Origin of the sequence: Kitasatospora sp. NPDC096077, assembly GCF_040303245.1 — a bacterium.
In the GTDB taxonomy this organism is placed as follows: domain Bacteria; phylum Actinomycetota; class Actinomycetes; order Streptomycetales; family Streptomycetaceae; genus Kitasatospora.
In genome coordinates, this window is the sequence record NZ_JBEOSV010000009.1 from 57,075 (window position 1) to 114,745 (window position 57,671).

43 protein-coding genes and 1 riboswitch are annotated in these 57,671 nt (G+C 74.5%); of the genes, 24 read left to right on the forward strand and 19 right to left on the reverse strand.

The genetic code is table 11. The features are described 5' to 3' along the window. Positions 1-232 precede the first annotated feature (232 nt). Together ABTZ03_RS11570 and ABTZ03_RS11575 are read right to left on the reverse strand one after the other, a co-directional pair. Positions 233-685, reverse strand: a complete 453-nt coding sequence (locus ABTZ03_RS11570) for a MaoC family dehydratase (RefSeq protein WP_350512707.1) — start codon at positions 683-685, stop codon at positions 233-235. 103 nt (positions 686-788) lie between these two features. After that, positions 789-1,253: a pyridoxamine 5'-phosphate oxidase family protein gene (locus ABTZ03_RS11575; protein WP_350512708.1), complete on the reverse strand. Its 465-nt coding sequence runs from the start codon at positions 1,251-1,253 to the stop codon at positions 789-791. Positions 1,254-1,402: 149 nt separating this feature from the next. On the opposite strand from ABTZ03_RS11575, the gene ABTZ03_RS11580 reads away from it, so the two are divergent. The 13 genes from ABTZ03_RS11580 (at position 1,403) to ABTZ03_RS11640 (ending at position 15,737) form a co-directional block, all read left to right on the forward strand. Continuing rightward, entirely contained in the window at positions 1,403-2,272 is an 870-nt protein-coding gene (locus tag ABTZ03_RS11580; protein WP_350512709.1) for a hypothetical protein, read from the forward strand. A gap of 196 nt (positions 2,273-2,468) precedes the next feature. Further along, the gene (locus ABTZ03_RS11585) at positions 2,469-3,032 is read left to right on the forward strand and encodes a hypothetical protein (protein ID WP_350512710.1); all 564 of its coding nucleotides are present in this window, start codon (positions 2,469-2,471) and stop codon (positions 3,030-3,032) included. A 224-nt stretch (positions 3,033-3,256) separates the two neighbouring features. Then, complete coding sequence (locus ABTZ03_RS11590) at positions 3,257-3,967, forward strand: hypothetical protein (protein WP_350512711.1); 711 nt, start codon at positions 3,257-3,259, stop codon at positions 3,965-3,967. Positions 3,968-4,086: 119 nt separating this feature from the next. Then, positions 4,087-4,896: an SAF domain-containing protein gene (locus tag ABTZ03_RS11595; RefSeq protein ID WP_350512712.1), complete on the forward strand. Its 810-nt coding sequence runs from the start codon at positions 4,087-4,089 to the stop codon at positions 4,894-4,896. Next, positions 4,896-6,248: a CpaE-like family protein gene (locus ABTZ03_RS11600; RefSeq protein ID WP_350512713.1), complete on the forward strand. Its 1,353-nt coding sequence runs from the start codon at positions 4,896-4,898 to the stop codon at positions 6,246-6,248. Before ABTZ03_RS11595 ends, ABTZ03_RS11600 begins: the two co-directional genes overlap by 1 nt. Beyond that, positions 6,238-7,869 (forward strand): TadA family conjugal transfer-associated ATPase, encoded by a 1,632-nt coding sequence (locus ABTZ03_RS11605; protein ID WP_350512714.1) that lies wholly within the window; start codon positions 6,238-6,240, stop codon positions 7,867-7,869. The genes ABTZ03_RS11600 and ABTZ03_RS11605 overlap by 11 nt, the downstream gene beginning before the upstream one ends. Beyond that, a complete protein-coding gene (locus ABTZ03_RS11610; RefSeq protein ID WP_350512715.1) occupies positions 7,866-8,843 on the forward strand; it encodes a type II secretion system F family protein in 978 nt (325 codons plus the stop codon). Before ABTZ03_RS11605 ends, ABTZ03_RS11610 begins: the two co-directional genes overlap by 4 nt. Beyond that, entirely contained in the window at positions 8,840-9,718 is an 879-nt protein-coding gene (locus ABTZ03_RS11615; protein WP_350512716.1) for a hypothetical protein, read from the forward strand. The genes ABTZ03_RS11610 and ABTZ03_RS11615 overlap by 4 nt, the downstream gene beginning before the upstream one ends. A gap of 50 nt (positions 9,719-9,768) precedes the next feature. Next, positions 9,769-10,062: a hypothetical protein gene (locus ABTZ03_RS11620; protein WP_350512717.1), complete on the forward strand. Its 294-nt coding sequence runs from the start codon at positions 9,769-9,771 to the stop codon at positions 10,060-10,062. A gap of 44 nt (positions 10,063-10,106) precedes the next feature. After that, on the forward strand, positions 10,107-10,481 hold the full coding sequence (locus tag ABTZ03_RS11625) for a TadE/TadG family type IV pilus assembly protein (RefSeq protein ID WP_350512718.1): 375 nt from the start codon (positions 10,107-10,109) through the stop codon (positions 10,479-10,481). A 14-nt stretch (positions 10,482-10,495) separates the two neighbouring features. Then, positions 10,496-11,017, forward strand: coding sequence for a TadE/TadG family type IV pilus assembly protein (locus ABTZ03_RS11630; RefSeq protein WP_350512719.1), 522 nt, complete (start codon positions 10,496-10,498; stop codon positions 11,015-11,017). Positions 11,018-11,184: 167 nt separating this feature from the next. Continuing rightward, a complete protein-coding gene (locus ABTZ03_RS11635) occupies positions 11,185-11,652 on the forward strand; it encodes a hypothetical protein (protein ID WP_350512720.1) in 468 nt (155 codons plus the stop codon). A gap of 176 nt (positions 11,653-11,828) precedes the next feature. Next, positions 11,829-15,737, forward strand: a complete 3,909-nt coding sequence (locus tag ABTZ03_RS11640; protein WP_350512721.1) for an AfsR/SARP family transcriptional regulator — start codon at positions 11,829-11,831, stop codon at positions 15,735-15,737. Positions 15,738-15,868: 131 nt separating this feature from the next. Here the strand turns inward: ABTZ03_RS11640 and ABTZ03_RS11645 are convergent, their stop codons facing one another. Further along, positions 15,869-16,402 (reverse strand): HAD domain-containing protein, encoded by a 534-nt coding sequence (locus ABTZ03_RS11645; protein ID WP_350512722.1) that lies wholly within the window; start codon positions 16,400-16,402, stop codon positions 15,869-15,871. A gap of 172 nt (positions 16,403-16,574) precedes the next feature. Between ABTZ03_RS11645 and ABTZ03_RS11650 the strand changes: the two genes are divergently transcribed. Next, a complete protein-coding gene (locus ABTZ03_RS11650) occupies positions 16,575-18,695 on the forward strand; it encodes a hypothetical protein (protein ID WP_350512723.1) in 2,121 nt (706 codons plus the stop codon). Positions 18,696-18,884: 189 nt separating this feature from the next. Here the strand turns inward: ABTZ03_RS11650 and ABTZ03_RS11655 are convergent, their stop codons facing one another. The 4 genes from ABTZ03_RS11655 to ABTZ03_RS11670 form a co-directional block, all read right to left on the reverse strand. Continuing rightward, positions 18,885-20,291, reverse strand: a complete 1,407-nt coding sequence (locus ABTZ03_RS11655; protein WP_350512724.1) for a S53 family peptidase — start codon at positions 20,289-20,291, stop codon at positions 18,885-18,887. A gap of 346 nt (positions 20,292-20,637) precedes the next feature. Next, positions 20,638-21,396: a 3-oxoacyl-ACP reductase FabG gene (fabG, locus tag ABTZ03_RS11660; protein WP_350512725.1), complete on the reverse strand. Its 759-nt coding sequence runs from the start codon at positions 21,394-21,396 to the stop codon at positions 20,638-20,640. A 100-nt stretch (positions 21,397-21,496) separates the two neighbouring features. After that, entirely contained in the window at positions 21,497-22,696 is a 1,200-nt protein-coding gene (locus ABTZ03_RS11665; RefSeq protein ID WP_350512726.1) for a thiolase family protein, read from the reverse strand. 122 nt (positions 22,697-22,818) lie between these two features. Beyond that, the gene (locus ABTZ03_RS11670) at positions 22,819-23,982 is read right to left on the reverse strand and encodes an acyl-CoA dehydrogenase family protein (protein ID WP_350512727.1); all 1,164 of its coding nucleotides are present in this window, start codon (positions 23,980-23,982) and stop codon (positions 22,819-22,821) included. 126 nt (positions 23,983-24,108) lie between these two features. Here ABTZ03_RS11670 and ABTZ03_RS11675 point away from each other — a divergent pair, with 126 nt between their 5' ends. Continuing rightward, a complete protein-coding gene (locus ABTZ03_RS11675) occupies positions 24,109-24,762 on the forward strand; it encodes a TetR/AcrR family transcriptional regulator (protein ID WP_350512728.1) in 654 nt (217 codons plus the stop codon). Positions 24,763-24,819: 57 nt separating this feature from the next. On the opposite strand, the gene ABTZ03_RS11680 is transcribed toward ABTZ03_RS11675, so the two are convergent. The 8 genes from ABTZ03_RS11680 to ABTZ03_RS11715 all read right to left on the reverse strand — a co-directional run bounded on the left by ABTZ03_RS11680 (position 24,820) and on the right by ABTZ03_RS11715 (position 34,348). After that, positions 24,820-25,995 (reverse strand): nitric oxide synthase oxygenase, encoded by a 1,176-nt coding sequence (locus ABTZ03_RS11680; protein WP_502894441.1) that lies wholly within the window; start codon positions 25,993-25,995, stop codon positions 24,820-24,822. A gap of 265 nt (positions 25,996-26,260) precedes the next feature. Continuing rightward, the gene (locus ABTZ03_RS11685; RefSeq protein ID WP_502894442.1) at positions 26,261-27,688 is read right to left on the reverse strand and encodes a sugar porter family MFS transporter; all 1,428 of its coding nucleotides are present in this window, start codon (positions 27,686-27,688) and stop codon (positions 26,261-26,263) included. Between the two features lie 218 nt (positions 27,689-27,906). After that, on the reverse strand, positions 27,907-28,878 hold the full coding sequence (egtD, locus tag ABTZ03_RS11690) for an L-histidine N(alpha)-methyltransferase (protein ID WP_350512731.1): 972 nt from the start codon (positions 28,876-28,878) through the stop codon (positions 27,907-27,909). A 45-nt stretch (positions 28,879-28,923) separates the two neighbouring features. Beyond that, entirely contained in the window at positions 28,924-29,673 is a 750-nt protein-coding gene (gene egtC / locus ABTZ03_RS11695; RefSeq protein WP_350512732.1) for an ergothioneine biosynthesis protein EgtC, read from the reverse strand. Further along, positions 29,673-31,079, reverse strand: coding sequence for an ergothioneine biosynthesis protein EgtB (gene egtB, locus ABTZ03_RS11700; RefSeq protein WP_350512733.1), 1,407 nt, complete (start codon positions 31,077-31,079; stop codon positions 29,673-29,675). The genes egtC and egtB overlap by 1 nt, the downstream gene beginning before the upstream one ends. Further along, entirely contained in the window at positions 31,076-32,437 is a 1,362-nt protein-coding gene (gene egtA, locus ABTZ03_RS11705; protein WP_502894437.1) for an ergothioneine biosynthesis glutamate--cysteine ligase EgtA, read from the reverse strand. The genes egtB and egtA overlap by 4 nt, the downstream gene beginning before the upstream one ends. Positions 32,438-32,627: 190 nt before the next feature. Beyond that, complete coding sequence (locus ABTZ03_RS11710; protein ID WP_350512735.1) at positions 32,628-33,860, reverse strand: MalY/PatB family protein; 1,233 nt, start codon at positions 33,858-33,860, stop codon at positions 32,628-32,630. Beyond that, positions 33,857-34,348, reverse strand: coding sequence for an SRPBCC family protein (locus ABTZ03_RS11715; RefSeq protein ID WP_350512736.1), 492 nt, complete (start codon positions 34,346-34,348; stop codon positions 33,857-33,859). The genes ABTZ03_RS11710 and ABTZ03_RS11715 overlap by 4 nt, the downstream gene beginning before the upstream one ends. A 231-nt stretch (positions 34,349-34,579) precedes the next feature. Here ABTZ03_RS11715 and ABTZ03_RS11720 point away from each other — a divergent pair, with 231 nt between their 5' ends. The 3 genes from ABTZ03_RS11720 (at position 34,580) to ABTZ03_RS11730 (ending at position 41,482) form a co-directional block, all read left to right on the forward strand. Beyond that, positions 34,580-35,386, forward strand: a complete 807-nt coding sequence (locus tag ABTZ03_RS11720) for an SAM-dependent methyltransferase (RefSeq protein ID WP_350512737.1) — start codon at positions 34,580-34,582, stop codon at positions 35,384-35,386. 148 nt (positions 35,387-35,534) lie between these two features. Further along, positions 35,535-37,655, forward strand: a complete 2,121-nt coding sequence (locus ABTZ03_RS11725) for a putative bifunctional diguanylate cyclase/phosphodiesterase (RefSeq protein ID WP_350512738.1) — start codon at positions 35,535-35,537, stop codon at positions 37,653-37,655. Positions 37,656-38,251: 596 nt separating this feature from the next. Then, positions 38,252-41,482 carry a protein kinase domain-containing protein gene (locus ABTZ03_RS11730; RefSeq protein WP_350512739.1) on the forward strand — a complete coding sequence of 1,077 codons (3,231 nt, stop codon included), beginning with the start codon at positions 38,252-38,254 and terminating at the stop codon, positions 41,480-41,482. Positions 41,483-41,608: 126 nt separating this feature from the next. Here the strand turns inward: ABTZ03_RS11730 and ABTZ03_RS11735 are convergent, their stop codons facing one another. Next, complete coding sequence (locus tag ABTZ03_RS11735) at positions 41,609-42,253, reverse strand: GTP cyclohydrolase II (RefSeq protein WP_350512740.1); 645 nt, start codon at positions 42,251-42,253, stop codon at positions 41,609-41,611. A gap of 328 nt (positions 42,254-42,581) precedes the next feature. On the opposite strand from ABTZ03_RS11735, the gene gdhA reads away from it, so the two are divergent. The 3 genes from gdhA to ABTZ03_RS11750 all read left to right on the forward strand — a co-directional run bounded on the left by gdhA (position 42,582) and on the right by ABTZ03_RS11750 (position 46,098). Then, on the forward strand, positions 42,582-44,000 hold the full coding sequence (gene gdhA, locus ABTZ03_RS11740) for an NADP-specific glutamate dehydrogenase (RefSeq protein WP_350512741.1): 1,419 nt from the start codon (positions 42,582-42,584) through the stop codon (positions 43,998-44,000). 155 nt (positions 44,001-44,155) lie between these two features. Further along, positions 44,156-45,031 carry an AraC family transcriptional regulator gene (locus ABTZ03_RS11745; protein WP_350512742.1) on the forward strand — a complete coding sequence of 292 codons (876 nt, stop codon included), beginning with the start codon at positions 44,156-44,158 and terminating at the stop codon, positions 45,029-45,031. A gap of 302 nt (positions 45,032-45,333) precedes the next feature. After that, positions 45,334-46,098 (forward strand): VOC family protein, encoded by a 765-nt coding sequence (locus tag ABTZ03_RS11750; RefSeq protein ID WP_350512743.1) that lies wholly within the window; start codon positions 45,334-45,336, stop codon positions 46,096-46,098. Between the two features lie 10 nt (positions 46,099-46,108). On the opposite strand, the gene lnt is transcribed toward ABTZ03_RS11750, so the two are convergent. Both lnt and cobN read right to left on the reverse strand, forming a co-directional pair. Then, complete coding sequence (lnt, locus tag ABTZ03_RS11755; protein WP_350512744.1) at positions 46,109-47,686, reverse strand: apolipoprotein N-acyltransferase; 1,578 nt, start codon at positions 47,684-47,686, stop codon at positions 46,109-46,111. Positions 47,687-47,883: 197 nt separating this feature from the next. Continuing rightward, entirely contained in the window at positions 47,884-51,540 is a 3,657-nt protein-coding gene (cobN, locus tag ABTZ03_RS11760; protein WP_350512745.1) for a cobaltochelatase subunit CobN, read from the reverse strand. Positions 51,541-51,697: 157 nt separating this feature from the next. Next, positions 51,698-51,783: riboswitch (cobalamin riboswitch) on the reverse strand. 202 nt (positions 51,784-51,985) lie between these two features. Between cobN and ABTZ03_RS11765 the strand changes: the two genes are divergently transcribed. Genes ABTZ03_RS11765 through ABTZ03_RS11775 form a run of 3 tightly spaced genes read left to right on the forward strand, consistent with a single transcriptional unit; the run spans position 51,986 to position 55,409 of the window. Further along, entirely contained in the window at positions 51,986-53,272 is a 1,287-nt protein-coding gene (locus tag ABTZ03_RS11765; RefSeq protein WP_350512746.1) for a ferredoxin-like domain-containing protein, read from the forward strand. Then, positions 53,269-53,895 (forward strand): precorrin-8X methylmutase, encoded by a 627-nt coding sequence (locus tag ABTZ03_RS11770; protein ID WP_350512747.1) that lies wholly within the window; start codon positions 53,269-53,271, stop codon positions 53,893-53,895. Before ABTZ03_RS11765 ends, ABTZ03_RS11770 begins: the two co-directional genes overlap by 4 nt. Next, positions 53,892-55,409: a precorrin-2 C(20)-methyltransferase gene (locus tag ABTZ03_RS11775; RefSeq protein WP_350512748.1), complete on the forward strand. Its 1,518-nt coding sequence runs from the start codon at positions 53,892-53,894 to the stop codon at positions 55,407-55,409. Before ABTZ03_RS11770 ends, ABTZ03_RS11775 begins: the two co-directional genes overlap by 4 nt. A gap of 135 nt (positions 55,410-55,544) precedes the next feature. Here the strand turns inward: ABTZ03_RS11775 and ABTZ03_RS11780 are convergent, their stop codons facing one another. Further along, positions 55,545-57,284 carry a TIGR03767 family metallophosphoesterase gene (locus tag ABTZ03_RS11780; RefSeq protein WP_350512749.1) on the reverse strand — a complete coding sequence of 580 codons (1,740 nt, stop codon included), beginning with the start codon at positions 57,282-57,284 and terminating at the stop codon, positions 55,545-55,547. Between the last annotated feature and the right edge of the window lie 387 nt (positions 57,285-57,671).

Below are 57,671 nucleotides of genomic sequence, written 5' to 3' on the forward strand. Positions count from 1 at the left end.
GGTGCGAACTGTGAGGTCAGACCGGCGAGGCGGGAGAACCACGGGACGGGGCGGGGCACGGCTCCTCCAGGGACGGTCACGGCTACCGGGCAGGCCGGGGCGCGCACCAGCGGGGCACAAGGGGCCACTGAGGTACGACAACCATCTCGTCGGACGTTACTCGCCGTGGGCTGTTCGGACCTGGTGGAGGGCCCGGCACGGTCCAATCGGCGTACCCGGCGCCCGCGTGCCGCTACTCGTAGAAGCGGGTGATCGCCTCCGCGACGCAGTGCGGCTTGGCGCTCTGCTCGCTGGTGATGGTGAACCGCACCACGGCCTGGACCCCGCCCGACACCGCGGTGGCCGAGAGCAGCTCGGCGGTGGCCCGGATCGCCGTGCCCACCGGCACCGGGGCCGGGAATCGCACCTTGTCCGAGCCGTAGTTCAGGGCCATCCGCACGCCCTCGACGCCGTAGCACTCCTTGGCCAGCACCGGGATCATCGACTGGGTCAGGTAGCCGTGGGCGATGGTCGAGCCGAACTGGCTCTCCTTCGCCCGCTCCGGGTCCACGTGGATCCACTGGTGGTCCCCGGTCGCCTCGGCGAAGAGGTCGATCGTCCGCTGGTCGATGGTGTGCCACTCGCTGGTGCCCAGTTCGGTGCCGACGGCGGCGGTGAGCTCGGCGAGGGAGGCGAAGGTCGTCACGGTGCGCTCCTGGAGGGGGACGGGCCCCGGGGAGGGGGTCAGGACGCGGGAAGCGTATGCCTACCCGCCGGTACCTGTCAGGAGCGGAGTGCGAATCGCCAGCTCAGGGCCGCAGCAGTGGCCGTCCGAGGGCCCCCGGTCCACGCCCCGGCGGGAGCTGCCCGGCCGGGAACAGCCGCCGTCCGCTGACCAGCTCCGGCACCAGCCCGATGAACAGCGGCTCCGGGTCGCCCACCCACGGGCGCAGCCCGGAGCGCAGCACCCGCCGCACCTGCTCCGGATCCCTGACCGCGTCGGCCCGCCCGTGCACCAGCACGCTCCACCCGGTCCGGGTGACCGGGTCCAGCAGGTCCGCCTGGAAGGCCACCACCGTGCCGTCGAGCCCGCGCGCGGTGGCACTTCCCCGGCGCACGGCGAGCACCAGCCGCCCGTCCAGGACCTCGAAGGAGACCGGCAGGACGGCCGGCAGCGCGTGCTCGGTGTACACCACGCGCCCGACGGGCACGGTGCTGAGCAGCCGCAGGCACTCGGCCTCGCTCAGGGTCTCCACACGGTCCTCACGCTCCATGCGTCCGATCGTCCACGGTCGGCGCACGTGTCGATAGGGCCCATGGTCCCTGAGCGGACGGGTCGGGAGCCCCGTCGGCGTCCGCCCGGAGCGGTAGCCTGCCCCGCGGCGGGATCGGTGGTGGGGCGGGCGCAGGAGGGGGCGGACGGATGGCCGGCGGGGTCGATCTGGTGGTGATCGGGGCGGACGGCGGGCCGGACCGCTCCTTCGGCGGTTCGGCGCACGCCCCGGAGGGTGCCCGGCTGCTGGCCGAGGTGCTGCCCGGGATGTGCTTCGACACCGGGGCCGCCGGCTGCCGGGTGACGGCCGTGGCACCGGACGCGGACGCCAACGCGATGCTCACCGCCGTCCGGGACGCGGCCCAGCACCCCGGCCGCTGGCTGGTGGTCTGCCTGGTCGGCCAGTTGACGGCCGACCCGCGCGGGCGCCGGCTCGCCCTGGTGACCCACGGCAGCACCCCCGACAACGCCTACCGGCGCGGCCTGGCCTGGGACTGGGTGGTCAGCGCGATGGTGCACGGCGACCACGAGGAAGCGCTGTTGCTGGTCGACGCGGTGGCCGGTCGGGACGCCTGGACGGCGCTGGAGCGGACCGGCGAGGACACCGCGGGCGAGCTGCTCAGCTACTCCCGGGTGCCGCTGTGGGGCCGGATCGGCCGGTTCGCCCCCGGCAGTCGCTACGCCCCGGGCAGACGCGGCCGGGACGCCGTGCTGCCCGGTGGCGAGGGCTCGTTCAGCCGGGCGCTCACCACCGTCCTGCACCAGGGCGTCCCGGGTGCCCCCGCGGCGGTCGCCCCGCTGGACCTCCAGCCCGCCGTGGCCGGGCTGCTCGACGGCGGCGAACCGTCGGGTAGTTCGGGTGCGCCGGGCGCGCGCCTGCTCGTTCCGCCGCACGGAGGCCGCCTGTTGATGCGCAATCGGGCCGCAGTTCGGGGCGCATTGGCCGGATTGTCGCTTTCCGAAGAACTGTTGGCCGTTCTGTGGCGGGAAAGTGCCCCGACGGAACCGCCTTCCGCGTAAGGTCAGGGGGCCTGAGGTGTTGCCGTGATGGGGTGGGTTGGCGAAGAATCGATCCCCAGCGGAAACATCGGCGGGACTTCGGAATTCTCTGGCGACCGTGGATCACGGATCGGCTCGGTCGCGACGAGGTGGGGCGATGCGGCAGCGCGGAAATGTGTTGCGCCCTGGGGCGGTTGGGACTGGCGGGGCGGTTCTGGTGTTACTGCTCGGCGCTTGTGCGAGCGGTGGGGCCGGCGGCTCCGTCGATCGTCTCGGTTCGCCCGCGCCCACGGTTGCGGGAGTGGGTCCGTTAACTCCTTCGGGTGGTTCGGTAAACGCCACGATCGCGCCGACCGACGGCCCGGAAGGGGCCCGGGGTCGACTGGCTCTGAGGACGTATCAGGACTGGTGGCAGGCCCAGGCGGAGGCCTTCGGGCGCACGGATTCGGACGGTTCCGCGCTGGAGGCGTACTCCTCCGGCCGGGCGCTGTCCGACGCTCTGGTCGGCCTCCGCCAACTCCGTGACGCCAAACTGGTGATGACCGGAACGCCCAGGAATTCGGCCGTGGTGAAGGCCATTGACCTGAAAGCCGATCCGCAGACCGCCGTGATCGAGGACTGCGTCGACCTCTCGGACTGGCACCGCGTCGATGCCGTCACCCGTACCGCAAAGGATCCGGCCGACCGGCTGAACCGCTATGTCGCGACCGCCTCCCTGCGATGGTTCCAAGAGCACTGGCTGATCTACGACTTCAAGCGGGAGGTGGACCGGACATGCTGAACTCGCGGAAACCGGCCCAACGGTTCGTGGTCGTCGCATCGTTGTCCGCCGGGTTGTTGTTGTCCTCGGCGGTCACGGCGACGGCGGACGAACCGCCGGGTGCGGGAGCGGAAACCTGTTCCCCGAGTGTGATCTGCACCCACGCCGGGACCGGTGGGAGCACCGGCTCGACGACCGGGCCCTCGCAGGGCGGGGGCGGCAGCGGCGGGGACGGCGGACCGCAGGTGTGCAGCTTCCACGGCGCCCAGTGGGCCTGCTACGACCCGGCGCTCGGCTACTTCAACAGCGACGTCGGCTGCTACTTCCGGCCGAAGGACCCGCAGCCGCCGGAGGGGGACGGCGCCTGGGAGGGGCACAAGCCGTCGGAGGGCTCGGTCTACGACAAGGTGTGCCCGCAGACCGACGGCGGACTGGGCGGGCTGCAGACCCAGTTCGTGAGCAACGCGGCGGGCGCGACCCCGGTGATCGACCTGACCGTCCAGGCGAAGCTGCTCGTCGGCCGGATGGCCTTCCCGGCGCCGAAGGCGGGCCTCGCGCCCAAGGACACCGCGGTGGTGAAGGCACCGGTCTGGCTCTGGGCCGAGGGCATGGTGGCGCCAAAGCCGAGCACGCTCGCGGTGCCGGGCGCCTCGGTCACCGTCACTGCCCAACTGGACGGCATGACCTGGGACTTCGGCCAGGGGATGACGGTGGACTGCGCCACCGCCGGGACGCCGTACGACCCCAAGTACGGGGACGCCAAGTCCCCCGACTGCGGCTATGTGTTCACGACCGGCTCGGGCACCCGGCAGGGCGGCGTCTTCAGCGGCACGGTGACCGCGCACTGGCGGGCGCATGTGGTGATCACCGGGCCGAACGCGAAGACCTTCGACATCGACATGCCGCGCGGAGCGGACTTCGCGCTCAAGGTCGCCGAGGTGCAGGTCCTCAACTGACCGTGCCGCAGAGGCCGTTCGGCCACTGACCAGTCAGACAGCGAACCAGGGAAGGGCGGAACCCGGTGGAGAACCGTACATTCGCGACGCCGGGATCCGGCACACCCGCAGGCGCCGCGGTGTCCGTGGCGCTCCCGGAGCAACAGGAGCAGGGCGGCGGCGGACGCGGCCGGGGCCGGGCGGTGCCGCACGCGCCCGCCCGCACCCTGCGGGCCCGGCGCCGGCGCCCCGCGGTGCTGGCGATGGCGGTCGCGCTGATCGCGGCCGGCGGGCTGGGCGGCGCCGTCCTCTACAACAGCACCGGCCAGCGGGTCGCGGTGCTGGCGCTGGCCCGGGACGTCCCGTGGGGCCAGGTGATCACCGATGACGACCTGGTGGTGGCCCGGATCGCGAGCGACCCGGCGCTGCGGCCGGTCTCCGCGCAGGACCGGGCCAGGGCCGTCGGCCTGCGGGCCTCCACCGACCTCAAGCGCGGCGCCATGCTGACCGGCTCGGACCTGGCCCAGGGCCTGACGGTGCAGCCGGGGCAGATCGTGGTCGGAGTGTCGGCCAAGCGCACCCAGCTGCCCGCCAGCCGGCTCCAGCCCGGGGTGCAGATCGTCGTCGTGAACACCCCCGACAACGGCCGGCCCGACTCGCTGGCCGCGACGGTCATCACGGTCGGTCGGGTGGACACCGACGGCAGCCAGGTGGTCGACGTGGCGGTCGGCTCGGCGGACGGGCCCCGGCTGGCCCAGTGGGTGGCCGGCGGGCGGATCCAGGTGCTGCTGGCGCCGCGCGCCACCGGGGCCGCCCCCGCGCCGGCCGCCCCCTCCGCCGCCCCTTCGACCGTTCCTTCCCCGGCCCCGAGCGGTGCGGCCGCCGCCGGTGCCACACCCCCCGGCGGGGCCGCCGTACCGTCGGGGACGGCCGGAACGGGTGGCGCCTGATGGCGGTGATCGCGGTCGTCGGCGGCCCGGGCGCGCCCGGCGCCACCACGACCGCCCTGGCGCTGCTGCTGGCCTGGCCGCTCCAGCCCGGCCGGCGGATCCTGCTGGTCGAGGCCGACCCGGACGGCGGCGCGGTGCTCGCCGGGGCCCTGGAGGGCCGGGTCGAGGCGGTGTACGGGCTGCGCAACCTGGCCGTGGCCGACCGGCGCGGGCTGCTCGCCCAGACCATCTGGGAGCAGCTGATCGACCTCTCGCCCGAGGGCGACGCCGAGCGGCTGCTGCTGCCGGGCCTCACCGACCCGGCCCAGGCGCCCGGCCTCGCCTACACCTGGGAGCCGCTCGCCGAACTGCTGCACGGCGTCGAGCAGCAGGGCTACGACGTCATCGTCGACCTCGGCCGCTCCGGTGCCACCGGGGCCAGCGCGGTGCTGGCCCGCCGCGCCGACGTGGTGGCGGTGACGGTCCGCAGCACCCTGCGCGGGCTGAGCGCCGCCCGCCCCCGGCTCGCCGCGCTCGGCGAGGACCTGGCCGCCGGCGGGACCGGCACGGACGCGCTCGGGCTGCTGCTGATCGCCGAGGGGCCGTACTCGGGCGCGGAGGTGTCCCGCGAGTTCGGCCTGCCGGTGCTCGGCGAGCTGCCGCACGCCACCCGCACCGCGCGGGTGCTCTCCGACGGCGGGGACACCACCGACCGGCGGTTCATCCGCTCCGAACTGATGCGCACGGCCCGCTCGGCGGCGGACGAGGTGCAGCTGCTGGTCCGCCGGCGGCGGCAGCGGCTCGCGCCGAACGCCGCCGCGACGGCTGCCGCGCCCGCCCGGCTCACCGCGGCGGGCGGACCGGGTGGGCCCGGGGCCGTCGCGCCCCTGCCGGTGGCGCCGATGCCGGCGGGGCCCGTGCCGGTGACGCCCGTGACGGTGGCACCCGGGCCGGTCGCTCCGGCGCCGCAGGCGCCCGCGCCGAGCCCGTACGGGCCGAGCGCGTACGGGCAGTCGGCTTACGGTGAGGAGCCCCAGAGCCGGCCCGGCTATCCGCAGCCCGGCTACCCGCAGCCCGGCCATCCGCAGCCCGGGTACGGGCACCCCGGCCCCGGGCAGTCGGCCCACGGCCCGTACGAGGGCGAACCGCCCTCGTACGTCCCGCCGGTGATCACCACCGGCCCGGTCGCGCCGCTGGCCGGCCTGGCGCCGCAGCCCGCCGCGCCGGCGCCGTTCCCGGCGCACGTGCAGGCCACCGGTCCGGTCGGCGAGGACGGCCAGTACCAGCTCCAGCAGCCGACGGTGACGGACCGTCAGGCCGACGGTGACGACCACTACCCGTACAACCCCGGGGAGGTGCTCCGTGCGCGGTAGCCCCCTGCACCAGCACCCGTCGGCCGACCCGGCCGCCCTGCCCTGGGCCGCGCCGGTACCGGGCGCCGGACAGCCGCAGGCGCACCCGCAGCCGCAGGCCTACCGGCCCGGCCCGGTCGCCCCGCAACCGCCGGCCGCCCCCGGCCAGGTCGCGCCGCCCGGCGGCGACCCCGGCGGGCCCACCGCCGTGCCCTCCCAGCTGCCCTCGCTGGACGTGCGGGGCGCCGCCACCCGCCCGGCCGTCGACCCGCAGGTCGCCCGCGAGCTCAAGCGCCAGGTCGCGGCCGAACTGCACCAGCAGATCACCCGGTTGACCACCGCCTCCGGGGCCGAGCCGGACCGCGCCACCCGCCGGCAGCGCGGCCGCGCGCTGATCGAGGAGGCGGTCGCCCGCTGGTCCGACGCCTACGCGCAGACCCACGGCATCCCGCCCACCCGGGAGCAGGACCGCGCCCTCGCCGAGGCCGTCTTCGACCTGCTGTTCCGGGCCGGTCGGCTCCAGCCCTACCTGGACGACCCGGAGATCGAGAACATCCTGGTCAACGGCTGCGACGATGTCTGGGTCTCCAAGGTCCACCAACCCCTGCGCCAGGTCCCGCCGGTGGCCGACAGCGACGCCGAACTCGTGGAACTGCTCCAGGACCTGGCCCGCCAGCACGGCGGCGGCGAGCGCGGCCTGTCCACCGCCAGCCCGACCCTCGCGCTGCGCCTGGAGGGCGGCATGCGCCTCCAGGCGCTCACCGAGGTGACGCCCCGCCCGTACGTGGCGATCCGGCGCCACCGGGTGGCCTCGGCGACCCTGCCCGAAATGGTCGAACTCGGCACCCTGGACGGGACCTTGGCGGCCTTCCTGGCCGCCGCGATCCGGGCCCGGAAGAACGTGATGATCACCGGCACCCAGGGCGTCGGCAAGACCAGCCTGCTGCGTGCGATGGCCGCCGAGATCCCGCCGGACGAGCGGATCGGCACCCTGGAGTCGGAGTTCGAGCTCTGGCTGCACACCCTCGGCCACCTACGCCAGGTCGTCCCGATGGAGGCCCGCGAGGGCAACGGGGAACGCGTCGAGGGGCGCCTGGCAGGGGAGTTGTCGATCGGCGACCTCATCCCGGCCGCGCTGCGGATGACGCTCTCCCGGATCATCGTCGGCGAGGTCCGCTCCGGCGAGGTGGTCCCGATGCTGCGGGTCATGACCAACGGCGAAGGCGGCTCGATGTGCACCCTGCACGCCCGCGGCCCGCACATGGTGGTCGACCGGATCGCCGAACTCTGCCTGGAGTACGGCTCGCACATGACCGACGCGCTCGCCTACCGGCTCACCGCCAACGCCCTGGACCTCATCGTGCACGTCGCCATGGTCGACGAGACCGCCGTCGGCGGCCGCCGGCACCGCTTCGTCTCGCACGTCCTGGAGGTCACCGGCCTCGGCGAGAGCGGTCGGCCCGCGCTGAACACCGTCTTCGGCCCCCGGCCGGACCTCGGCGAACCGCGGGCCGTCCCGCACACCCCGCCGCAGTGCCTGGACGACCTGCGCCGGGCCGGCTTCGACGCGGCCCTGCTCGGCTCCCGGTACGGGAGTTGGGCCGCTCCGCTGCAGCTGCGGATCGGCGGTGGCGCGCGATGATGCTGCTCTACGCCCTGTGCGGGCTGGCGGTCGCCGGCGGCCTGGTCGCCCTGGTGGTCTGGGTCCGCGGCAGCGAGCCCGTCGACGAGGACGCACCCGCCCGCCCGGACAACCCGCTGGCCGGTCGCGCCCACGTCTTCTGGTACGGCGCCCCCGGCGCCGCCTCGCTGCGGATGGTCCGGCTGCGCCGGATCCAGCTGCCGCTCGCGCTCATCGGCGCCCCGCTGGCCTGGCTGTTCACCCGCATCCCGCTGACCGCGCTGCTGGTGCCGCTGGCCGTCTTCGGCCTGCCCTGGCTGTTCGACACCACCCGCCCGGACACCCACCGGATCGAGCGGCTGGAGGCGCTGTCCGAGTGGACCCAGCGGATCGCCGACGTGCTGCTGCTCGGCGTCGGCCTCAACCAGGCCATCGTGACCAGCCGCCGCACCGCCCCCGCCGCCCTGGAGGAGGAGATCGGCGAACTGGCCGCCCGGCTGCAGGCCCGCTGGCGGCCCGAGGAGGCGCTGCACGCCTTCGCGGACAGCCTGGCCGACGCCACCGCCGACAAGGTGCTCGCCGCCCTCGTGCTGCGCGCCGGGGACAGCGGCCCGGGCCTGGCCCGGACCCTCTCCGACATGGCCGAGTCGGTGCGCGAGGAGGTCCGCCAGCGCCGCGCCATCGAGGCCGACCGGGCCAAGCACCGCACCACCATCCGCTGGCTGGTCGGCATCATCGTGCTGGTCGTCACCGTCGGCTCGTTCAACAGCGAGTACACCCGCCCGTACGGGACCTTCCTCGGCCAGATCGTGCTGGCCGTGGTCGCCGCCCTGTTCGTCGCGATCATCGCCTGGATGCGGGCGCTGGCCGCGCACCCGCCGGTGCCCCGGCTGCTCGCCCCGGACCGGCGCAGCAAGGGCGGGCGCCGCCCCGGCCCGGCGGCGGGTCACGGGTCCGAGCCGGAGTCGGCCGAGCAGCTCGGGGAGGTCCGGTGATCTCCCCCTGGTCCGTGCTGGCCGGCGCCGTCGCGGCCGGTGGCATCGCCCTGCTGGTCGCCGAACTGCGGCCCGCCCCACCGGACCTGCGCCAGGCGCTGGACCGGCTGCACCGCGCCCCGGCGGACCGCGAACCCGACCCGGACGAGCGGCCGCGCTGGTACGACCGGATCGGCGAACGCTCGCTCACCCTGCGCGGGGTGACGATCCCGCGCCGCGAGCTCGCCCTGATCGGCCGCACCCCGGCCCGGTTCATGGTGCACAAGCTGCTGTTCGCCGCGCTCGGCCTGGTGCTGCCCGCCTACCTGGGCGCGATGGCGGTGCTGGTGGACGTCGGCCTGCCCTTCGCCCTGCCGCTGGTCGCCGGGCCGCTGCTGGCCGGGCTGCTCTGGTTCGTCCCGGACGGGGTGGTGCGCGGGGAGGCCAAGGAGGCCCGCACCGAGTACCTGCACGGCATCGCCGCCTACCTGGAACTCGTCGCCATGGAGCGGGCCGCCGACTGCGGCCCCGCCGAGGCGCTGCGCCGGGCCGCCTCGGTCGGCCAGGGCGCGGTGTTCCGGCGGATCCGCGACGCGCTGGAGCGCGCCGCCACCGACCGGCTCCCGCCCTGGGCCGGACTCGACGCGCTGGCCGAGGAGTTGGGCCTCACCCCGCTCCAGGACGTGGCCGACATCATGCGGCTGTCCGGCACCGACGGCGCCGCCGTGTACGACACCCTGCGGGCCCGCGCCAAGGGCCTGCGCGGCGAACTGCTGGCCGAGGACCTCGCCCGCGCCAACGCCGACAGCGAACGGATGGTCGCGCCGGGGGCCGCCCTGACGCTGCTGATGACCGTCCTGATCGTCTTCCCCGCGCTCCACCAGATGCTCAACTGACCTTCACCAGTGAGCAGCTGACACCACACCTCACCCCTGGAGAAACCCCGATGACCGTACGACTCGCCCAGCTGGCCGGCCGGGTGCTGCGGCCCGTCCTGCTGCCCGTGCAGTTCGCGCTGCTGCTGTTCACCCTGCGGCTGGGCCGGCTGCGGGCCGCCCGGGCGCGCGGCGACCGCGGCGCCATCAGCATCGAACTCGCCCTCGCCATCATCGCGTTGGTGTTCGTCGCGGGTGCCGTGGCGACCGCGCTGTACCTGTTGAAGGACAAGGTGGTCACCAAGGTCGAGCAGGACCCGAACCTGCCCGGTGGTGCCGGCGGCGCGGGCGGCGCCTCCAAGTGACCGCCCTGCTTCGCCTGCTCCGCCGTCGCGGCGACCGGGGATCGATGAGCCTCAGCCTGGCCATCGTCTTCCCGGTCGTCCTGCTGCTCCTGCTGCTCGTCGTCCAGGCCGCGCTGATCTGGTACGACCGGCAGGTCGCGCTCACCGCCGCCCGCGAGGGCGTGGACGCCGGCCGGGTGCAGGGCGACACCACGGAGCAGACGAAGGACGAGGCCGCCCGGCGGCAGGCCCGGGACTTCCTGGACCGCCAGGGCCTGACCTCGTACCAGGTGGGCACCGACGGCAGCACACCGGAGACGATCAGGGTCACGGTGGAGCTGACGCCCCCGCTGCTGATCCCCGGGCTCAACGGGCCGAGCGTGCGCCAGTACGCCGAGGCGCCGCGTGAGCGCTTCGTCCCGCCGGTGGTGGCGCCGTGAGACGCGCGGGCGCCGTGAGACGCGCGGGCGTCGGGAGCAGCGGGGGCGTCGGGGGCGCTGAAGGTGTCGAGGGTGTCGAGGGTGTCGACCGGTCCGGGTGGTGGCGCCGGCCGCGTCGCCCGGACCGGGGCGGGATCGCGATCGAAGCGGCGATCGTGGTCCCGGGCGTGGTCGGGCTGGTCCTGCTGGCGATCGCCGCCGGGCGGGTGCAGACCACGGCGGGCACGGTGGAGGCGGCGGCCCGCGCCGGGGCCCGGACCGGCTCGCTGCAGCGCAGCGTCGCCGGGGTGGACCAGCCCGCGCGGGATTCCGCCCTCGCGACGCTGCGCCAGCAGGGCGTGTCCTGCGGCAACCAGAACGTCCAGGTCGCCCAGGGCGAACTGGACCTTCCGGGCGGCCCGGTGGCGACCGTCAAGGTCACCGTGGACTGCGACGTCGAGCTGGTCGACCTGCTCGGCGGACCGTCCGGTCTGCCCGTGACGAAGCACCTCCGCGGGGAGTTCACCTCCGTGATGGACCGCTACCGCGGCACATGACGGCGGCAACCGGCGGCGCGCGGGCCGCAACGGGCGCGGCAGGGGGATTGGGGACGGCCCGCGCGGGGGAGACGCAAGCGGAGAGCGCTCGGGGGATGACGCAACGGCACCGAGTGGCGCCCGGTGGGGAGCCGGTGGGGAGACATCGTGCGGATCGGGGGGAGGGGATGCGAGTGCTGAGTCGGCTGCGGGGCCGTGCTCCGCGCCGCCCGGCCGGGCGGCGGTCGGACCGGGGCGCGGTCGCCCTCTTCGTCGCGATCTGCGCGGCCTACCTGGTGCTCGTCATCGCGCTGGTGATCGACGCGGGCGGTCGGCTGCGGGTCGCCGAACGCACCGACGCCTGCGCCCAGGAGGCCGCACGGGTCGGTGGACAGCAGCTCGACCAGGCGGCGGTGCTCCAGGGGAAGGGCTTCAAGGTCCGGCAGGACTATGTCCGACAGGCCGCCGACGCCTACCTGAAGTTCTGCGAACTGCGGGCCGGCGACGTCGAGTTCTCCGATGACGGCAAGGTCGTCACGGTCACCGTGCAGGCCGACTACCGGCCGGTCCTGCTGGGCGCCCTCGGGGAGCGGAAGGTAACGGGCAGGGGCAGTGCGACCCTCGTCCACGGAGTCGAGAAAGCGGAGACCGACTGATGGCCGCGCCACGTGCCAAGGACCAGGCCCGTACTGCCCAGACCCGTACCGGCCCGGGCGTGACCGGCTCGGGTGGATCCGGTTCCAGGAGGACCGGTCCGGGCGGATCCGGTTCGAGTGGATCCGGTTCGGGTGGGACCGGTTCGGGCGGGAGCGGGAAGGGCGGGCGGCGAAGCGTGAGAGGGCACGCCCGGCCCGGGCGCCGGGCCGGCCGCGGCGGTGCGCTGATCGCCGCGCTCGGCGCGCTGGTCACCCTGCTCGCCCTGCTGTTCGGCGTCCCCGCCCTGCTGCTGTACGGCACCCAGGCGGTCGCCTCGATGGGCGACGTCGCGTCCGGCGGGGTGGGCGAGGCGCTCACCAGTCCGGACGACGGGCGGCTGTTCCTCTGGCTGCTGGTGGTGGTCGGCTGGCTGGCCTGGGCGTGCTTCGCGCTCTCCGTCCTGCTGGAGATCCCGGCTCAGCTGCGCGGCCGGATCGCCCGCCGCATCCCGGCCTTCGGCTGGAGCCAGCGGATCGCGGCCGGGCTGGTCGGCTCGGTGCTCGCGCTGCTTCCGGTGGCCGGATCGGCCTTCGCCGCGGTGCCGGAGCTGGCCCACACCCCGGTCGCCCAGGCGCAGTTGAGCCCCGGCGTGCAGCGGGCGGCGCTGCCCGCCGCGGCCTCGGCGCCGGCGCTGGCCCCGGCGGCGGACCAGCACCCCACCTACACCGTGCGGGACAGCCGTCCGGCCGACAGCCTGTGGTCCATCGCGGAGCGCCAACTGGGCTCCGGAGAGCGCTGGGTGGAGATCGCCAAGCTCAACGAGGGCCGGGCGATGGGGGATTCGGGCAGCACGTTCGACGCGGAGCGGCCGATCCAGCCCGGCTGGGAGCTGTTGATGCCGGCGGACGCCAAGCCGGACGGGGCGCAGCCCCAGGCCCAGACGCCCGCACCGGACCAGGCCCAGGCCCCGGCCCCGGCCCCGGCTCCCGAGCAGGGCCAGGGCGAGGCTCCGGCCGCGGCCCAGGTGCCGCAGGCCGGGACGGAGCCGGCGCCGAGCGGGCAGAAGACGGTGACCGTGCGGTCCGGGGACAGCCTGTCGGCCATCGCCCAGCGGGAGTTGGGGGACGGCGAGGCCTGGCCGAAGCTGTTCGAGGCGAACAAGGGCGTGCAGGCCCCGGACGGTGAGCGGCTGACCGATCCGGACGTGCTGGAACCGGGGATGGTGCTCACCGTCCCGGGGACGGCCGCGCCGACCCCCGCCCCCGCCCCCGCGCCCGCGTCCGGTTCGGGCTCCGGGGCCGCTGCCGATCCGGCGCCCGCTCCCGCGGCCACGCCCGCGCCGGCCCCGGCGACCCAGGCCCCGGCGACCCAGACCCCGTCGGCGCAGGCCTCCGCACCGTCCCAGGCGCCCGCCCACACCCCCGCCCCCGCCCCGGTCGCGCACGCCGAACCGGCACCCAGCGACGACTACAGCGTCGCGCTCGGCGCCTCCACCGTGGGCGTCCTGCTGGCCGCCATCATGGTCGGCACCGTCGCCTACAAGCGCGGCACCCAGCTGCGCGCCCGCCGCCCCCGGCACCGCATCGCGATGCCCGACGCCGAGGCCGCCGCCTTCGAGAACGAGCTGCTGGTCCGCCAGGACCAGGCCGGCCTGGAGCTGCTGGACCGCGCCCTGCGCACCCTGGCCCGCAACGTCGTGCGCGGCGGCAAGCGGCTGCCCGCGATCGTCGCGGCCCGGATCACCCCCGACCACACCATCGAGCTGCACCTGTCCGGCCCGGCCACCCCGATCTCGCCGTTCCGCGCGGCGCACGCCGCCAACGTCTGGTGGTGCAGCGACGAATCCGGCGACCTGCTGAACCCCGCCCAGGCCCGCAAGACCGCCGCGCCCTACCCCGCGCTGGTCACCCTGGGCACCTCGCCGGACGGATCGGTGGTGCTCGCCGACCTGGAGGCGGTCCGGCTGCTCCACCTGTCCGGGCACCCCGACGACGCCCGCGACGTGCTGCGCACCCTCGCCATCGAGCTCGCCCACAGCCCGCTGGCCGACAAGCTCCACCTGCACCTGGTGGACCTCGCCGAGGAGGTGGCGATCACCGGGCCGGCCGCCGAGCGGATCCACCGCCACCCCACCCTGGAGGCCGCGTTGGCCGCCCTCGGCCCGCGCACCGCCAAGGCCCGCGCCACCCTGGTCGCGGCCGAGGCCACCAGCCCGCGCGAGGCCCGCAGCCGGGGCCAGGCGGACGAGTCCTGGGTGCCGGAGATCGTGCTCTGCGCCCAGCAGCCCGGCGGCGACACCCCGGCCGAACTCGGCCGCCTGCTGGACGCCCGCCCGCGCACCTGCGTCGCCGTCATCACCCGTGCCCCGGAGCGCGGCACCGGACCGGTGGCCCGCTGGACGCTGCCGACCACCGGCCAGGCCGCCGTTCCCGGCCTGCACCTGACCGTCGAGCTCCAGCGGCTGGACGACCACCAGTACGACCAGGTCGCCGAGTTGCTCCGGGCCGCCGACGACACCACCCAACACCCGGCGCCCGCCTGGACCCTGGACGGCCCGGGCCTCGACCCGGACCTGGACGAGGACCCCGACACCACCGAACTGCCGCTCACCGTACCGGTCCTGGCCGCCGTCGGCGCTCCGGGTGCGACGGTCGAGGAGGGGACGGAGCCGGCCGCCGGACCCCGGCTGCTGGCCCGGGTCATCGGGACCGGCGCCAGCCCCTTCGCGGGCACCGACCCGGTCTCGCCCGTGCCCGTGCCCGCTCCGGTGCCGACCGCTGCTCCCGTACCGGTTCCGGTGCCGACCTCGGCCGGTCCGGCGCGGTTCGCCGTCAACGGGCAGGGGCGTCAGGCGGCCACCGGGACCGAGCAGCCCGCCGACGAGGCCACCCGTGACCTGAGGCGGCCGGCCGAGCCCGACGGGACGGGCGCGCCCGCCGAGGCGACCGAGCCCGCGGCAACCGCCGGAACGGCCGCAACGGCCGGTACCACCGCAGCCACGGGACCCGCCGGTACGGCCGGGACCGCCGAGGCGGCCCCGACGACGGCGGAGGCACCGGTCGTGGTGGCCCCGGTCCAGCCCGTACGGCCGGTGGCCCCGCAGCCGCCCGTGCTGCCCCCGGCACCCGCCGTGCCCGTCCTGCCGCCGGCGACCGCCGAGCCGGCGCCGACGCACCAGAGCGCCTCCGCGCCCACCGGTGTCGACCCGCGCGTCCCGGCCCGGCCGGAGCCCGCGCCGGAGCCCGGCCCGGCGGCCGCCGCCCCGGTCGCCCGGACCACCCCCGGCCGCAGCGACAGCGACGACCTGCTGGCCATCCTCCGCTCCCCGGAGGCGCACTCGCCGCGCAACGCCCCCCGGATCCGACTGCTCGGCCCGGTCGACGTGGCCGGCACCCCCGGCGCGGTCGAACCGGGCGCGCTGGGCCGGCTCACCGAGCTCGCCGTCTACCTCGCGCTGCGCCCGGGCGCCGACCACCAGGCGCTCGACCACGACCTCCACCCGGGCGCCGCGCACCTCGACCCGCACCCCACCACCGCCGACGCCAGGAGCCCGCTCCCGGCCAAACTCGCCGACCTGGCGGCCTGGTTCGGCAGCTCGCCGGAGGGCCGCGTCTACCTGCCCACCGAGTCCACCGAGGGCTACGCCTTCGCCCCGGCCGTCACCTGCGACTGGGACGAGTTCCGCAGCCTCTACCGGCGCGGCATGCGCAGCACCAGCGCGACCGCCGACGCCGCCCTCGCCCACGCGCTGGCCCTGGTCCGCGGCGCCCCGTTCGCCGAGGCGCCGCCGGCCTCGTACGGCTGGGCCGAGGCGGAGCGCCAGGACATGATCGCGGCGATCGTCGACACCGCCCACGAACTCGCCGCCCGCCGCCTCCAGTACGGCGACCACCGCAGCGCCGAGGCGGCCGTCTTCCGCGGTCTGGCCGTCGCCCCGGACGTCGAACTCCTGCACCGGGACCTCTTCTACGCCTACGCCTCGGCCGGCGCGCGCGACCAGCTCCTGCGCGCCGTCAACCGCCTCGACGCGCTGAGCCGCCGGACCGGCCGGGACCTCGACGCCGACACGGTCGCCCTGCTCCGCGACCTACTGGCCGGCTCCTGACCCGGCTCGGCAGGGAGGTGGTGGCCCGGGTGGACGTCCCGGCCGGATGACGTGGCCAAGTCGGCGATGGCCGCCGCGACTTGGCGGCGGTCCGACGGTGAACACTGCGGCCGGTCCGGGACGCGCCCGGGTCAGACCGTCCGCAGCCAAGCGTCGAGGGCGGCGAAGTCGGTCCCGGTGAGGCCGACTTGGGGATCGACGCGGTGCAGCAGTGCGGGCGCGGGGGAGTGGGCCCGGACCCAGCGGCGGTCGGCCGGGGTGATCTCGTCGTCCACCCAGGCGAACGGGCGCCCGCCCGCCCGGGCGACCAAGGTACGGGTCTTCCAGTGCAGTTGGGCGCCGCCCCCGGTGCCTCCGTTCGGCACGCCCGGTTGATCCGGTTGATCCGGTTCGTCCGTGACCGGCCAGTCCACGTACGGCAGGTGCGGCAGGCCGAGCCGGGGCGCGAGGCAGGCGTCGGCGTCCGTCAACCAGGTGGTGGCCCAGACCAGTTCGCAGGGCAGGCGGAGCAGCCGCGGTCCGAGGCCCGGATCGACCCGGGCCACCAGCGGATTGCCCCCGGTCGGGCCCGGGAACTCGGGGTGGCCGCCGGGGGGTGGGGCGCCGAAGGGGATGAGCGGTCCGTCGACGTCGAGGAACAGCAGGGGGAGGACGGAGCCGGTCATGACGGCACGATAGCGGCCGGTGCCGACGGTGTGGCGCGCCGATCGACCACCCGGCCTGGCTCGGGTGTGCCGCGATCTCGTAGGGTGGCGCGCACGGGACGTGGTGGCAGGCACCACGAAAGCAGGGGCATCAGACGCCGCGACAGCGGCGGGGCGGGGCGGTGACCAGAAGATGGCGGAGACGACAGCTGTTTCCGGAGGTCCCGAGCCGACCGCGGACTCGGGCCCCTGGGACGCCGTACCGCCGCCGCCCGCGCGCCAGCCCGCCGAGGAGCACCCGCCCGGGCCCGCCGCACTGTACGAACCGCCGCCCGTGCCCCCGGCCCCGCCGGTGCCGCCCACCGGGTGGACCCTCACCGGCCTGCCCGCCGCGGGCGCTGCGGCGCCGGGTGCGGCTCCGGTCGCTGCCGGGCCCGCTCCGGCCTCTCCCGCGTCGGTCTCGGCCGGCTCGGCTCCGACGGGCCCGGGCGGGCTGGGCGCGGCGCCGCGCGGCCGGATCCTGGTGATCGAGGGCGGCTACGGCAACTCCGGCCGCCGCACCTGGGGCCGGGGCGGTGCCGCCCAGGCGCCGGTGCTGTCGGCGATGCTCGCCGCCGTCTCGCCGCAGGTGCTGCTGGCCGCGGACGCGGTGGACGCCGTCCACCTCCCCGGTGCCGGTGACCCGCACACCGTCCTCGCCCACCTGCGGGCCGCCTCCCGGCACCCCGGGCCGCTGCTGGTCCACCTGGGCGGGCACGTGGTCGCGGACAAGCGCGGCGGGCAGCTGCAGCTCACCCTGCGCGACGCCAAGCAGGACGGGCTGCCCTGGCAGGCCGTCGCCGCCGAACTGAGCCACCGTCCGGCCGAGTGGCAGACCCTGGTCATCGCCGACCTGAGCGCCGACCAGAACGCCTGGCCGTACCTCCAGGGCACCGTCTCGCCGCTCAGCGAGGGCATCCCGCTGTGGGCGGTGGTCAGCCCCGACCCGGAGCAGATCGGCACCTTCACCCGGGCCCTGATCGAGGCGCTGCACGGCGGTCGCCCGGGTGCGGGCGAGGTGCTCGCCCCCGAGCAACTGCGCCAGCAGGTCTACTCGGTGCTCCGGCCGGACGTGGTCATCCTGGCCACCCACGCCCCGGACCGCCCGGTCTTCCGCAACACGGCCCGCCGGGGCGAGGCCCCGGTGGCGGAGGTGCTGCTGCCGCTGCCGGACGCGCCGCCCGTGGCGGACCTGCCGCCGGTCGCGGACGCCGTGCCGTCGCTGCCGCGCCAGGCCGAGCCGCAGGACGCCGTGGTCGAGCGGGCGGCTGCGGCTGCGGCTGCGGTCGAGGCTGCGGCTCCGGTGCCGACCACGCCGGTCGGCGGCCCGGCGAGCCTGATCAAGCCCGGTGTGCCGCCCACGCCGCCCCGGGCCTCCCGGCCGGTCAGCCTGCTGAAGCCGGGCGAGCAGCCCGCCGAGGCGGAGCCGAACGTGCGCCTGAGCAAGGGCGGCCCCGCCGACGCCGTGCCGTCGGTGGCGGAGGCCGAGTCCACGGCGGGCGTCACGCTGCGCAAGGCCCAGCCCGAGACCTCGGACACCGACGTGCTGGAGGAGGACTCCGAGGACGCCGTCGGCGGTGCCACCGAGGACGCGGCAGCGGCCGAGGAACCCCAGGACGAGGTGCCGGTGGACGAGGTGCCGCAGGACGCCGTCCCGGAGGACGAGGTGCCGCCGGACGCCGTCCCGGAGGACGAGGTGCCGCCGGACGTCGTTCCCGCGGACGAAGTGCCGCAGGACGAGGTCCCGACGGACGCCGTCGCGGTCGGGGACGCGGTGCCGTACGACGTGCCGCCCCCGCCGCCCGCTCCGGCCGCCGTCGCGCCGCGCGAGGACTACCGCGAGGTCATCGGACGGATCGTCCGCAGCGCCGACGCGGGGGACCACGCCGCCGCCACCGATCTCGCCTTCGCCCTCGAACTGGAGGCGATCGCCGAGCACGGGGCCGTCTCCGAGCCGGTCCTTCAGGTGCGCCAGGTGCGCGCCCACGTCTGCCGGCTCGCGGGCCGAACCGCCGAGGCGGCCGACATCTACCGCGAGGTCGCCCTGACGCTGCTCCGCTCGCAGGGGGCGGACCACCCGGAGACCCAGCGGGCGGCCACCAACGCCGAAGCCTGCTGGCGTTCGATCGCCGACCGGGCGGAGGCCCTCCGGATCGCGCCGGAGATCATCGAGCTGCGGGCCTTCCTCCCGGGCCCCGACAACCGCAAGCTCCGCGCCGCCGAGCGCTATCTCGCGCAGCTGGCCGCCACTCCGGCGGCGGCCGACCAGGCCTGAGCCCGGTCGGCCGGTAAGGCGCCGACGACCGCTGTCCGGCGGCCAGTTGGCGGCGAACAGCGAACAGCTGACAGAAAACAGCTGACAGAAAACAGACGACAGAAAACAGCGAACGGATAACAGATGTTGAAATCTGTCATCCGTTCGCTGTTACTTGTCAGCCGTCATGCATCGACCAGCCGCGACTGCTTACTGCTCGTCGCCCTGGCTGTTGTCGTCGCCCTGGATGTCGCCGGCGAGCGCGTGGACGAACTTGGCGCCGTCGATGGTGCCCAGGCCGCTCGCGAGGTCGTAGCCCTCGGTCGCGTTGTAGCCGGTGACGCCGCCCCAGCCGTTGTCGCCGTCCTTGACGTCGACGATGCCGCTCCACTTGCTCGGGAGCAGGCTCAGGCCGTACAGGCTCGGGTTGATCTGGCCGAGGCGGTGGCCGGCCAGCTGGTCGGCGAGCGCGACGATGCCCGAGAACAGCGGGGTGGCCTCGCTGGTGCCACCGGTGAGGTGCCAGCCGACCGCGGTCGGGTCGTAGGACTCGTAGGTCCAGGCGGCGCCGTCGACGGCCGCGCTCATGCTGATGTCGGGCGTGCCGCGGTGCTCACCGGTGACGTCCGCGACGCCGGCCTGGTACCACGGGCGCTGGAAGACGCCCGAGACGCCACCGCCGCCGGCGCCGGACTTGTCGTGCCACACCTTGTCGGCCGCGGTGCGGTTGCCGTTGTCGTCCAGGGTCAGCTGGGTGCCGCCGATCGAGGTGACCAGCGGGTCCGAGGACGGCCAGGAGTTGACCTTGAACGGGTACAGGTCGGTGCCGTTGGACTGCGAGTCGGTCGCGCCGTTGTCGCCGGAGGCGCCGAGGACGGTGACGTTGCGCCCGGCGGCGGCCTTGAAGGCGTAGCGCAGGTCGGTCAGCGACTTGAAGTCGCCCTTGTCGTAGCCCGGGAAGGTGTTCTCGGTGGCGCCGAAGCTCTGCGAGATGACGTCGCCGACGCCCTTCTTGATGAGGTCCTTCTCGGCGTCCATCATCTCGGGCAGGCCGGTGGTGCCCTCGGTCTCGGCGACGCCGGTCTCGACCAGGACGATGTGGGCGTCGGGGGCGATCGCGTGGGCGTACTCGACGTCCAGGGTGGTCTCGCCGGCCCAGCCGGTGTGGTCGGAGTTCTTCGGGTCGAAGACGGGGACGTTGCCCCACTTGCGGACCTCGACCTGGGTGTCCTTCAGACCCCACTGCTTGTCGAAGACCTCCAGGTCGTGCTGGATGGTCGGCGAGCCGAAGGAGTCGACGATGACGATCGTGCGGCCCTTGCCGGTGATGCCCTCCTTGTACAGCGGCGCCAGGTTGTAGGCGGTCTGGTACTGGAGCGGCGAGTAGCAGTGGATGCCGACCTGGCTGACGCACTGGGTGGTGGTCAGCGGCACCGGGTGCGAGGTGGCGAGGTGGTGGCCGAAGGAGGCCGGGCGGACGTGGACGCCCGAGTAGTCGTACGCGGGGGCGGCGGTCGCGGCGCCGACGGCCGGTACCGCGATGGTGCCGGCGGTGAGGGCGGTGGCCCCCACGGCGAGCAGAGCCAGGGCACGGCGGAGGGTGGCGGGGCTGCCCATGGGACTCCTTGGGACGCAGAGAGCCCGACCAGGTCCGGTCGGGTCGGTTCGGACATCCCATCGAGAGCCGCATGATCATGCCATAGTCATTTGGTGGGGTCACCCGACCGGGCCCATGGTCATGATCGGCTACGCGAAAAGGTAAAGGCCGTCCCAGGGAAAAGTAACCACCCACCTGGGACGGCCATGTGATGACACGTCAGTAATATTCAATGAATATTAACCGTATCTACCCAGCGCCCACGCATCTCAAGCGGACCGCCCGGAGACGCCCGGGACGGACCCGGGCAACCGGAGTGAGCCGGAGCGAGCCGGGCAAGTCCGAGCAAGCCGGAGCAAGTCGGAGCTACCGGGCCCCGCCGTTGACGTACAGCGTCTGGCCGCTGACGTACGAGGCCTCCTCGCTCGCCAGGAAGGCCACCACCGAGGCGACCTCCTCCGGCTGACCGACCCGGCGCAGCGGCGTCCGGGCGGCCACCTCGGTCTGGTGGTCCTCGGCGGTGGCGCCGACCCGTTCGGCGGTGGCGGCCGTCATCGGGGTGGCGATGTAGCCGGGGGCGACGGCGTTGACGTTGATGTTGAACGGCCCGAGCTCGATCGCCAGGGTGGCGGTGAGCCCCTGGATGCCGGCCTTGGCGGCCGCGTAGTTGGCCTGGCCCCGGTTGCCGAGGGCGGAGCGCGAGCTGAGCGAGACGATCTTCCCGTACTTCTGCGCCACCATGTACTTCTGCGCCACGTGGCTGCAGTTGTACGCGCTGGTCAGGTTGACCGTCAGGACGGCGTCCCAGTCGGCCTTGGGCATCTTGAAGAACAGGTTGTCCCGGGTGATCCCGGCGTTGTTCACCAGGACGTGCAGCCCGCCGAGTTCCTCCACGACCAGGGCGAACACCGCGTCGACGGCGTCGTAGTCGGCCACGTCGCAGCCGTAGGCCCGGGCGGTGCCGCCCTTGGCGGTGATCTCGGCGACCGTCCCGGCCGCCCGGTCGGCGGTCAGGTCGACCACCGCGACGGTCGCGCCCTCCTCCGCCAGCCGCCGGGCGGTGGCCGCACCGATGCCCTGCGCCGCGCCGGTCACCACGGCGACCTTCCCCGCGAAACGTGCCATGCCGCTTCCTCCTTCGTTCACTGGAGACTCCCCGGATGCTCCGGGCTCATTCCGGGCTCATTCGGAGCCCTTGCCGGGACCCGCTGGTCCCTTCCGGGACTCAGACGTGCTCGACCAGCACGGCCGTACCCTGCCCCACGCCCACGCACATCGTGGCCAGACCGCGCCGGGCGCCGGTGCGGCGCATGCGGTGCAGCAGGGTGGTGAGGATGCGGGCGCCCGAGCCGCCCAGCGGGTGGCCGAGGGCGATCGCCCCGCCGCTCGGGTTGACCACCTCGTCGGCCCGCTCCGGGCTGAACCCGATGCCGTCGGCGGAGGCCAGCGCCTGGGCGGCGAAGGCCTCGTTCAGCTCGGCGGTGTCCAGGTCGGCGAGGCTCCACCCGGCCCGTCCGAGCACCTTGGCGGTGGCCGGCACCGGCCCGATGCCCATCACGTCCGGGTGCACCCCGGCCGAGGCCCCGGCCACGTACCGGCCGAGCGGCTGCAGTCCGAGGTCGTGCAGCGCCTCCTCGCCGACCAGGAGCAGCCCGGCCGCGCCGTCGTTCATCGGCGAGGCGTTCCCGGCCGTGACGGTGCCGCCGGGGCGGAAGGCGGGCTTGAGGCGGGCCAGCTTCTCCAGGCTGGTGTCCTCGCGGATGCCCTCGTCCTGGCTCACCGTCACGCCGTCCGGCCGCTCGACCGGGACCAGCTCGGCGTCGAAGTGCCCGTCCTTGCGGGCGGCGGCGGCCCGCTGGTGGCTGCGCAGCGCGAAGGCGTCCTGGCGCTCGCGCCCGATGCCGTACCGGCCCGCCACCTCCTCGGCGGTCTCGCCCATGCTGAGCACGCCGTGCAGTTCGGCCATCCGCGGGTTGGTGAGCCGCCAGCCGAGCCGGGTGTCGAAGGTCTCGATCCGGTGCGGCAGCGCCTCGTCGGGGCGGGGCAGGACGAACGGCGCGCGGGTCATCGACTCGCAGCCGCCGGCCAGCACCACGTCCGCCTCGCCGGAGCCGATGGCCCGGGCGGCGAGGGTGACGGCCTCCAGGCCGGAGGCGCAGAGCCGGTTGACGGTGGCGCCGGGGACGATCTCCGGCAGGCCGGCCAGCAGGACGGCCATCCGGGCGGCGTTGCGGTTGTCCTCGCCGGCCTGGTTGGCGGCGCCCCAGTAGACGTCGTCGATCCGGGCCGGGTCGAGGGCGGGTACGTCGGCGAGCAGGGCCCGCAGCACGGTGGCCGAGAGGTCGTCCGGCCGGACCGTGGCGAGCGCTCCGCGCAGCCGGCCGATGGGTGTGCGGCGGGCGGCGGCGAAGTAGACAGGACGCACGTCGTGCTCCTTCTATCGGATGTTCGGGCTGTCTGGTGTTCGGGGTGTCCGGGTGTTCGGGGTGTCCGGTGTTCGGGTTCTCCGGTGTCCGAGCGCGGGCGCCCGGGGGTAAACGGAGCGGCTCAGAAGGCGTTGACGCCGGTCAGGGCGCGCCCGATGAGCAGCTGGTGGATCTGGCTGGTGCCCTCGTAGAGGGTCATCACCCGGGCGTCGCGCAGGTACTTGCCCACGGGGTACTCGTCGATGAAGCCGTAGCCGCCGAACACCTGGAGCGCGTTGTTGGCGGCCCGGACGGCGGCCTCGCTCGCGTACAGCTTGGCGACGGAGGACTCGGTGGCGAACGGGAGCCCGCGGTCGATGTGGTCGGCGACCTTCCAGGTGAGCAGCCGGGCCGCCTCGACGTCCACCGCGATGCCGGCCAGCAGTTCCTGGACGAGCTGGTGCGAGGCGATCGGCTTTCCGAACTGCTCGCGCTCGCCCGCGTAGCGGACGGCGGCCTCCAGGCAGGCGCGGGCGATACCCACGCAGCCCGCCGCGACCGACATCCGCCCCTTGGCCAGTGCGGCCATCGCCACCGTGAAGCCCTTGCCGAGCTCGCCGAGCCGGGCGCTGTCCGGCACCCGGACGCCGTCCAGGGCGAGTTCGGCGGTGGCCTGGCCGCGCAGGCCGAGCTTGCCGTGGATCTCGGTGCGGCCGAAGCCGGGCAGGTCGGTGGGGACCAGGAAGGCGGTGATCCCCCGGTGGCCCTGCTGTTCGGGGTGGTCGCCGCCGGTGCGGGCGAAGACCAGGGCGACGTCGGCCCAGGTGCCGTTGGTGATGAAGGTCTTGGCGCCGGTGATCAGCCAGTCGCCGCCGTCGCGCACCGCCCGGGTGGTGAGGTGGGCGGCGTCCGAGCCGGTGCCGGGTTCGGTGAGCGCGAAGCAGGCGAGGGCCTCGCCGGAGGTGAGCCGGGGCAGCCAGTGCCGCTTCTGCTCCTCGGTGCCGAAGCCGTTGATCGACTTGCCGACCAGGCCGAGCGAGACCGAGACGATCCCGCGCACGGCCGAGTCGCCGCGCCCGAGTTCCTCCAGCACGAGGCAGTACGCGAGGTGGTCGCCGCCGCTGCCGCCGTACTCCTCGGGGATGGTCAGGCCGAGGAAGCCGACCTTCCCGAGTCTGCCGATGATCGCGCGGTCGACCTGTTCGGCGCGGTCCCACTCGGTGGCGTACGGAACGATCTCGCGGTCGGTGAACGCGGCGGCGAGGTCCCGGACGGCGCCCTGTTCCTCGGACAACTCCAGATTCATAACGGTGCCACCCAGTTAAACTAGCGCTGCAAGTTTTACTGGGACTGTAGCCCCGACCCGCCCGCACTGGGAAGGGGCACCTGCCAGAATCGGTCCCCGCCCCACCCGACCGGAGGTAGCGACCCGATGGCCCGCCCGCGCACCCCGCTGCTCAGCCGCGAGCGCATCGTCGCCGCGGCTCTGCGGCTGATCGACGACGAGGGCTCGGAGGCCCTCTCCACCCGTCGCCTCGCCGCCGAGCTCTCGGTCAGCGGCCCGTCGCTCTACAACCACTTCGCCACCAAGGACGAGCTGCTGGACGCGGTGGTGGACAGCGTCATCGGCGAAGTCGACCTGTCGATGTTCGACGGCCGGGACACCCCCTGGCCGCAGGCGCTGCGCGACTGGGCGCGCTCCTACCGCGCCGCGCTGGCCGCCCACCCCAACATCGTCCCGGTGCTCGCCCAGGGGCCGGGGCGCCGGCCCAACGCGCTGCGCCTGGCCGACGCCGTGTTCGGGCACCTGGTGGACGCCGGGTGGCCGCGCGGCCAGGCCACCCGGATCGGCGCGCTGATGCGCTACTTCGTCACCGGCTCCGCGCTGGCCTCCTTCGCGGCCGGGTTCCCGGCCGACGCCGAGGTCTACGACGCGGCCGACTACCCGCACCTCGGTGAGGCGCACCGGCTCGCCGGGCACCGGGGGACGGTCGACGAAGGCGCCTTCGAGACCGGGTTGGAGGCACTGCTGGACGGGCTCGTCCTGCGCTTCGAGCGCCTGGCCGCCCGCCCCCAGGGGGCCTGACCCACCGGCGGTCCCCGACCTTCCGGCGGTCCCCGACCTTCCGACGGTCCTACGGTCCTACCAGGGCTCGCGGGCCAGGAAGGCCGGCCGCTGCTCCTCGTCCACCGGGTCGTAGTACCGGTGGTAGACCGGGGTCAGCCCGCCCGAGACCGGGGGCACGATCCAGCTCCAGTCGGCCGGGGTCGGACGGCCGAGCCGCCGCTCCTGGGCGACGTGCTTGAGGAAGCGCTCCGACTCGGTGTGGTGGTCGGCGACGGTCACCCCGGCCTCCTGGAAGGAGTGCAGCACCGCGATGTTGAGCTCGATCAGGGCGCGGTCGCGCCAGAGGGTACGTTCGCTGGAGGTGTCCAGGCCCAGCCGCTCGGCGACGGTGCCCAGCATGTCGTAGCGGTCGGCGTCGGCGAGGTTGCGGGCGCCGATCTCGGTGCCCATGTACCAGCCGTTGAACGGCGCGGTGGGGTAGCGGACGCCGCCGATCTCCAGCGTCATGTCGCTGATCGCGGGCACCGCGTACCAGCGCAGCCCGAGCTCGGCGAACCAGCCGTGCTCGGGGTGGCTCAGCGGCACCTCCAGGGTGGTGTCGTCCGGCAGTTCGTACCAGTGCGGCCGCTCGCCGGGGCGCTCCTGGACCAGCAGCGGCAGCGGCTCGAAGCGGTCCTCGGCGCACTTCCAGCCGAGCTCGCGGGCCCGGGCGGTGAGCGCGGCGCCCGCCGGGTCGCCGACCACGGCACCGTCGGCGTCGTGGTGCCCGGCGTAGCGGACCAGTTGCTGGTTGAGGATCCGCGCGGCCGGGCGGCCCGGGCGGTCGGGGGCGAACACCGAGACCACCGGGCGGATCCGGCCGCCGTTGCCCGCCACCCGCAGGTGCTCGAAGCACTCGGCGGCGATGTCGTCGGGGGAGGACAGGTGGCGCAGGTCGCGGACCACCAGGCTGCGCCAGTACAGCCGGCCGATGCAGCGGGCGGCGTTGCGCCAGGCGAGCTTGGCGCCGTAGGCGAGTTCCTCGGGGGTGTGCCGGTAGCTGCCGGTGCGGTCGATCTCCTCCCGCACGGCGCGCAGCCTCGACTCCGGGTCGCCGGCGGCGGGTTGCTCGTGGTGGAACTGGCGGATGAACCCGGCGGCCTGGTCGGGGTCGGTGAACGGCGGTGGGGCGGGCGGAAGTTGGCTGACCGGTGACACGGGAGCCGGGGTCGGCGGCGATTGGCGGACCGGTGGCACGGAGGCCGATGGCATGAAGGCCGGTGGCACGGAGGCCGGTGGCATGAAGGCCGGCCCGGTGTGGGCGTGGGCGTACGGACAGCCGCCGCTCGGGGCGGTGGTGGTTCTGCGGGTGCGGAGCCGGTTGAAGATCAAGGACACATCCCTCCTGCCGAACAGGAGTACCGGAGGTGCTCGGACCGCCGCAGAGAGTGAACGATTCGGCCCCCGCACCCGCGCTCAGCGCGCTAGGGTGCGGGGGCCGAAGGTCGGATCGTACGACCGGCGGACGTGCGGCCGGTCAGCCCATGTCCTCCAGTCGGACGCCCTTGGTCTCCTTCATGAACTTCGCCACGAAGACGATCGACAGCGCCGCGAAGGCCGCGTACACCAGGTAGGTCGCCGACAGGTTCCAGCGCGACAGCGACGGGAACGACACGGTGATCACCCAGTTGGCGATCCACTGCGCGGAGGCGGCGACGGAGAGGGCGGCGGCGCGGATCCGGTTGGGGAACATCTCGCCGAGCATCACCCAGACGACCACGCCCCAGGACATCGCGAAGAACAGCACGAAGGCGTTGGCGGAGATCAGCGCGACGGTGCCCTGGAGGTCGGGCAGCGAGACGTTGTCGCCGGAGCCGGTGGCGGAGGAGAACGCCCAGCCCGCCGCGGCCAGGGTGACGGCCATACCGGCCGAACCGATCAGGGCGAGCGGCTTGCGGCCGATCCGGTCGACCAGCAGGATCGCGATCACGGTGCCGAGGATGTTGATGACCGAGCCGATGAAGCTGATCAGCAGCGAGTTGCTCTGGTCGATGCCGACCGACTGCCACAGGATCGACGAGTAGTAGAAGATCACGTTGATGCCGACCAGCTGCTGGAAGACCGACAGCCCGATGCCGACCCAGATGATCGGGAGCAGGCCGAAGCGTCCGCCGAGCAGGTCGCGGAAGCGCGGGCGGTGGTCGGAGGCGATCAGCGTCCGGATCTCGGCGATCCGGGCGTCGGCGTCCACGCCCTCGCCCTCGACCTTGGCCAGCACCGCGCGGGCCTCGTCCAGGCGCTCGGCCTGGATCAGGTAGCGCGGGGACTCGGGGATCATCGAGGACAGCACGAAGTAGACCGCGGCCGGGACGACGCAGATGCCGAGCATCCACTGCCAGGCCTCCAGGCCGAGCAGGTGGCCGCGGGTGTCGCCGCCGGCGGCGTCCGCCAGCACCCAGTTGACCAGCTGGGATATCGCGATGCCGAGCACGATCGCGGCCTGCTGGAAGGAGGCCAGTCGGCCCCGGTACTTGGTCGGCGCGACCTCGGCGATGTAGGTCGGGGCGATCACCGAGGCGATGCCGATGGCCGCACCGCCGAGGACGCGCCACAGGGCGAGGTCCCAGGGGGAGAACGGCAGCATCGAGCCGACGGCGCTGACCGCGAACAGCAGCGCGCCCGCCTTCATGACCTTGATCCGGCCGTAGCGGTCGGCGAACCGGCCGGCCAGTGCGGCACCGACCGCCGAACCCAGCAGCGCCGAGGAGACGATCAGGCCGGTCTCGCCGCTGCCGACCCCGAACTTCCCCTGGATGCCGGAGACGGCGCCGTTGATCACGGAGCTGTCGTAGCCGAACAGGAAGCCGCCGAGGGCCGCGGCGGCGGTGATGAAGACGACGAAGCCGAGGCGGCCGGGCGCGGTGGCCTCGGCCGCCCCGGAGGGCTTCTGGGTGACGCTCACGATCTGGACTCCTGGTACTCAACGCTGAGCTCGGTAGCCGAGATCGTAACCCCTATTCGTTCAAGCCTTGTACACGTGGAAGCTCAAGTTTTGCTCTGAGAATTCGTAAGGTGAACAAGCAAATTGAGCTTCCCGTAGCTTCGCGCAGCTTCCTGCGGCTTCCCATGGCTTCCCACGGCTTCCCAGGACTGGCGCCCGGCCGTTACCCCCGGGTGACCCGCTCAGGCCGGGGCGGACAGCGAGAGCCCGAACCGGCCCCCGGGGTCGGTCCACCAGTGGGTGAGCCGCAGTCCGGCCGTGGCCAGCTCCCCGGTCACCCGCTCCCGGGTGAACTTGGCCGAGACCTCGGTGCGCAGCTCCTCGCCCCGGTCGAAGTGCACCGGCAGGTCCAGGGCCGGGATCTTCACGGTCTGCGCGCGCAGCGAGCGCAGTCGCATCTCGATCCACTCCCGCTCCGGGTCCCAGAGTGCGACGTGCTCGAAGGCGGCCGGGTCGAAGTCGGCGCCCAGCTCGCGGTTGAGCACGTTGAGCACGTTGCGGTTGAACTCGGCGGTCACCCCGGCGCCGTCGTCGTAGGCGGCGACCAGTACCGCCGGGTCCTTCACCAGGTCGGTGCCGAGCAGCAGGAAGTCGCCCGGGTCGAGCGCGGAGCGCAGGTGGCGCAGGAAGACGGCGCGCTCCGGCGGCAGCAGGTTGCCGAGGGTGCCGCCGAGGAAGGCGACCAGGCGGGGGGCGCCGTCCGGGGGCAGGCCGAGCCGGGCGGTGAAGTCGGCGAGCACGCCGTGCACGGCCAGTCCGGGGTACTCGGCGGCGAGCGCGGTGCCGGCCGCGGTCAGCGCGCTCTCGCTGACGTCCACCGGGACGTAGGTCTCCAGGTCGCCGCGCGAGCGCAGCGCGTCCAGCAGCAGCCGGGTCTTCTCGGAGGAGCCGGAGCCGAGCTCGACCAGGGTGCGGGCCCGGGTGGCGGCGGCGATCTCGTCGGCCCGGGCGGCCAGGATGGCCCGCTCGGCGCGGGTCGGGTAGTACTCGGGCAGCCGGGTGATCTCCTCGAACAGCTCGCTGCCCCGGGCGTCGTAGAACCACTTCGGCGGCAGCCACTTGGGTTCGGCGGTCAGCCCGTGCCGGACGTCGTGGTGCAGCGCGGTGCTGAAGTGGTCGGCGGGCAGCAGTCGGGTGAGATCGAATGTGTCCATGACAGGGTGGTTCCTCTGTTCAGAAGATGAAGGGAGAGTGGAGGGTCAGTAGTGACTGGGGAGCTGTCGGACCCGGACGCCCGCGGCATCGACCAGCAGCAGGGAGCCGTCCGGGACGGGGGTCCAGCCCGGCTCGTCGTCGTACGGCTCGGAGGCCACCACCGTGCCGAGGCCGGGCAGCTCGCGGCGGTGCAGGGTGTCGCCCCAGGCGGTGGCGGCGATCGCGGTGCCGTCGGTGAGCAGCAGGTTGAGCCGGCCGGTGGTGTGCGCGGCGACGTCCGCCACCGTGGCCGCCAGGGCCTCGCCGAGCTCCGCGCCCCGGCGCAGCCGGTGCAGGGTCAGTGCCCACAGCAGGGCCGAGTCGCTCCGGGCCTCCAGTTCCAGCAGCTCGGCGGGCGGCAGCAGGGCGGCGAGCGCGTCCAGCTTGCCGGGCCAGCCGGCCACCGCGCCGTTGTGGCTGAACAACCAGCGTCCGGCGGCGAACGGCGCGGCCGCCGCCTCGCCCGCCGCGCAGCCCTCGGTGGCGGAGCGGACGGCCGCCAGCAGCGCCCGGGTGCGGATCACCCGGGCGAGGTCGGCGAAGGTCGCGTCGGCCCAGATCGGCCCGGCCCGGCGGTAGCGGGCGGGCAGTTCGTCGCCGTCCGCGTACCAGCCCAGGCCGAAGCCGTCCGCGTTGACCGTCCCGTACCGCTGGCTCCGGGGCGCCCAGGACTGCCGGTACAGCGCGTGCGGCGGGTGCACCAGCAGGTCCCGCGGTGCCAGTGGCTCGCCCAGGTAGGCGAGATGGCGGCACATCAGGCCCGCTCCGCGTCGCGCGCGGTGCGGAAGCCGGCGAAGATCTGCCGCCGCACGGGGTAGTCCCAGTTGCGGAAGGTGCCCCGGCAGGCGACCGGCGCCACCGCGAAGCAGCCGCCGCGCAGCACCTTGTACTCGGGCCCGAAGAAGACCTCCGAGTACTCCTGGTACGGCCAGGCCCGGAAGCCCGGGTAGGGGTGGAAGTCGCTGGCCGTCCACTCCCATACGTCGCCCATCAACTGCCGTACCCCGTAGGGGGACTGTCCCGCCGGGTAGCTGCCGGCGGCGGCCGGGCGCAGGTGCCGCTGGCCGAGGTTGGCGTGCTCGGGGCCGGGCGGGCCGTCACCCCACGGGTAGCGGCGCGAGCGGCCGGTGGCCGGGTCGTGCCGGGCCGCCTTCTCCCACTCGGCCTCGGTCGGCAGCCGTCGCCCGGCCCAGCGGGCGTAGGCGTCCGCCTCGTACCAACTGACGTGCAGCACCGGCTCGTTCGGCGGCACCGGCTCGACCGAACCGAAGCGGCGGCGCAGCCACTGGCCGTCCTCCCGCTTCCAGAACAGCGGGGCGGTCAGGTCGGCCCGTCGGCGGTGCTCCCAGCCCTCCGCGCTCCACCAGTGCGGCTGGTCGTAGCCGCCGTCGGCGATGAAGCGCTGGTAGGCGGCGTTGGTGACCGGGGTGGTGTCCAGGAAGTAGGCCGGCAGGTCGACGGGGTGCGCCGGGCGCTCGTTGTCCAGGGCCCACGGCTCGGTGTCCGTGCCCATGGTGAACGGGCCTGCGGGGACGAGGACTTCGGCCGGCAGGGTGGCCGCGTCGGCGGGTGCGGGCGGTGGCGGGGGAGCGGCCAGGGCGGGCTCGCCGGTGCGGAGCTGGTGGGTGATCAGCATCGTCTCGTCGTGCTGCTGCTCGTGCTGGGCGATCATCCCGAAGGCGAACCCGGCGTCCAGCAGCGGCGCGCCCTCCAGCGGGCTGGCGGCCAGCAGGTCCAGCACCCGGCCGCGCACCTCGTGGGCGTAGGCGCGGGCCTCGGCGGGCGGCAGCAGCGGCAGGCTGGGGCGCTCGGCCCGGGGGTGCTGGAACGCGTCGTACAGCGGGTCGATCTCCGGGTGCATCGGGTCGCGGCCGCCCACGTTGCGCAGCAGCCAGAGCTCCTCCTGGTTGCCGATGTGCGCGAGGTCCCAGACTAGCGGGGACATCAGCGGCGAGTGCTGGGCGGTGAGGTCGGCGTCCCCGACGCAGTCGGTCAGCACGGCCGTCCGGGCGCGGGCGGCCAGCAGCTCGGCGGCGATGGTCTCGCGCAGCGCCTCGGTGCCGGTGCGGCCGGCGCCGGCCGTGCCGTGCGTGGCGTCCGGGGTGCCCGGGGCGCCCGTGTGGGGTGTCCCGGGGGCGGCGGTCGGTCGGACGTCGGTCATGGTGCCTCCTCCGGAGGAGTGCGTCGGGTGCCGGTGCGCAGGGCGTCCAGCTGATCGTCGGCCGGGCAGCGGCCGCGCGCGGGGTAGCGCTCGGCGAACTCGGCGAGGGTGGCGCGCAGCCGTCCGGCGCCGGGCAGGCGGCCCAGCGCGGCGTCGGCGGCGGCGAAGCAGGTGAGCGCGGCCCGGCGCAGCTCGGGGTCGGCGACGCCCAGGGTGGCGGCGCGGAGCCAGACGTCGCTGCGCGGCGGTCGCGGGCCGGTCGGGCGGTCCAGGGGAGCCAGCGCGTCGAGCGCGGTGTCGGCGGCCACCGGGTCGTCCAGCAGCGCGGTGACCAGGGCGGTGGGCACCACCCAGCCGTCGCCGGGCTGGGCGTCGATCATCCGCAGCTCCAGGTGGCCGCGCGGGCGCACCGGCGGGAACAGGGTGGTGCAGTGGTACGTCAAGTCGGCCAGGGTGGGCGGGCGTTCACCTCCGCCGCGGATCCAGTCCCGGAAGGTCAGGCCGGGCGGCGCGGTCCACGGCTGCCCCTCCGGCCGTCGTACGCACAGGACTTCGGCGTTCAGCACGTACTGCGCCCAGGCCTCGCGCGGGTCGCCGTGGTCCGGCTCCGGGGCGAGGGTGCGGCTCGGGTCCATCCGGGACCACACGGTCTGCCGGGTGGACCGGTGACCGGTCGGTTTCCCGTCCAGGAGAGGGGAGTTGGCGAAGGCCGCGACCAGCACCGGGCCCAGTCGGTGGACCAGCTGCCAGCGCCGTTCGACCGCGTGCGGACCGGCCGCCTCGCCGGCGTCCAGGCACACCTGCACGGAGGCGGTACCGGTCATCATGACCCGGCCCCAGGGCCCGGCCGACTCGAAGAAGCGCTCCATCGCGAGGTAGCGGGGGTGGTCCAGCACCATCCGTCGGGGGCGGGCCAGCGGGTCCGTCCCGGTGCCGGTGAGTCGAAGACCCTGGGCCGCGAAGGCGGCCCGCAGGGCGGTCAGATCGCGTCGGGTGTCCTCGACGCAGGCCAGGAGGCCGGTGGCGGGCGGGGAGCTGAGCTCTACCTGTCCGCCGGGTTCGAGCGTGAGGCGCGAACCGGAGGGGAGCGAGGTGCCGTCCGGGCCGCCGAGGGGCAGCGAGTCCAGCGCGGCGTGGAGCAGTTCCGGCGGTACGGGTCGACTGGGACATCGATCGTCGTGGACGAACCACTCGACCTCGACACCCACCAGTCGGGGCGGTCCGATCTTGAAACAGACGCCCGACACGTGGCTGCGCGCCCCCGATTCGGTCAGCGGGGTCACCCCCGTCGGGGGCGGTGGTGCGCTCTGCCGGTCGGGCGGAGTGGTGCGGGATATCGGTATCACCGGACTCACCATCCTCGGGATCACGATTGCGGCCCGGTCTACCCTGCCCAGTCTGCTACGGAGCATGCGGGGGTGCTTCGCAAATATCGCGTGAATGTTCGTATCCGCAGGTCAGGGGCGTGGCGAACGGGTGAATGCGGGGATTCCGGGGTGCGGTGCGGCGGGGTTCCGCAGGCGCCCGCGACACCGGCACATGCCCGGGTCACAGCCGGTCCAGCCGCGCCAGGACGGTGTCCAGCACCCGGCCGGGCAGGGCGTAGTTGAGCCGCAGCGAGCCCGCGCCGCCCGGGCCGAACTCGGCGCCGTCGGAGGCCTCCAGACCGCAGCGCTCCAGCAGCGCCGCGCGGGCGCCGGCCGGCGGCAGGCCGAGGGCGGCGGCGTCCAGCCAGAGCAGGTAGGAGGCCTGCGGGACGGAGCGGACGGCGGGGCCGAGGCGGTCGGTCAGCCGGGTGCGGGCGGCGACGAGGTGGGCGAGCAGCGCGTCCAGCCAGGGGCCGCCCGCCCCCAGCGCGGCCCGGTGCACGGTCTGCTCCAGCAGGCCGCCCTCCCAGAGGCCGTAGCCGGCCAGGGCGTCGGTGAAGCGGGCGCGCAGGCCGGGGTCGGGGACGAGGGCGAAACTGCTGGGAATGCCGGAGCAGTTGAAGGTCTTGCCGACGGAGTTCAGGGTGACGACGGACGGCCGGTGCGCCGGGTCGGCGGTGGTCACGGCGACGGGGTGGCGGTGCCCGGGGTGGGTGAGGTCGCCGTGCACCTCGTCCGAGACCAGCAGGGCGCCGCTCTCCGCCGCCCAGGCGGCGAGGCCGCGGACCGCGCCGGTGGGCCAGACCCGGCCGGAGGGGTTGTGCGGGTTGCTCAGCAGTACGGCGCCGACCGGGCGGGGCAGCGGGCCGGGCGGCAGGCGGTAGCCGTTCGGGGCCAGCGGCAGCGGCAACGCCTGGTGGGGGAGGCCCATGGCGCGGCAGAGCTGGGCGAAGCCGCCCCACTCGGGCGTGGGGAAGAGGACGGGGGCCTGCGGCCGTACGGCCTCCAACAGGACGCGCAGCGCGGTGCGCGGACCGCAGGGCGGCAGCAGGACCCAGTCGGGGTCCACCTCGACGCCGTGCCGGGCCCGGTACCAGTCGGCGACCAGGGTGCGTCCGGACGGGTCGCAGACGGTGTAGCCGTAGGCACGGTGGCGGGCCCGCCGCTCCAGCGCCTCGGCGACGGCGGGCGGGCCGGGCAGGTCCATGTCCGCCAGGCCCATCGGGATCACCCCGGGGGCGGTGGCCCGGGCCCATTTGCTGCTGCCGGTGCCGGTGCGGTCGAAGGGGGCGTCGAAGTCGTGGCCGACGTCGTGGCCGAAGTCGTGGCTGACGTCGTGGTCGGGCGGCGAACAACTGACAGCCGACAGATGATGAAAGCTGTTATCTGTTCGCTGAAAGTCGTCATCTGTCATCTGTTCGCCGTCCCTCGTCCGCCGTCGGCCGCCCCGGTCCCCGCCAGGTACCCTGCCAGCCCCCGGCGCCCCCGGCGCATCATCACCGCGTGGTTGGCCCGGAATAGCGGGTGCAGCGGCAGGGCGAGCCGTCGCAGCAGGGGCTTGCCGGGGCGGGTGTCCTCCTCGAACAGCACCCGGCACCCGGCGCCGCCCGGCCGGTCCGCCGTGACGGTGAACCGCGACCACCCGTCGAGGTCGCCCCGCATCACCGCCTCCAGCACCCCGGCGGCCGGGTCGCGCCGCCGGGACTCCAGGCCGACCACCAGCCGGTACGGCAGCAGGGCGCGGATCACCACGTCCCCGGACTCCGCGCCGGTCTGTCGGACCTCCCGGATCTCCGGCCACCACAGCGGGTAGCTCCGGACGTCCTCCAGCGCCGCGTACACCGCCGCCGCGGGCGCCGAGAGCCGCCAAACGCCCCGGAAGCGGTAGTGGTTGGGATCCACGGGCCCACCCTAGTCGGCCGCCCGCCCGGTCCGGCAGAGCGCCGGAGCCCGGTGGATCCCGGCCGGAGAGCGCTGCCCGGCGGGGTCGAGAGCGCCGCCCCGGAGGAGGGGTGCACTCCGCTTGCACCCGTTCGGGGTGCGGGGCAGGATCTTGTGTGCTTGTAGTCTCATCAGTCACGGCAGCATCTCAAGCGCTGCACCCCCGGAAACCGGAGTGAAGGAGTCACAGGCATGCGGCGACCGAGCTGGGTACCGGAAGGTACGGACCTGGACAAACCGAACGCCGCACGGGTCTACGACTACTACCTCGGGGGCTCGCACAACTTCGAGGTCGACCGGGAGATGGCCCGCCGGGCGATGGAGCTGTGGCCGGAGCTGCCCCAGATCATGCGCTCCAACCGGGCCTTCCTGCGTCGCGCCGTGACCTTCCTCGCCGAGCGCGGGGTCACCCGCTTCCTGGACATCGGCTCCGGCATCCCCACCTTCGGCGCCGTGCACGAGATCGCCCGCGCGATCCGCCCGGAGGCCGAGGTGGTCTACGTGGACCGCGACCCGGTCGCCGTCGCCCACAGCCGGCTGCTGCTCCAGGACGACCCGCACAGCGCCGTCGTCCAGGCCGACCTGCGCGACGTCGACGACCTGCTGGACCGCCCCGAGGTGACCGCCATGCTGGCCGGCGGCGAGCCGGTGGCCGTCCTGCTGGTGGCCGTCGCCCACTTCGTCAGCGACGACGAGGACCCCTGGAAGCTGGTCGCCACGGTCCGCGACCGCCTCCCGGACGGCAGCGCCCTGGTCCTCTCGCACGCCGCCCTGGAAGCCCGCCCGGACCAGGCCGAGGACCACCAGGAGCTCTACCGGCGGACCCCGACCCCGCTGACCATGCGCACCCGCGAGCAGGTCACCGCGATGTTCGCCGGCTTCGAACTGGTCGAACCGGGTGTGGTCCACCTGCCGCAGTGGCGCCCCGACCAGCCGGACACGGTCGGCGAGCACCCCGAGCGGATCGCCGGGGTGGCGGGCGTGGGGTTCCGCCCTTGAGCGGTGGCGCCGGGAGAGCGACCGACGGCCGTACGCCCCGTGCGGCGGCCGCCGGGCACCCGGCCGCGCCCACCGTCGGGCCCCGCGGGCCCCGAGGGCTCCACGGATCCCGCAGGCGGACCGCCGCACCCGTCACCGGGGCGGCCCGATGAGCGGCGCGGCCCGGGGCGGCGACACCGCCGAGCGGTTCCACGAGGACTGGTCCCGGCTGCTCGCCGCCGACCACGGCATCGCCGTCCACCCCGACCTGCTCGGCCGGCTGGTCGCACGCACCGCCGCTCTGCTGCACCGCGCCCAGCAGGACGAACCCTTCGTGCCCCGGCTGGCCGCCCAGGCCGGCGCCGAACTGGTCGACGCCCACTTCACCGACCCCGCGCTGCTCGCCCGCGCGGTCGAACTGCTCCAGGCCCAGCCGGTCCACGACGACCGCGGCCCCGCCCTGACCGGCGCCTTCGCGGCCGGCTGGGCGAACGCCCTGCGCGAGCGCACGCTGAGCGAGCAGGAGGCGATCCGCACCGCCGCCGACGCCGCCCGCAAGGAGGCCGAGCGGGCCCTGCGCGAGTCCGAGGCCCGGTTCCGCGCGCTGTTCGAGAGCGCCGCGATCGGCATCGCCATCGGCGACACCGACGGCACCATCCTGGCCGTCAACAAGGCCGTGCAGGAGCTGTTCGGCGCGGGACCGGACGACATGATCGGGCGCCGGGTCGACGACCTCGTCCACCCCGAGGACACCCCGGGCGTCTGGGAGGCGTACGAGGAGCTGATCAGCGGCAAGCGCGAGTACTTCCAGTTCGACAAGCCGTACTACCGCCAGGACGGCGAGGTGGTCTGGACCCACCTCACCGTCTCGCTGATCCGCGACGACGACGGCGTCCCGCGGTACCAGGTCGCGATGCTGGAGGACGTCACCGACCGCTACCGGCTCCAGGAGCGGCTGCGCCACCAGGCCACCCACGACCCGCTGACCGGCCTGCCCAACCGCGCCGCCTTCTTCGAGCGGCTGGAGAAGCTGTTCGAGGAGCCGGCGCCCGGCGCCCGCTTCGGCCTCTGCTACGTCGACCTCGACGGCTTCAAGGTGGTCAACGACAGCCTCGGCCACGACATGGGCGACCAGCTGCTGAGCGCCGTCGCCGCCCGGCTCAAGGCCGCCCTCTCCCCGCTCGGCCACCTGGTCGCCCGGCTCGGCGGGGACGAGTTCGTCGTCCTGCTGGAGCACTGCCGGGGCGAGCAGGAGGCGGTCGCCGCCGCCAGGACCGTGCTCAAGGCGCTGGCCGGCCCGGTGCTGATCGGCGACCACAAGCTCGCCGTCGGCGCCAGCGTCGGCGTGCTGGAGCGCCGGGTCTCCACCACCACCCCCGGCGCCGCCGTCCGGGCCGCCGACCTGACGCTGTACCGCGCCAAGGAGGCCGGCCGCGGCCGCTGGACGCTGTTCGACCCCAAGGAGAACGCCCGCGCGGTCAGCCGCTACGCGGTGTCGGTCCGGATGCCGGCCGCGCTGGACCGCGGCGAGTTCTTCATCGACTACCAGCCGCTCTACCGCCTCGCCGACGGCCGGATGGCCGCCGTGGAGGCGCTGGTGCGCTGGCGCCACCCGCAGCTCGGCGTGCTCGGCCCGGACGAGTTCGTGACCACCGCCGAGGAGACCGGGCTGATCATGCCGCTCGGCCGCTGGGTGCTGGAACAGGCCTGCGGTCAGGCCGCGGACTGGATCAAGCAGTACGGCGACGCCGCGCCGCAGCTCAACGTCAACCTGGCGGTCCGGCAGGCGCGCAGCGCCGCGCTGGTCACCGACCTCGGCCGGATCCTGGACAGCACCGGCCTGGACCCGGCCCGGCTGCAGCTGGAGATCACCGAGTCGACGGTGGTCGGCCCCGAGGACGAGGCGCTGCGCACCCTGCACGGGCTGGTCGACCTCGGCGTCTCGCTGGCGGTGGACGACTTCGGCACCGGCTGGTCCAACCTCGCCTACCTGCGCGACCTGCCGGTCTCCGGGCTGAAGATCGCCGGTTCCTTCGTCGGCGACCTGCACGATCCGGCGAAGGACGGGGCCACCGGCTGGCGGATCGTCAGCGGCCTGGTCACGATGGCGCACACGCTCGGGCTGAACGTCACCGCGGAGGGCGTGGAGACCCGCAAGGACGCCGAGCGGCTGCGCGCGATGGGCTGCGACTGGGCGCAGGGCTGGCACTTCGGCCGCCCGGTGCAGCCGGTGGAGATCGCCCGCCGGATCGTCGAGGAGCCGGAGGGGCGGCCGGTCGGGGCGGAGTGAGCCGCGTGCCGTCCGCGGCGGGTGCGGACGCGGGTGTGCTGCCGTGAGTGTTCGGTCGTGAACGTGCCGCCGCGCGGCGGTCGTCGGGTGCGGGGAATCGTCAACAGCCCTTCGTCGCAGCACGGTTCCGTTCCGGCAAGGGTTCCGGAACCGTTCCGGAAAGCGCCCTGCGGCCCTGCCCGCCGTGCGGGATGATGACGCGTCGACATCACCACCCGGCACCGGTGCGCCCGTGGGCGCGGCCTTCGCACCGGCCCCGGGGAACGGGGAGGGGGAGCGCCGCGATGGGCGCAACGGAGGACGCCGGTCCGGCCGGAAGCGGGGCCGGGGAGGGCCGGGCACCGGGGTGGTCCGGGGAGCCGCCGCGGACCAGGGTGGACTGGGGCTCGCGGGAACGGGGCTCGCGGTTCCGGGGGTCGTGGGACCGGCGGCGCGGTGCGCCGGGCGGGGCGCGGGGCGGTTCGGAGTCCGGTTCGGAGTCCGGTGCGGACCGGCCGTCCCGGCTCGGGGCCCGGCGGCCCGGCGGGGTGGACCCGGAGGCCGCGACCCGGCGGATGCCGGGCCCCCGCCACGATCCGGACGCCGCGACCCGGCGGATGCCCGGGCCCCGCCACGACCCGGGGGCCGCCACCGGGGTCGTCACCGAGGCTGTCACCGAGGCCGTCACCGAGGTCGTACCGCCCCGGCCCCGGTCTGCGGACGGCTCGGCGTCCTGGCAGGACCACATCGGCCCCGGACCGAGTACGAACGGCGGGCCGGTCCCCGGCCCGACCAGCGGCCCGACCAGCGGCCCGGGCCCGGGCGGCGCTCCCGGCCCGGGCGGCGGCTTCGCCGCGCACGGCGGTCCGGCCGAGGACGGCTTCCCGGACGCCCTGCGCGACCGCTTCACCCCGCTGGGCCGGGCTGGTGCGGGCGCCGAGGGCACCGTCTGGTACGTCCGGCGCACCGACGGCGGGACCGACGCGGCCGTCAAGGTGTCCGTGGTCGGCCAGCCGATGGACCACGACCTGCTGGCCCACCTGCGCAACGACGGCTTCCGCCGGCACGTCCCGCACCTGATCGACTTCGGACGGGTCCGCCACCACGGCGCACTGGTCGACTGGGTGGCGATGGAGTACCTGCCGGTCACCCTCTCCGCGCACGTCGCCGAGCTGCGCCGCAGCGGCGCCCACACCGACCCGCGGACCGCCGAGCAGATCGTCTACGAGCTGGTCTCGCTGCTGGAGTTCTGGCAGCGGCGGATCCAGCGCAACCCGCTGGACTTCAAGCCCGCCAACATCCTGGTCCGCCCCGGCCGCGGCCCGGGGGAGTTCGTGATCGCCGACTTCGGCGGCGTCGACCGGCTCACCGACAGCCGTCGCTTCACCTCCGCGATGATGGTCACCGTCGCCTACATGGCCCCCGAGCAGCTGGCCGGCCAGAACCACGAGGCCGGGCCCTGGTGGGGGTTGGGCAACGTGTTGTACGAACTGTTCGTCGGCCGCCCCCGGTTCGTCGGACCGGACGGCGAGCGGGCCGCCGACCACGACCTGGAACTGGAACTGGTCATGGGCGAGGAGGTGGACCTCACCGCCGTCACCGACCGGCGCCGACTGCTGCTCCTCCAGGGCCTGTTCACCAAGAAGCCGGAGGACCGCTGGACCGCCCCCGAGGTGCGCAGCTGGCTGGCCGGCGGCAGCCCGGAGGTGGTCCGGCGCCGCCCGCAGGCCCGCCGGCCGATCACCTTCCTCGGCGACCCGTTCACCGACCCGGCCCGGCTCACCGAGGTGCTGCTGCGCAACTCCGGTGCGGCGGCCCGCTGGCTGGCGGCGGTCGGGGCGGAGCGGCTGCGCGACTGGCTGCGCGACGAGGTCACGGACTCCGTCTTCGACCTGCACTACCTCACCGACGTGGTCCGCGCGCCCGGCTCCCGGCGGGAGGCGGTGGCCGGGGTCGCCGTGCTCGCTCTCGGCGCCGCCTACGCCCCGTCCGCCGTCCCGCACTACCGCGACCGGCCGGTCGACCCGGCCGGACTGGAACGGATCGCCACCGAGCCGGACGGCGCCGCGTTCATCGACGAACTGGTCCGCGGCGGCGCCCCGGTCGTCGCCGCGCGCTACGACTGCTTCCACCCCGAGTGCTACGGCGAGCACTGTGCGCGGCTGTCGGCCCTGGCCGCCCTGCCGGAGGTGCTGGCCGAGGTGGAGCGCACCGCCCGTACCGTCGGCGGCGGGCGGCGCGGGGACGGCGGGCTCAGCCCGGAGGAGCGCGAGGAAGCGCACCGGCTGGCGGTCTGGCTGAGCATCCGCCCCGAGGAGCGGCACCGGGTGCTCGGCCGGCTCTCCCCGCTGCCCGCGGCGCTGCACCGACTGCCGCTGCCGGTACGGGTGTCGGAGCTCGCGGCCGTGGTCGCGGCGGCGGTGGTGGACGGGGCGCTGGCGGCGGGTGCCGGGGCCCGTACGGCGGTCCGCGCGGCGGCCCGGCGGCCGGCGCCGGAGCCGGCGGCGGCCACCCCGCGGGAGGTGGTCCGCCGCCGCTGGTCGGCGCTGCGGCGGCGGGCGGTGGGGGCCGATCCGGAGCAGGTCGCGGGGCGGGCGGCGATGGTGGCCGCCGAGGCGCTGCGGCGGCGCGGCCGGGGGCGGGTGGAACGACCCGAGTCCGAGCCGGGCGTGCTGCGGCAGGGGCGGACGCGGGCCGGACGGGCGGCGGCCCGGCTGTGGCAGGAGCGGCGCCGACGGGCGCCGGTGGACTGGGCGGCCCGGCTGCGGGTGTGGTGGCCGTACGCCCGGACCATGCTGCCGCGTCGGGTGGCGGCGGTGGCGCTGCTGGTGCTGGGCCTGGGGCTGCTGCTGTGGGCCGGGGCGGTGCTGCGTCACCCGGTCGAGGCGGGGCACCAACTCGACCTCTCGCCGGACCTGTTCGGCGGGTCGTTGCGGCGGGCCGGGCGGCAGGCGGCCGAACAGGTGGTGGGCCAGCTCGGCGGGGCCTTCGTGGCGGCGGCCGTGCTCGCCTTCTTTCCGGCGCCGGTCGGTCTCGGTACGGCCCTGCTGACCGGCGTGGGCGCCTTCGCGATCGGCTACCTGCGGCTCGGACCGCCGATGACGGCCCTGCGGGCGCCGCAGCCGGTGGCCGACCGGGTGGTCATGTTCGAGGGTGGGATGGGGAGTTGGGCCGGGATCGCGGCGGTGGTGGCGGTCGTGGTGGCCGTGGTGCTGACCGAGCGGGCGGCGAACCGGCTGCTCAAGCCCGCCCAGCGGGCCCGGGCGAGGGTCCGGGCGGCCTGGCGGGACCTCGACCGGCGGGCGGCCCGGGCCGCGGCCGCCGCGGGGCGGCCGGTGCCGTCCGGTGCGGCTGGTCCGTCCGGTGCCGCCGGTGCCGTCGACGGGCGTTGGCGTACCGGCGGGGCGGGGACGCGGGACCGGCTGCGGTTCGCCCTCGCCAGCACCGGGGTGCTGGTGCTGCTGCTGTGGGCGGCGGTCGAGGTGCGGTTGGCGGCCACCGGGGTGCACCGGACGCCCCACTCCTGGGGGACCGGGCAGACCGGCGCGGCGTACCAGGCCGGGTTCGTCATCCTGCTGGCGGCGCTGTCGCTGCTGAGCACCCTCGGGACGCTGGTCACCGCGCGGGTCCTGTTCGTCTGCTGGATCCTCGGCACCCTGTTCCTGGGGGCCTGGCCCGGGGCGCTGGGGCCGCTGGAGGCCTTGCGGATCCCCGTGTTCCAGGGGCTGTTCGGCGCGGTGGCCGGGTGGTGGGGGCACGGTGCCTTCTGGGCGGCGCTGCTGCTGGTGCTGCCGCTGGCGGCGTACGGGGTGCTGCGGACGGTGCGGGGGCGGGTGGCCGACGACTGACAGCTGACAGATTTCATCATCTGTTATCCGTTGTCTGAACGCTGAACGCTGATCGCTGAACTCTGAACGCTGAAATCTGAAAGTTGTCAGCTGTCAGTCGTCGGTGGTCGCGCTCGGCGGTCGTGCTCAGCCCACCAGTCGGGAGAGCTCGATCGAGTGCCCGGTCCGTTCCACCTTCGCCGTCAGGTACCGGACGTTGCTCGCGGACAGGTGGACGCCGGTGGGCACCCGGTGGCGGACGACGGTCCCGAGTTCGGCCAACTGCGCCGCCTTGTCCGGGTTGTTGCTCAGCAGGTCGATGCCGCCGACGCCGATGCCGCCGACGCCGAGCGCGGCGAGCATCTGGGCGGCCGCGGTGTAGTCCCGGCCGTCCTCGGGCAGGCCCAGCGCGGTGTTGGCGTCGTAGGTGTCCAGCCCGGAGTCCTGGAGGGCGTACGCGTCGAGCTTGTTGTAGAGCCCGATGCCCCGGCCCTCCTGGCGCAGGTAGAGCAGGTACCCGCCGGCCTCGCTGATCCGCTCCACCGCCTCGCGCAGCTGCGGGCCGCAGTCGCAGCGGTCCGAGCCGAAGACGTCGCCGGTCAGGCACTCGGAGTGCAGCCGCACCAGCGGAGTCCCGCCGTCCGGGACCGTGCCGAGGGCGAGCGCCAGGTGCTCGGCGCCGTCGGCGAGGCCGTGGAAGGTGAAGACCTCCGCCTCGGCGCGGTAGCCGTCGGGGAAGGTCAGCGGGATGCGCACGCGCGAGCGCACCGTGGCGGAGCCGGGCTGAGGCATGGACGGGCCTCCGTCGATCGGGGGTGGACCGGGTCGGGTCGCCGTGGATCCCGGTCCATCCGGATGGATCCGGGTGGTTCAGGTCGTTCGGGCGGTTCGGGTGTCGACCGTACTCGGTTGTTCCAATTTGAACAACTGCCTACTGCCGGTGACCGCTCCGACTACGGAGGCGGACAACACCCCACCCGCCCCGGCTGTTCCCGCCCCGCGTTCCAGCATGTGGAAGGAGTGGGAACCGAGGTGTGGACACTGCGAGACTGCGTCCCGTTTCCTGGGCACGGGAACGCCTCGCGCACGACCACCGACGACCACGGAAGGTCCTGATCAGATGCCCACGAGCCGCGCCACCACCCCTGCCACTCCCGCCCCCGCCGCCGCCTCCTCCGACCCGGCCCGCCTCGACGCCGAACAGCGCGCGATCGAGACGCTCTACGCGGACGTGGTCCGACGCAACAAGGGCGAGACGGAGTTCCACCAGGCCGTCCACGAGGTGCTGGAGACCCTCGCCCCGGTGCTCGCCCACCGCCCCGAACTCCTCGACGCCCGGATCATCGAGCGGATCTGCGAGCCCGAGCGCCAGCTGATGTTCCGGGTCCCCTGGACGGACGACTCCGGCGACATCCACGTCAACCGGGGCTTCCGGGTGGAGTTCAGCAGCGCCCTCGGCCCGTACAAGGGCGGTCTGCGCTTCCACCCCTCGGTGAACCTCGGCATCGTCAAGTTCCTCGGCTTCGAGCAGATCTTCAAGAACGCGCTCACCGGGCTGGCCATCGGCGGCGGCAAGGGCGGCTCCGACTTCGACCCCAAGGGCCGTTCGGACGCCGAGATCATGCGGTTCTGCCAGGCCTTCATGACCGAACTGCACCGCCACCTCGGCGAGCACACCGACGTGCCGGCCGGTGACATCGGCGTCGGCGGCCGGGAGATCGGCTACCTGTTCGGCCAGTACAAGCGGATCACCAACCGCTACGAGGCCGGCGTGCTCACCGGGAAGGGCCTCGGCTGGGGCGGCGCCCAGGTCCGCACCGAGGCCACCGGCTACGGCTGCGTGCTGTTCACCGCCGAGATGCTGCGCAGCCGCGGCGAGGGCCTGGACGGGCGCCGGGTGCTGGTCTCCGGCTCCGGCAACGTCGCCGTGTACGCGATCGAGAAGGCCCAGCAGCTCGGCGCGACCGTGCTGACCTGTTCCGACTCCTCCGGCTACGTGGTGGACGAGAAGGGCATCGACCTCGACCTGCTCAAGGAGGTCAAGGAGGTCCGGCGCGGCCGGATCGCCGAGTACGCCCAACTGCGCGGCGGCCACGTGAAGTTCGTCGAGGGTCCGGGCGTGTGGAGCGTGCCCGGGGACGTCGCGCTGCCCTGCGCCACCCAGAACGAGCTGACCGAGGCGGACGCGCTCGCCCTGGTCCGCAACGGGGTGCTGGCCGTCGCCGAGGGCGCCAACATGCCCACCACCCCCGAGGCGGTGCGGGTGTTCCAGGAGGCGGGAGTGGCCTTCGGCCCGGGCAAGGCGGCCAACGCGGGCGGTGTCGCGACCAGCGCACTGGAGATGCAGCAGAACGCCTCGCGCGACTCCTGGACCTTCGAGCGCACCGAGGAGCGGCTGGCCGGGATCATGAAGCACATCCACGATTCCTGCTTCACCACCGCCGAGCGCTACGGGCACCCGGGCGACTACGTGGCGGGCGCGAACATCGCGGGCTTCGAGCTGGTCGCGGACGCGATGCTGGCCCAGGGCCTGGTCTGATCCCCGGCTCCGGCCGGCCAGCCGACTGGCCCGCCCGCCAGCCCGGCACCTGGCACCCGGCGATCGGTACCCGACCGTGACGGGCACCGATTGTCGGGTGCGGCAGGGTGGGTCCTTCCTACGGTGGAGATCAGCAAGGGAAGGACGGGGTGGGCGTGCTGGAGCACCTGAACCGGGCGATGGAGCACATCGAACGGAACCTGGAGCAGGAGATCGACGTGGCCGAACTGGCGCGGATCGCGATGACGTCGGAGTACCACTTCCGGCGGCTGTTCTCGATGCTCGCCGGGATGCCGCTGTCGGAGTACGTCCGGCGCCGGCGACTGACCGTCGCCGGGGCCGAAGTACTGGACGGCGGACGGACGTTGCTCGACATCGCGGTCCGCTACGGCTACACCTCGGGGGAGGCGTTCGCCCGGGCGTTCCGGGCGATGCACGGGGTCGGGCCCGGGGAGGCCCGGCGCGACGGTGCGACGCTCATCTCCCAACCCCGGATGTCCTTCCGACTCATCGTGGAGGGAAGCAGCAGCATGGAGTACCGGATCATCGAGAAGCCGGACTTCCGGATCGTCGGCAGGAAGGCCCGGGTGCCGCTGATCTACCAGGGCGTCAATCCGCACATCGCCGACTTCATCAAGGGGATCGGCGCGGAGACCGTCGGGCGGATCACGGCGCTGAGCGCCGCGGACCCGAAGGGCATCGTCTCGGTGTCCGACGACTTCTCGCCCAACCGGGAGGAGGGGTCCGAACTCGACTACTGGCATGCGGTGGTGGCGCGTGAGGACGCCGTCGTCCCGGAGGACCTGGAGGTCCTGCACGTCCCGGCCGGGACGTGGGCGGTGTTCACCAACAGCGGGCCGTTCCCGCAGGCGCTGCAGGAGATGTGGGGGGAGACCTACAGCCAGTGGTTCCCGTCCAACCCGTACGAGACCCGGCCGGGCCCGGAGCTCCTGCAGACCCGCTTTGTGCCGGGGACGGGCGGCGCCGAGGCGGAGCTCTGGCTGCCGGTGACGCGGATCGCGCGCGGCTGACCCGCGGCAGTGGGCGACGCGTAACGGATAGCGGCTAGCGGACAACGGCTAGCGGAGAACAAGTAACAGCGAACGGATAACAGATGTCAACATCTGTTATCCGTTCGCTGTTATCTGTTTGCTGTCATCTGTCATCTGTTCGCCCCCTTGCTCGTCCCCCCGTTCGGCCCACCAGCGCCAGCTCCGGCCACCCCCGCCCCGCATGCTGGGACCGGGGTGGCCGCCGGTGGGGGCGGTAGCCGGAGAGCCCCGAGAAGCCCGAGAGCGCTGAGAGTCCCGACAGCCCCTGAGAGCCAGGAGCCATGAAGCAGACCTCCGTCACCACCAACGCCCCCTGCTGGGTCGAGCTGGGCACCGACGACCCGCCCGCCGCCCGGACCTTCTACACCGAACTGTTCGGCTGGCGCCCCGACAGCGACGTCCGCCCCGAGGCCGAGGGCTACACCCGGATGTTCCTGGGCGAGGCGGCCGCCGCCGCCGTCGGCCCGCGCAACGCTCCGCAGCAGCCGACCGCCTGGACGGTCGCCTTCGCGGTCGCCGACGCCGACGCCGCCGCGGCGAGGGTCGAGGCGGCCGGCGGCGCGCTCCGCAAGGAGCCCACCGACGTGCCCGACCACGGCCGCTTCTCGGTGGCCGCCGACCCGTCCGGCGCGGTCTTCATCCTCTGGCAGGGCCGCGGCTTCGAGGGCGCCGGGGTGTTCAACGAGCCCGGCTCGCTCGGCTGGGTGGAACTGGCCACCCGGGACGCGGCCGGCGCGACCGCGTTCTACCCGGCGGTCTTCGGCTGGTCCGTCGCCCCGGGTGAGCACTACACCCAATGGGGCCTGGACGGCCAGGACTTCGGCGGCATGCTGGTGATGGACGACCGCTTCCCGCCCGAGGTGCCGCCGCACTGGCTGCCGTACTTCTCGGTCGCCGACGCCGACAACACGGTCAGCCGGGCGGTCGGGATGGGCGCGGACGTGCTGATGCCCGCCGTCTCGATGGAGGGCGGTCGGCGGATCGCCGTGCTGCGCGACGCCCAGGGCGCGGTGTTCGGCATCTACCGCGACGGCGACGCGCCCTGAGGGTGGGGCGCTACGCGGCCCGGGCGTCCCCCGAGCGGCGCGAGCGCCACGCCGCCACCGCCGCGCCCGCCGTGACCAGCAGCGCGCCCAGCGGCACCACGTCGCCGATCCGGTCGTACCAGGTCAGCGTCCCGGGCGCGGTGAGCGGCAGCCGCACGGTCAGCGCGCCGGTGCGGTCGGTGCCGAGCCGGCCGAGCTCGCGGCCCTGGGCGTCGAAGGCGGCGGAGACCCCGGTCAACGATGCCTGGACGGCCGGCCGCCCGGTCTCGGCGGCCCGGATCGCCGCCAGCGAGACGTGCTGCTCGGGCGCCCAGGTGTGCTGGAAGGTCGAGGTCGAGGACTGGTAGACCAGCATCCGGGCGCCGTCCCGGGCCGCGGTGCGCGCCATGTCCGGGAAGGCCGACTCGAAGCAGATCAGCGCCCCGACCGGCAGCGGCCGCCCCGCGCGGTCGGTGGCGGGCAGCACGTGGAAGGCGGTGCCGGGGGCCCGGTTCTCGCCCGCGGCCCGGCTGACCCCGGCGATCCAGCCGAGCACCGGCCGCAGCGGGATGTACTCGCCGAAGGGCACCAGCCGGATCTTGCGGTAGCGGTCCACCACGCCGGCCGGGGAGACCAGCACCGCGTCCTTGGAGATCCGCCCGTCCGCCTTGCGGGCGTCCTCCCCGGCCATCACCTCGGCGCCGGTGGTGGTGGCGAGCCGGCGCAGCGCGTCCAGGGCGGCCGGGTCGCGGTCCAGGTCGGCGGTGGTGCTGCTCTCGCCCCACACCACCAGGTCCACCGGCTCGCCGACCAGGTCGGCGGTGGTCCGTGCGCTGGCGTCGAACCGGGCCTGCGGGTCCTCGACGATGCCGGGCTGGACCAGGGCCACCGTCACCGCCCCGGCCCCCGCCGGTGCCGGGCGCAGCGCGAACAGCAGCGGACCGGCGGCCAGCACCAGTACGGTGGCCAGTGCCGCGACCGCCCGGGGGCGCCGGTGCACCGCCGTCAGCACGACCAGCACCCCGGTGTTGACGGCCGCCACCGCCGCGCTGACCAGCCAGATCCCGCCCGCCGACGCCAGTGCGAGGACCGCCGGGTGCTGCCACTGGGTGGCGCCGAGCAGCGCCCACGGCCCGCCGAGAGCGTGCCAGGACCGGGCGTACTCGGCGCCCACCCACACCGCCGGGACGACCAGCAGCGCGAGCAGCGCCCGACGGGTGGTCAGCGGCGGGCGCAGCAGGAGGTGCACGGCGTACCCGACCGGCGCCTGCAGCGCCCCGAACAGCACCGCGAGCAGCGGCAGCGCGGGCCCGACGGACGGCACCAGCCAGTACATCGCGGTCAGGATGAACCCGGCCCCGAACCACCACCCGCGCACCGCCGCCTCCCGCCCCGACGGCGCCCGCTGCATCAGCAGCAACCCCGGCACCAGCGCGACCCAGGCCAGCCAGGCCTGCCCCGGCACCGGGAACGCCACCACCGGCACGGCCCCGGCCGCCAGCGCCCCGACCCGCGCCCGGTACCGGAGACGGCGCGGCGGGCGCGGCTCCGGCTCCTCCGGGGCAGCCGTGCTCAGGACTGGGGCGGTGGGACCGCTGCGGCGCGACATGCCCCGTATTGTCCGCTCGGGCGCCGCCCGGTGCCAGATGGCGGTACGCCAGGTTGACGCCGGTCCTCGGCGGGAGCGGGAGCGGGAGCGGGAGCGGGAGCGGGAGCGGGAGCGGGAGCAGGCCGGGGTCGGGGTCGGGGTCGGGCCAGGGTCGGGCTCGTGGGTGGCGCCCCCGGGAGGCGCCACCCACCGGGGCGTCAGCCCTCGTCGCCCTCCAGGTCGCCCTCGGTCTCCAGGAACGCGGCCTGCAACTGCTCGATCAGCTGCGGGTCCGGCTGCTCCCACAGCCCGCGGCTGGCCGCCTCCAGCAGTCGCTCGCTGATCCCGTGCAGGGCCCACGGGTTGGCGCCCGCCAGGAACTCGCGGTTGACCGGGTCGAGGACGTACTCCTGGGTGAGCTTCTCGTACATCCAGTCCGCGACCACGCCCGTGGTGGCGTCGTAGCCGAACAGGTAGTCGACGGTGGCGGCCATCTCGAAGGCGCCCTTGTAGCCGTGGCGGCGCATCGCCTCGATCCAGCGCGGGTTGACCACCCGGGCGCGGAAGACGCGGGCGGCCTCCTCGGTCAGGGTGCGGGTGCGGACCGTCTCCGGGCGGGTCGAGTCGCCGATGTAGGCGGTCGGGGCCTTGCCGGTGAGGGCGCGCACGGTGGCCACCATGCCGCCGTGGTACTGGAAGTAGTCGTCCGAGTCGGCGATGTCGTGCTCGCGGGTGTCGGTGTTCTTCGCAGCGACGGTGATCCGCTTGTACGCGGTCTCCATCTCCTCGCGGGCCGGGCGCCCGTCCAGTCCGCGGCCGTACGCGTAGCCGCCCCAGACGGTGTACACCTCGGCGAGGTCGGCGTCGGTGCGCCAGTCCCGGCTGTCGATCAGCTGGAGCAGGCCCGCCCCGTAGGTGCCCGGGCGGGAGCCGAAGACCCGGACGGTGGCCTTGCGCTCGTCGCCGTGCACCGCGAGGTCGGCCTGGACGTGGGCGCGGACGAAGTTGTCCTCGTCGGCCTCCTCCTGGGCGGCGGCCAGGCGCACCGCGTCGTCCAGCAGGGCGACCACGTGCGGGAACGCGTCCCGGAAGAAGCCGGAGATGCGCAGCGTGACGTCGATCCGCGGGCGGCCGAGCTCGGCCTGCGGGACCGCCTCCAGGCCGGTGACCCGGCGCGAGGCGTCGTCCCAGACCGGGCGGACGCCGAGCAGGGCGAAGGCCTCGGCGATGTCGTCGCCGGCGGTGCGCATCGCGCTGGTGCCCCAGAGCGAGAGCCCGACCGACGGCGGGTAGGCGCCGTCGTTGTCGGCCCGGTAGCGGTCGATCAGCGAGGAGGCGAGCGCCTGGCCGGTCTCCCAGGCCAGCTTGCTGGGGACGGCCTTCGGGTCGACGGAGTAGAAGTTGCGGCCGGTCGGCAGCACGTTGACCAGGCCGCGCAGCGGCGAGCCGGAGGGGCCGGCCGGGACGAAGCCGCCCTGGAGCGCGTGCAGCACGGCGTCCAGCTCGTCGGTGGTGGCGGACAGCCGCGGCACCACCTGGACGGCGGCGAAGTCGAGGACCCGGTGGACGGCCTCCGGCAGCCCGGCGGCGACCTTCTCGACCGCCTCGGGCGCCCAGTCCTCCGCCTCCATCGCCTCGACCAGGGCGCGGGCCTGCGCCTCGGCCGCGTCGGTGGCGCCGAGGGTGAGGGCGGCCTCGTCCAGGCCGAGCGCCTCGCGCAGACCGGGCAGCGCGCTGACGCCGCCCCAGATCTGCCGGGCCCGCAGGATGGCGAGCACGATGTTGACCCGGTCGGTGCCGGCCGGGGCCTGGCCCAGGACGTGCAGGCCGTCGCGGATCTGGGCGTCCTTGATCTCGCACAGCCAGCCGTCGACGTGCAGCAGGAAGTCGTCGAAGCCGTCGTCCTCGGGGCGCTCGTCCAGGCCGAGGTCGTGGTCCAGCTTGGCGGCCTGGATCAGGGTCCAGATCTGGGCGCGGATCGCGGGCAGCTTGGCCGGGTCCATCGCGGCGATGTTGGAGTGCTCGTCGAGCAGCTGCTCCAGCCGCGCGATGTCGCCGTAGGAGTCGGCGCGGGCCATCGGCGGGACGAGGTGGTCGACCAGGGTGGCATGGGCGCGGCGCTTGGCCTGGGTGCCCTCGCCCGGGTCGTTGACCAGGAAGGGGTAGATCAGCGGGAGGTCGCCGAGGACGGCGTCCGGGCCGCACTCGGCGGACAGTGCGGCGGTCTTGCCGGGCAGCCACTCCAGGTTGCCGTGCTTGCCGAGGTGGATGACGGCGTGGGCGCCGAAGCCGCCGTCCTCCTGGCGGGCCTGGATCCAGCGGTAGGCGGCCAGGTAGTGGTGGCTCGGCGGGAGGTCGGGGTCGTGGTAGATGGCGACCGGGTTCTCGCCGAAGCCGCGCGGCGGCTGGATCAGCACGAGCAGGTTCCCGGAGCGGATCGCGGCGAGCACGATGTCGCCGTCCGGGTTCTGCGAGCGGTCGACGTACAGCTCGCCGGGGGCCGGGCCCCAGTGCTCCTCGACCTGCTCGCGCAGGCCCCGGGGGAGGGTGGCGTACCAGCGGCGGTAGTCGGCGGCGGGGATGCGGACCGGGTTGCGGGCCAGCTGGTCCTCGGTGAGCCAGTCCTGGTCGTAGCCGCCGGCCGCGATCAGGGCGTGGATCAGGGCGTCGCCCTCGTGGCCGTCGTCCTCGCCGCCGTCGGTGGCGGAGTTGAAGCCGGGCAGCTCGGCACCGAGGTCCATACCCTCCGCGCGCAGCCGCTCCAGCAGGCGCATCGCGCTGGCCGGGGTGTCCAGGCCGACGGCGTTGCCGACGCGCGAGTGCTTGGTCGGGTACGCGGACAGCACCAGGGCGAGCCGGCGCTCGGCGGCCGGGACGTGCCGCAGCCGGGCGTGGGCGACGGCGGTGCCGGCCACCCGGGCGGCGCGCTCCGGGTCGGCGGCGTAGACGGTCAGACCGTCCTCGTCCAGCTCCTTGAAGGAGAACGGGACGGAGATCAGGCGGCCGTCGAACTCGGGCACCGCGATCTGGGTGGCGGTGTCCAGCGGGGACAGGCCGTCGTCGCTGGCCTCCCACTGGGCGCGCGACCAGGTGAGGCAGAGCGCCTGGAGGATCGGGCGGTCCAGGGCGGCCAGCGCGCCGGCGTCCCAGGCCTCCTCGTCGCCGCCGGCCTGGGCGTCGGCGGGGCGGGTGCCGCCGGCGGCGAGCACGGTGGTGACGATCGCGTCGGCCTCGCCGAGCGCGGCCAGCAGCTCGGGCTCGGCGCCGCGCAGCGAGGCGCAGTAGTAGGCCCTGGCCTGCGCGCCCTGGTCCTCTATCGCTCGGCAGAGCGTCTCCACGAAGGCGGTGTTGCCGCTCATGTGGTGGGCCCGGTAGTACAGCACCGCGACGGTCGGACCGTCGCCGCCGGGGCCCTCGCCGCCGGCGGCCCCGGTCGTACGGGCTTCGCGCTCCAGCGGGCCCCAGGCGGGTGCGGAGGCGGGCGGGGCGAAGCCGTGGCCGGTCAGCAGCACGGTGTCGGAGAGGAACGCTGCCAGCTCGGCCAGGTTGGCCGCGCCGCCGTGGGCGAGGTAGGCGTGCGCCTCGGCCGCTATGCCGGCCGGGACGGTGGACAGCTCCATCAGCTGGGCGTCGGGGGCCTGCTCACCGGTCAGCACGACCACCGGGCGGGGGCCGGCCAGCAGCGCGTCCAGGCCCTCCTGCCAGGCGCGGCGGCCGCCGAGCAGCCGGACCACCACCAGCTCGGTGCCCTCCAGCAGGGCGGGCAGGTCCTCGGGGGTCAGGCGGGCCGGGTTGCCGAGCCGGTACGGGACCGGTCCGGTCGAGGCGCGGGCACTGAGCAGGTCGGTGTCGGACGTCGACAGCAGCAGGATCATGCGAAGGCCCTCCCGGCCTCGTCGGTGGCCAGGGCGGCCGCAGTGGTGACCGGGGCGGCCACGGTGGTGGCCGGGGAAACGGGTGCGGGCATGCGACAGCGGTGGTGCATTTCTGCCTTCCTCGGGGTCCGCGCCCCGGGCCGGTGGACGACGGCGGGAGTTCCTGGCTCCCGCGGTCGACCGGTTTCCCGGTGAGCCGCGGTCACAGTGGCGGGACCGCACCGGGCTTGCACCGGCTTCCTCCCCTGCGCCGTCGCTGGCGGTGGACGGCCCGCTGGGACCGTCCGCCCTGCATCGTACGGGGTGGGGCTGACCTGGGGGAGAGCCGGCTTCGCCGGGCCCGGCGCACGGGTGGGCGGTGACCCGGCGCACGGCGCCGCGCGGTGCTCCGGGTGTGATGCGACGGACGGCGGCAAGCGATCGGATCATCTGTATGCTCGCCGCCATGCCACCGACACCCGACGCCACCGCGCCGGGCGCCGCGGTGCCCGACCGGGGGCGCGCGGACGCCTGCCCCGGGGCACTGCGCCTGCACACCGCCGACGACGGCGGCCTCGCCCGGGTCCGGCTGCCCGGCGGACTGCTGACGGACCGTCAGGCGAGGGCCCTGGCCGTGGCGGCCCAGGCCCTGGGTGACGGGGAGTTGGAGACCACCTCGCGCGGCAACGTCCAACTGCGCGGCCTGAGTCCGGACTGCGGCGCGGAACTCGCCGAGCGGCTGCGCGCGGTCGGACTGCTGCCCTCGGACACCCACGAGCGGGTGCGCAACATCGTCGCCTCGCCGCTGGCCGGGCTGGACGGGACCGGCAGTGCGGACGTGCAGGCCTGGGTGCGCGAACTCGACGCCCGGCTGTGCGCGAGCGACTGGGCGACCGGGCTCTCCGGCAAGTTCCTGTTCGCGCTGGACGACGGGCGGGGCGACGTCGCCGCGCTCGACGCCGATGTGACATTGATCGCAGCTCCTGCCGGCCCCGCGCTGCTGCGGCTCGGCCGGGCCGTCCACGGGCGTCCCGTCGCGGCCGGGCAGGAGGTGACGGCCGTGCTGGACGCGGCCCGCGCCTTCCTGGACGCGCTGCACCGCACCGGCCGCACGGCCTGGCACCTGCGCGAGGTGCCCGACCTGCTGCCGCCCGGCGAGGTGCCGCTGCCCGCGCCCGCCGGCCCCGCCGCCGTGGCCCCGCTCGGTGCGCTGCCCGGCGGACTCGCGGTGGGCATGCGCTTCGGCCGGGCGAGCGCCGAGCAGTGGCGCGCACTGGTCGACGCCTCGGCCGGCGAACTGCGGCTGACCCCCTGGCGGGGTGCGGTGCTGCCGGGCGCGACGGCCGACCGGCTGCCCGCGCTGGCGGCCGCCGGGTTCCGCACCGAGCCGGGCTCGGCCTGGGAGCGGGCCACCGCCTGCACCGGGCTGCCGGGCTGCGCCAAGTCGCTCGCGGACGTACGGGCCGACGCGGCCCGGGCGTTGGAGCAGGGGAGTGGCGGACTGCCCGTCCACTGGTCCGGCTGCGAGCGGCGCTGCGGCCACCCGGCCGGGCGGTGGGTGGACGTGCTCGCCACCGGGAGCGGCTACCGGGTCACGGTGAACGGGCCGACGGTGAACGGGGCGTCGGTCAACGGACCGACGGTGAACGGGTCGACGGTGAACGGATCGACCACGACCGCGGGCGTACCCGTGGACGTGAGGAACGAGGAGATGGCCGAGGCGGTCGCCGCGGCCAGGAGGACCACGAATTGATCGAGTACGAGAAGGACGGCGCGTCCATCTACCGCCAGTCCTTTGCCACCATCCGTGCGGAGGCCGATCTGGCCTCCCTCCCGGCGGACGTCTCCCAGGTCGCGGTGCGGATGATCCACGCCTGCGGGATGACCGACCTGGTCGAGGACCTGGTGTACTCGCCCGGTGTGGTCGCCTCGGCGCGGGCGGCGCTGAACGCCGGTGCGCCGATCCTGTGCGACGTGAACATGGTGGCCAGCGGTGTCACCCGCAAGCGGCTGCCCGCCGACAACGAGGTGATCTGCACCCTCACCGACCCGTCGGTCCCCGAGCTGGCCCGCGCGATGGGCAACACCCGCAGTGCGGCGGCCATGGAGCTGTGGCTGCCCCGGCTGGAGGGCGCGGTGGTCGCCGTCGGCAACGCGCCGACCTCGCTGTTCCGGCTGCTGGAGATGATCGAGGCGGGCGCGCCGCGTCCGGCCGCGGTGATCGGTGTGCCGGTCGGCTTCATCGGCGCCGCCGAGTCCAAGCAGGCCCTGGCCGAACACCCCTCCGGTCTGGAGCACTTGGTGGTGCGCGGTCGCCGCGGCGGCAGTGCGATGGCGGCGGCGGCGATCAACGCGATTGCGAGTGAAGCAGAGTGACGAACGATCAGAGCAGTGCGGGCCGGCTGTACGGGGTCGGGCTCGGCCCGGGCGACCCCTCGCTGGTGACCGTCCGCGCGGCCGAACTCATCGGCAAGGCCGACGTGGTGGCGTACCACAGCGCCCGGCACGGCCGCTCCATCGCGAGGTCGATCGCCGAGCGTTATCTGACGAGTGGTCAGATCGAGGAGAAGCTGGTCTACCCGCTCACCGTCGAGACCACCGACCACCCCGGTGGCTACCGGGGTGCGCTGGACGAGTTCTACGAGGAGGCCGCCGAGCGGCTGGCCGCCCACCTGGACGCCGGGCGCGACGTGGTCGTGCTCGCCGAGGGCGATCCGCTGTTCTACGGCTCGTACCAGCACATGCACAAGCGGCTCGCGCACCGCTACCCGACCGAGGTGGTGCCCGGCGTGACCTCGGTCAGCGCGGCGGCGGCCCGGCTCGGGCAGCCGTTGACCGAGGCCGAGGAGACCCTCACCGTCATCCCGGGCACGCTGCCCGAGGAGGAGCTGACGGCGCGGATCTCCGCCGCCGACTCCGCGGTGATCATGAAGCTGGGGCGCACCTTCCCGGCCGTCCGGCGGGCGCTGGAGCGGGCCGGGCGACTGGACGACGCCCAGTACGTCGAGCGCGCCTTCATGGACGGGGAGCGCATCGTGCCGCTCGCCGAGGTGGCGGAGGAGAGCGTCCCGTACTTCTCGGTGGCGGTGCTGCCGAGCAAGGTCGCGCCGCTGGAGCCGGTGGTGCGGCTCGCGGACGGCGTGGGCAGCGTGACCGTGGTGGGCACCGGGCCGGCCGGGCCGCTCTGGCTCACCCCGGAGGCGCGCGGGGCGCTGGCCGAGGCCACCGACCTGGTCGGCTACACCACCTACCTGGACCGGGTGCCGGAGCGGCCGGGGCAGCGGCGGCACGGCTCGGACAACAAGGTGGAGTCCGAGCGGGCCGAGTTCGCGCTGGATCTCGCCCGGCGCGGCCACAAGGTGTGCGTGGTGTCCTCGGGCGACCCGGGCGTCTTCGCGATGGCCACCGCCGTGCTGGAGGTCGCCTGCGAGCCGGACTACCGGGACGTGCCGGTGCGGATCGTCCCCGGGATGACCGCCGCCCACGCGGCGGCCTCCCGGGCGGGCGCCCCGCTCGGGCACGACTACGCGGTGGTGTCGCTGTCGGACCGGCTCAAGCCCTGGGACGTGGTGGCGGAGCGGCTGCGCGCCGCGGCCGGAGCGGACCTGGTGCTCGCGCTGTACAACCCGGGGTCGAAGTCCCGCACCACCCAGGTCGGCCTGGCCAAGGACCTGCTGCTGGAGTACCGCGCGCCGGAGACCCCGGTGGTGATGGCCCGCGACGTGGGCGGGCCGACCGAGCGGATCCGGATCGTCCGGCTGGGCGAGCTGGACCCGGCGCTGGTGGACATGCGGACCATCCTGCTGATCGGCTCCTCGCAGACCCGGGCGGTCGAGCGGAGCGAGGGCGTGGAGGTCGTCTGGACGCCCCGGCGGTACCCGGAGGCGTGACGGTGGCCGGCTGACCGCGAGCGGCGAACAGTGAACAGATGACAGCTAACAGATTTCATCATCTGTTAGCTGTCATCTGTTTTTTGTTCCCTGTTCCCTGTTCCCTGTTCGCCGCCTGCCGTCAGCCGCGCGCCGTCACCGCGTCGGCTTGGTGATCAGCAGCTCGGTGTTGTGGTCCGCCCCGGTGCCGAGCAGCGACGTGACCCGCCCGTTCGGGTCGTTGTACGCCAACTCGCGGTACAGCGCCGCCAGGTTGGCGTCCGAGGTGCCGCCGAAGTCCGTCGCGTACGGCGCGCCGGACTCGATCAGCGTGGTGAACAGCGACAGGGTGCCGTCCCCGTTGTCCGCGATCTCGATGATCCGCCCGTGCTGTGGGTAGTCGATGTGCGAGGCGGTGTTGATCTCCCAGAACGCCCGCTCCGGCACCGCGTGGCCGTGCGCCGTGATCTTGTTCATGTGGGTGTGCCCGTTCACCCAGGCGACCACGTTCGGGTAGCGCTGCAGCAGTGCGACCAGCTCGTTGCCGTCGTGCCGCTTCTCGAAGATGTTGCGCGGGTCCGGCAGCAGGTTGCCCATCGAGCCGCTGGTGTGGTGGCTGAAGACCAGGATCACGTCGTCGGTGCTGCCGCCGTTGACCCGGTTCCCGTTGGGGTCGTACCAGTGCCCACTGTGGTTCTTCAACTGCTGCTCCAGCCAGCGCAGTTGGGCGGTGCCCAGGGAACCGTCGGCGAATCCGGCCTGGTTGGTGGTGTCCAGGCTGATGCCGACGACCTTCTCCGAGATCCGGAAGGTGTAGTAGAGCTTGCCGCTGCCCACCATGTCCGAGGTGAAGCCGTGCCCGTACGGACCGGCGCCGGTGGCCGCCGGGTCGAGGTGCGCCTTGGCGAACTGCTTGAGGGTGAACGGGTGTCGGCGCTCGTCCGGGGTCACCCGGCGCACCGCCTCGCCGTTGGTGAGCAGCTTGGCGAGCAGCAGGACGGCGCCCGCCGGGTCGCGGCGCAGCGAGTCCGCCAGCTGGCCGGCGGTCGCGTCGTCGCAGCCCTCCAGCTTGAGTCCACCGGTGTAGAGGTCGTTCAGCAGCCCGAAGTCGGGCAGCGAGCCCTCGATGCTGTCGTCGTGGTTGCCGACCGTGGTGTACCAGGGGGTCTTCAGGCCGGGCGCGTCGAAGGGCCGGCCGGCCGCCGACAGGAAGCCGGGTATCTGCGGGAAGCCCTTCGCCTTGTAGGCGTCCTGGTAGGCGAGTTCGGGGTTCCAGAAGCCGGCGTTGCCGGAGTTCTGGACGCCCTCGTAGCGGTTCGGGTCGCCGGTGTTCTGGGCCAGTCGCCCACCGCCCATGACGGTGAGGTACCAGTCGAGTTCGGCCAGCTCGTGGTTGTCGGTGTTGTCGCCGGTGGCCATCACCAGGCTGAACGGCATCCCGGTGTAGGGGCCGCCGTCGAGCGAGTTGACCCGCTCGACGAGGGCCGAGACGCCCCGGGCGTTCAGGGCCTCCTGCGGCCGGTAGGCGCTGTCGGTGAACTTGGCCAGGAACTCGAAGCGCACCGGCGACTCGGTGTCCACCAGGTGCAGGTCGCTGAACTGGACGAAGCTGGCCAGTCCGGTGCGGCGGTCGTCGCGGCCGGAGCCCGGTGCCGCGAGCTCCCCGCGCACCACCAGCGGCCAGCCCGGTCCGGCCGTCAGCCGCTTGTAGGGGCCGGTGCCGGCCGGCGTGGCCACCTGCTCCAGGGTCGTCCCGGTGACCTTGACGGCCCGTGCGGCCGTGGTCGCCAGCGCCCGGTCCCGCGCGGCGGCCGAGGCGAGCTGCGCGCCGCCCAGGGACAGGGCCGACCAGGCGGCGGCCACCGACGTGCCGGTGAGAAACGTACGGCGTCTCATACCTGCCACGAAAACTCCCACATGCCGATGCCCGGTCGGGAAGGACGTCCCGTCCACCGGGGCTGAGTGTCATGAACCCGCTGCTGGCGGGCCGCCAGATTACCCACGGGTAGCTGTCGGGTGTTAGACCCGTGCGGAGAACTTTCCGGGAACGCGGGACGGCCCTCGTGCGCAGGCTGCACACGGGTCGTCGGTCGTCACCCCGCCCCCGGTGGCGTGCGGGCGGCATCCCGGTGGCCCGGAACCGCCGGGGCCCTGGGCGGCGTCGAGTTGGGGGAGTCGTGCTCGGCCGACCGACACAGGGAAATCTCTGCAATACCGTCTGGTGATGTGAAGATCCGACACTCATACAGGGAGAGAAACGGACAAATGTAGCGCCGCGCCCTC

Excerpts from the sequence above, each read along its gene's own strand:
- ABTZ03_RS11575 (WP_350512708.1), bottom strand. The coding sequence starts at position 1,253 with ATGGAGCGTGAGGACCGTGTGGAGACCCTGAGCGAGGCCGAGTGCCTG.
- ABTZ03_RS11580 (WP_350512709.1), top strand. The coding sequence starts at position 1,403 with ATGGCCGGCGGGGTCGATCTGGTGGTGATCGGGGCGGACGGCGGGCCG.
- ABTZ03_RS11600 (WP_350512713.1), top strand. The coding sequence starts at position 4,896 with ATGGCGGTGATCGCGGTCGTCGGCGGCCCGGGCGCGCCCGGCGCCACC.
- ABTZ03_RS11610 (WP_350512715.1), top strand. The coding sequence starts at position 7,866 with ATGATGCTGCTCTACGCCCTGTGCGGGCTGGCGGTCGCCGGCGGCCTG.
- ABTZ03_RS11620 (WP_350512717.1), top strand. The coding sequence starts at position 9,769 with ATGACCGTACGACTCGCCCAGCTGGCCGGCCGGGTGCTGCGGCCCGTC.
- ABTZ03_RS11625 (WP_350512718.1), top strand. The coding sequence starts at position 10,107 with ATGAGCCTCAGCCTGGCCATCGTCTTCCCGGTCGTCCTGCTGCTCCTG.
- ABTZ03_RS11635 (WP_350512720.1), top strand. The coding sequence starts at position 11,185 with ATGCGAGTGCTGAGTCGGCTGCGGGGCCGTGCTCCGCGCCGCCCGGCC.
- ABTZ03_RS11645 (WP_350512722.1), bottom strand. The coding sequence starts at position 16,402 with ATGACCGGCTCCGTCCTCCCCCTGCTGTTCCTCGACGTCGACGGACCG.
- ABTZ03_RS11650 (WP_350512723.1), top strand. The coding sequence starts at position 16,575 with ATGGCGGAGACGACAGCTGTTTCCGGAGGTCCCGAGCCGACCGCGGAC.
- ABTZ03_RS11655 (WP_350512724.1), bottom strand. The coding sequence starts at position 20,291 with ATGGGCAGCCCCGCCACCCTCCGCCGTGCCCTGGCTCTGCTCGCCGTG.
- fabG (WP_350512725.1), bottom strand. The coding sequence starts at position 21,396 with ATGGCACGTTTCGCGGGGAAGGTCGCCGTGGTGACCGGCGCGGCGCAG.
- ABTZ03_RS11670 (WP_350512727.1), bottom strand. The coding sequence starts at position 23,982 with ATGAATCTGGAGTTGTCCGAGGAACAGGGCGCCGTCCGGGACCTCGCC.
- ABTZ03_RS11675 (WP_350512728.1), top strand. The coding sequence starts at position 24,109 with ATGGCCCGCCCGCGCACCCCGCTGCTCAGCCGCGAGCGCATCGTCGCC.
- ABTZ03_RS11680 (WP_502894441.1), bottom strand. The coding sequence starts at position 25,995 with ATGCCATCGGCCTCCGTGCCACCGGTCCGCCAATCGCCGCCGACCCCG.
- egtD (WP_350512731.1), bottom strand. The coding sequence starts at position 28,878 with ATGGACACATTCGATCTCACCCGACTGCTGCCCGCCGACCACTTCAGC.
- egtC (WP_350512732.1), bottom strand. The coding sequence starts at position 29,673 with ATGTGCCGCCATCTCGCCTACCTGGGCGAGCCACTGGCACCGCGGGAC.
- egtB (WP_350512733.1), bottom strand. The coding sequence starts at position 31,079 with ATGACCGACGTCCGACCGACCGCCGCCCCCGGGACACCCCACACGGGC.
- egtA (WP_502894437.1), bottom strand. The coding sequence starts at position 32,437 with ATGGTGAGTCCGGTGATACCGATATCCCGCACCACTCCGCCCGACCGG.
- ABTZ03_RS11710 (WP_350512735.1), bottom strand. The coding sequence starts at position 33,860 with ATGACAGATGACGACTTTCAGCGAACAGATAACAGCTTTCATCATCTG.
- ABTZ03_RS11720 (WP_350512737.1), top strand. The coding sequence starts at position 34,580 with ATGCGGCGACCGAGCTGGGTACCGGAAGGTACGGACCTGGACAAACCG.
- ABTZ03_RS11725 (WP_350512738.1), top strand. The coding sequence starts at position 35,535 with ATGAGCGGCGCGGCCCGGGGCGGCGACACCGCCGAGCGGTTCCACGAG.
- ABTZ03_RS11730 (WP_350512739.1), top strand. The coding sequence starts at position 38,252 with ATGCCCGGGCCCCGCCACGACCCGGGGGCCGCCACCGGGGTCGTCACC.
- ABTZ03_RS11735 (WP_350512740.1), bottom strand. The coding sequence starts at position 42,253 with ATGCCTCAGCCCGGCTCCGCCACGGTGCGCTCGCGCGTGCGCATCCCG.
- gdhA (WP_350512741.1), top strand. The coding sequence starts at position 42,582 with ATGCCCACGAGCCGCGCCACCACCCCTGCCACTCCCGCCCCCGCCGCC.
- ABTZ03_RS11750 (WP_350512743.1), top strand. The coding sequence starts at position 45,334 with ATGAAGCAGACCTCCGTCACCACCAACGCCCCCTGCTGGGTCGAGCTG.
- lnt (WP_350512744.1), bottom strand. The coding sequence starts at position 47,686 with ATGTCGCGCCGCAGCGGTCCCACCGCCCCAGTCCTGAGCACGGCTGCC.
- cobN (WP_350512745.1), bottom strand. The coding sequence starts at position 51,540 with ATGATCCTGCTGCTGTCGACGTCCGACACCGACCTGCTCAGTGCCCGC.
- ABTZ03_RS11765 (WP_350512746.1), top strand. The coding sequence starts at position 51,986 with ATGCCACCGACACCCGACGCCACCGCGCCGGGCGCCGCGGTGCCCGAC.
- ABTZ03_RS11780 (WP_350512749.1), bottom strand. The coding sequence starts at position 57,284 with ATGAGACGCCGTACGTTTCTCACCGGCACGTCGGTGGCCGCCGCCTGG.